Consider the following 57671-nt stretch of genomic DNA (forward strand, 5'->3'; position numbering starts at 1 on the left):
GCTGAGAAAACCCGCCATTGCACCAGAAATGCTCTTATTGGCTTCACTCTGAAGAGAGGAAACAATTTTCCCGGCATCATCCGTTTTAGGACCTGCGCCACTTTTACCACTGGTATTGGCTTCTGTTCGGCTTTGCGCATCAATACCATTCGCATATCTTGAAGCTGTCGTTGATTTCGCCATATCCTGAGCTACTTTTGCCATAATCGCGTTCAGACTGTTATCGAATATATCGCCGTATTCCATTGTTGCTTGCCCGGCTACAGGAAGATTATGAGCTGCTCCATTAATCGCATCCTGCACACGGATCAGTTTCATACTCCATGCGCCAGCCATAAACCATCCGTCTTTCTGGACATTCTCTTTGAAATCATCCCACTGGTCGCCAGTGGAGAAAACTGTTCGTACTGCAGTATCAATAATGGATACATATGAGGCTGTTGCGCTGTTTATTCCGGTCTGAATATCAATATTATTATCGGCCACATACTGTTCAGCCAGCGTTTTCATACTGTTATTGAGGCCGATGAATGCGGCATTGTGTGCCTCAATAACATCTGAAATATTCGTCTTTATGTCCTGTGGCATATAGGCCATATACATTCCGCCCCCTGCAATGGTAGCCTGAGCTTTCGCCTGTTCGTCATAAGAAGCTTTGGCCTTGGGGTCTGTAAGCGTGATGCTTCCACAGGCAGCCTTTGATACCAGTAAATTTTTATTCATATCATTACCGGCATTGCTGGCCCCATAACTGTATGTGTATAAATAGGCACCTTTCTCCGGCGTCATTTCAAACGCAGGCGTGACGTGCGGGAAGGGATCGGCTGCTGCTGATTTCTTCCATAATTCACCCGCCTTCAACATACAGACGTTATTGATAAAGGCAGTTTTCGCTATACGGTCAAGTTCCTGATAAGACGCCGATGTTGTGATAACAGCCCCATCTGAGGGGTTGGAGGCATACGTATTCCAGACGGTATCCGCGAGACCGACTCCCTGATTAATCATCCACAGCACCATAACCTGAGCGGCACAGAAACCACCTGCTGCCGGGAGTATCATTGCCGTGCCTAATGCAGTTCTTACGGGCAACCACATAGAAGACCATTTCTTACCCAGCATTTCTCCGTCATGTGCCGTTGACATGGTTCCGGCAATCAGCGTGTAGGCAGCTAAAATGCCACCAACCAGTAAAACAGCACTGTTGAGGATCGTCATTGTGCTGGCTAAGGGGCTTTCCGCTAAATTCTCCGGGAATAAGATATCCAGAAACCACAGCTTTGATTTGTCTGTCTCCGGGACGGTAAATAAATCTGCGGCATAAGCTGACTGAGTTAATAACAGGCAAGCTAATATTGCTAATAATATCGACACTTCTTTTTTCTTTATATTTATCATCATTACATTCCTTTGCCTCTTACTTCATTGAATTACTGATGCTGCTCCAGATATCGGTTCCATTGACGGTTGCTCCCGATCCTGATGAAGAGCCAGTTCCTGCAGAAACACTTCCATTTGCGATATTCCCAATCACGGGAATATCAATAGAAATACTCTCGGATATACTTCCGGTCAGTTGAGTAACTTTTTCTCTCGCAATCGAACAGGCTTTACTTATTGCCGCTTCCTTCGTTTTTTTAATTATTGAATCCACAGAGGGAAGATTAATACCGAGGTTTCCGGTGGGCCACGCGTCCGTACAGCCAATAGTCTCAAGCGACTGATTGATGTTATCCATGAAATTCTTCGCTACCGGCTCTAACTGAGCCGCATCCTGCTTCATTGCATTATATTGTGCTTGTTTTAATGATGAGCTGACATCCGGGCTACAGACTGCTGCGTTAGCTGTGGTTGCTGAAATTAATATTGTTGCAGGAAGGATTATTTTTAAAATGCGGACACAGACATTTGTTCGCCATTTCTTTTTATTAAGTTTATACATTTGATACTCCTTTGATTTATTACATTTTATTCACCATATTTTCTTCTTGTGATTAAATAAAAATACAATGCCTTATTAATATATATTAAATAAAATGGAATTAATCAAGAGAATGATAATTTAATTTGACAATGACTTTATTTTTTATTACTGTTTAAAAGTAAATAAATGATTACTCCGAAAATTTATTACAATACTCTGAAGAGGCCAGTTTATCTGGCTTCTTTTAATTTAATAAGGATTTCACCTTCCACATACCAACGTTTAAAATATGAATATATGTGTATAAAAAGTTCAGAAAAGCCGCGTTAATGGATCACTAAATATTATCCCAATCTAACGGTTCTTCTGGTGGCACAAGACTTGTGTTCTCTACAGAAGGGATTTTATTTATACTTTCACTCTTCACTAACTCTTGAGACTTTTTAGCCTGCAATTTTGCGATTAAAAAATCTATGTCATCTTGGTTATTAACTTCTTGTATAACTGCTTCAATTGACCTGTTTTTATCTTTAAGTGTGCTATTGCCGCCGCCATTGACGACTATGCTTTCGGGTTGTTCTTCCATTGCTTCTTTCTTTTTTATAATCTCTGAAACAAAGCGAGCACGATCACCATTGAAGACAATAGCAGGGTTTATGAAATACCAGTTTTTCTCATTGGTTTTAGCAATAATACGTTTTTCGATGAGTTCTTTGATCCCTCTGTAAAAGATAGATTCAGACAAGACAAAGTGATCTATCTTTTCCGCGAGAGACATTGCCTTTTTACAGCTCAGGTAGAAATGATCTTTACCTATCGCATCCTGATATATTCTTAAAAATATGAAAAACACTTTGTATGCTGTTTTCGTGAGATCAAAGTATGCTTTTATCTGAGAGGTATAGAGTTTAATGAACTCTTCTTTATCGACCTCTTGCGTATGCACGATATTGGCGAAGTAGCTTTTACCTGTATCTTTCTTTTCGATAAGTTCTGTGCCTCTTGAAACGGTCAGATTTTTCTTTCGTGTTTCAATCTTTAGCTCTGTCTCAAAGCAAAAGGGATTTAAGCCTAAATCCAAGTCAACATCTATTTCATTCATCATGTTATTACCTCTTGTTATTTTATTTATAATAAATTAAATATCATGCACAAAAAAGATATCAAGTTTTTTGCATATTTTTTTGCGAAAATATTTTCAAAATCGCAACTATTCCAGTGACGATACTTTAAAGCACTGTCGTTTTTAAGCTAAAAATGACATAGAAACTGACTGCAAAGTCAGGAAAGCTCACCGTGCAGTCAGGAATACTGACTATAGAGTCAGGAACACTGACTGTACGGTCAGTCGTATATTTTCGTTCAAAGCCTTATGCCGTAAGGGCTACAGGCCGGTTTTATCTTAATTTAATTTTGCAAGAAGTAAGAGATAATACTTAATAGGATTAAAAGAAACCGGGCGATTTTTATAATCGCCATACAGGGTTTCAATATTTTAAATGATTAGTTTTTTTGAGTCCAATATTTATTTTTATTGCGAAGCATTTCTTTCTATTTCACTAACATCTTTTTTTTGAAAATCACCACCATCTATGAGCTGAAGCTCATGTGCTGATGCACGGCTACGCCCTAACTCTGAAATATGTATTTTTATCTTGATGAGGTGTCTTATTAATATTGATAGCAAAAAAGAGGAAAGATCTTTCCCAGATCATTTCATCATAAAAAACAAAATTGATCCTATGTTTGAACATAGCATTATCGCAATAACATATAGCATTTGCCCTTAAACGAATAGGAAAACTGTATTTTCAGTAGCAGCACTTAGTGATTGTTCAAGACAATCACATTGCTGGACAGGGTTCATCCCTGTTAGAGATATGAATTCATTCATAAAAAATTGCGGCGTAGCCGCTAATCGCGTGAAAGAAAAATAATTATAGATTTACTAGTAAGTTGGCAGTGCTTAGTGATTGTATAAAACAATCACTTCGCTAAAATATAAAATGGAGAAAAATAATAGCAACTTATAAAACAGGTTCATTGTAGAAAATAAACCAATGCAATAAAAAGTAAAACTGTACCCCTAAAATATCTCTGCATAGTTGTTCTCAGCTTCACTAATTGATGAGTACGCCCATGACGGATTCATCAGGGCGCTTGGTAGTAAATATTTATGGTTTTGGTCATCCTCATCAACAACTACAGCATTTAACTTATCAGCTACCTCCATCATCTTACAGTAAAGCGTCTCATCAGGATGCTTAGTTGAAATCCCTTTATGATTCAAATAAAGCCAAGAGTCATCGCATTTACTCTAACCATCCCATATAGCATAAAATCACCATTATTGTTATCTATTAATAATTATAATTCAAGAATGAAATAATTTATCTTTCAATATGAACAGTTCTTAATCTTGACATGGCTAGCACTTAAACGAAGTTAACTAGCCATAATAATTTCATATAAATTCTAAATGTCTCTTTTACAATGAATCACCTCAGGAACTTGGATTCCCGCCACAGGCATTAAAATTCCCCATGGATAGGTTACATCACTATTTCTTTCATATTGATAGACAACCAATTCCGGGAGATTTCTCTTATCATAAAGCCGTCCGAATCTAAAACATAGACTATTAGGTGCAGCCAAAAAAAGGTGAATTCTTTTAACACCCAACCCTGACAGGTCAGCAACGGCATGCAAGAATTGCTTACCTAACTCGACCTGCTTAATCTCCGACCATAAATTATCAGTATTTATTGCAGGTAAAAACATAGTTACTAACTTCATAGATGGGAATTGTTTTTGTATTAGTGACGAATCAATTAAATATGAACTAGAAATAACCAAAAGCACTTCATTATCGGTTGCCTGCACATCTTTGACACCTTGAATGGTATATCTTTCTTCATCATCTTCTTTATCAAGAGTTTTCCACTCACTAGAATGCCTATCCCAGTCCATAATAGTAATTTTGCACTCATCATCTAAGATGATACCATTTAATACATTCAAAGGTACAGGGGTTAAACCTCCAAAATAAACCTCAATATATTCCCTTGAATACTGTGACGTGTGGCTTTCCAGTTGTTCTTGAAGAGTCAATATCTTACGTATAGCCACATCAGGTTTTACAATGAATCCGTCTTCAACCTTTTGCCTTAAATCTAAAATGATTTCTATCGGACGAACCTTGTTTTTTTGGGGAATATATTTTGATAATGGCTCACCAGCACCATCTCGCAACCCTCTTGATTCTATACTAATGAGTTTTTTCTTATCAGTAAGTCTATTTTCACGAAAATAAACATTAATATATATCAAAGCGCTTGTTAAAATCAAACCAATCGCGACCACGAATGTAGTATAGGTAATCAAGGCGGGAGTAAATCCTGATGAATCATAATCAAAGATAAAATCTCCATCTTCTAATGGAACTTTAACTTTTAAAGCCCACCCACTAATCAGAGAAAAAGAAAGGCAAAGTAATCCAGACTTAAGAAGGATAGCAGGAACAGTTTTGACTCTGAAAAGCCAGTCAATTAAAGAGGTGATAAAATGATTTATATGTTTATTCATTGCCATTCCAAAATTATAGTTTATCCAATGAAATTGTCCCTACAGGGATTAATTGACAGGGTTTAATCCCATACCATATTTTTAATTCTTGAGTGCCGATAATTATATAAATCAAACCAGAGTTTAAAGTTGCATTTTTAATTACATTATTATAATCAGCCATATCAATGTCTGACGGAGTTGGCGTAAGTTCAGGATGAGTATGCCATAATCCCAAATGTGTCCCTTTTCCATTAGTTAAACTTATCCAGCTTTCAGCATCTTCTTGATGTCGAGAACTTCTATAAAAACTAGTCCGCGAAGAACAATCTCCTGAACCCGGAAATGTTGCATTTTCAACAAGTAATCCATTTGTATCTGAATCAATATATCCTAACAAAACTCCGCCGGATTCATGTGCGTATCTACCTTTTTGGACAAAATTCAACAAATGCGTGATAACCTTTTTTGATAAACATCCTGTGGCAATACCTTCAATATTCCAAATTAGCTGTCCACTTTCAATTATCCGCAACATGGGCACCCTTTCTTAGCTATTTGTTCAGAATGGAGAAAAGAGGGAGTGTTTTCATTATAGATACTAAAATATGCAGGGGTAAGAATTATTCCTTCACTCATAGCAATATCATTATTACCCGCCCAACGTAAATAACCATATTTTTTGGAAACAGCATACTCATATGCTAGCATTGCAGTTTTACTTGCATTGAGCGCAGAAAAAGGCGTAAATGCTCCACAACCAGTAAGTTGCTTGCTTATTTTTTGTCCCGGCTCAATGAATCCTCCCTGTAGGTTAGGCATAAGAGTATTAGTTTCATTATCGATGTAAAGACAATATAAGCACCCTTTTATATTAGTGTGCATTATTATAATTTGCCCACCAACTCCATATGCCTCAACACTAACTGAAACTAATACTGAATTCCATTTTTCTTTGAAAGCACGAAGTATAATCCCCTTCTCTAAACTTGAATTTCCAGTCGCTAAAAAAATAATGTCATAGTCATTATTGTCTTGAGAAAAATACTTCTGAGCACGAACTCTGAAAGGATGTATGTTTACACTCGGAATTCGACTCTTGAAATGGATACTTAGTTCGTCAACTTTATATTTACCAACGGAATTCAATCCAAGTAAATGTCGCCCTATATTATCCGCAGAAAACTTGTCATCATCAACAAGATATATATCACTAGCACCAGAAAGCAATGCCATTTCTGCAATTCTTGAACCAACAGCTCCAACACCGACAACCGCAATACGCTGTCGACTAGCGGGTATTCCTGTCCTTTGGGTTACATATTCCCAACTTGCAAATTGAATTCGATACAATCTACCCAACCACCGTTTATTATTATATTTACCCTGCCCCCAATGAATTAAAAACTCGCAATACCCGTAACTATTTTTAACCCGAAAAATTACACCTCTGCAACGTTTCCCCTCAAGTAAAAGGAGTTGTTCTTGTGATAATTGGTCATAAATTTTCGTCCACCACGATTCATTAATCTGACCAGTAATTGGTGGTATTTTCTTATAACTTATTGTCATAACCACCAATTTCTCACATGAATTCCGAGAAGGAACGTAACTCAGCGACGACCTAAAAACTCTTCTTACGACCCCTCTTTCCTTTCCTATTTTAGGATATTCAACTTCAGCATACGCTATATCTACATCATTATTTCCATAATTATCAATCTGTAATACCTCTGGAACCCCCATGCTTTTTAAATAACCATCTAATTCATCAAAGAACTCTCTCTTCCTTTTTGCTTTACCCATATTCCAATATTTTTTAAGTAGATTTGTCCCCTCGTCCAAGACCCATGTTATAACTCCAGCTATATCTTTTGGCTCGAATTCAATACCTTGTCCATCCTCAAAACATATGATTCCAGCAGAATTAATATGAGGCCATCCCCATACCTTATGAGGCCTGATCCATCTCAAAGATGGAAGTGTAGAAAGATCATTCGTAGTTGAAATAAGCTCAAAATCCCATAAATAGTTTTTAAAATCTAAAGAAAAAAACCATGATGTTACAAAGCCACTTTGTTTTGCAACCTTAATATGTTTACAACCATAGGATTCGAGGCTGAATGATACAGCCTCTTCAAAAGAACATTTACATACCATTAAGCTGAACGCCCTGCTGGAACAACACTGGATGAAGATGACTTCGTAGTTTCACTTTTATCCGGCACAGGAAAATCGTCACCAAATTGTGCTTTTAGCAATTTACATGCTTCATGAGTATCAGGTTGATCTCGAGCTTCAATCAATACAGCAGACAATTTCTCAAGTTTTGTCTTGAGATCCTTCATTTGATTATCGGACATACGTTCAAAAAGGTCTGTAGAAGGTTCTACTGGTAAATATATATGTAGACGATCATCTCCTCCCCAATTATTTAGCATAGAATTAACCAATGATAGAAGAGCCAGTAAATCTTGAGCTTTGCCACTCACAAAGTCAAAATTTGCAGAAAAAAGCTCATAAGCTGCTACGGTCAATCCTATACTTGGTGTATTCTTGTGTCCTAACTTTTCATCTTTCCAACGCTTTAAATAACGTACTATCCTCCTGAACTGTTTTTTATGGGAGGAATCTGTATATTTATTTAAAATAACATCCGTTAACTCACGAGCAGAAGATATTTGCCATTCAATTTCTTCTGCAGATGATGTTTCTTTTCCTCTTGCAAGGAAGGTTTGCCCATCACTATCCCCATACTCGCAACTATATAATGCTAAATCAATATGATAAATCGGCTCACCATCTCGAAGATATTCAACGGTTACACAGGGTCTTTTGATTTTCACCGTTCTATTTTTGGTATTCAGGGCATCTCGCACAATTTTTTTTAATTTTAATGGGTCTTGATAATCTTCATCATTAGGATCGCATTCAAAAATAATACCAATATCAATATCTGGATTACCATTTAGAGGGTTAATCCCTGTATGTAGCGCATAACTGCCTTGATGAAAGAACTTCATATTAGGGACATCTGAAGATAATTTATCTTTTAATTCCTGAATTAAAGTATCCCGACGGTCACGTAGTGACTCATTATCATCGTATCCCATGAGTATTTTTGAATGAAAATTTTCAAATTGTGTTTGTGCCGTAGCCATAATTAAAATGTCCTTTTTTGTAAGTAAGTATAAATAATATATTGCTTGATAATTTTTCACCACAAAATAAAAGCAATAACATTCAATCACTTAGCTAAAAACGCTTCTTTTTCATGGTAGAGTACTTAACGTTCAAAAAATAATTTCACAATGTAACTATTTACTTGCTATTGCAATTATCCTCCTAAAGTGGAAAAGGATGGAGATCCCCTCAGTGTCAGGATAGTCGTCACCCCTTCCGAAAATGAAACCAGAGGGCGGCGGAGTGACAAATGAAACGTAATAGCGACTATATTCTTGAAGTCGCTAATATGGTTCACTTTTTTTTGAAACTGAGGTCTTCTGGGTAAATATGATTATTCTCCATTTTTTCAAGCAACATTTGCAATCTTTTCATCTTGAGTTTATGCGCCTTCTTCTCACCCATCTCCCGATAGTATTCTTCCCGGCGCTCAGCAACAACTTTACGGAACTTCTTCAAAAGTTGTTCCAGTGTTTTGATGTCGGTAGTAGCCGCTTCAGCTTGGATTTTTTTATACATATACATAACGTGGAATTCATCAATCATATTGGTTATCTCCGATTCTTTACAGGATTATTTCCCTCTGCACGAGGGAATATTCATCATATTTTAATATCAGATCACTGTGAACTTTAACTTCCAATAAATAGGATCTTGATTTTTATCCTGTTTTAGGTTTCGCATAACAAGTTCAATGATGTGTTCTTGATGCCAATATAATATTGTGGTTTTTAAATCTCTTCTATTGATATCAGATATATCATTTTTGATAGAGTATTTCTTCATCTCACGAGTTATCAAAATATCATATATGACGCCTGAAAGAAAACTTCCATTCAAGATATCGATTGCTGTTTCAGGATGTTTTTCATAAATAGCATATATCTCATCACAGTACCCTTGTAAGATGTTAGCAATAAGTTCGTTTTTTTCTTTTTCTCTTTCATTAAATATAATCTCTTTCATCTTCAATCCTTCTATCATGTTAATAGTTAGTAAAAATAATCAGTTGTTATAACCGATATTGATGATAACGGAACCATATTCCAGCCCTAAGTCATTAACTAGTTCGTTATTAATAAATCGATTTAACTCGTCAAGCAAGTTGCTATCATCCATGATTTCTTCTACTGAATATCCAGTAATAGCAACATACACTTCAAAACGTTCTTGAATAGTATTCATTACTTCAGGGGTTTCTTCGCACAACATACTTACTGTGACAGATATTTTATTTGTCATTTATATTTTCCTCTTATATTTTTAGTTAGCCCCTTGCGGGGCAAGATTGAACATCACTTTCTAAAGCTTTCTGAATATCCTGTTAACATGGCAGCGACTTGTTCAAAGTTAACCTCATGAATATCGCCACTGTTTCCTTCTTGGGCTGTGAATCTCTCAAAGTTATTCTGAATATGGTCAATAACATAAATAATAAATAGATTCTTGAAATCTGGGTCATCCAGATAATCATTTGCGTCCCCATCACCATTGACTTCCATGAACATCTCCCAACTTGCTGTAAACGACCTACAAGCAAGGTCATAGAACAGTTCAGTTGATTTATTACTAGCAATACTTTCTTTAGACATATTTATACCCTCATAGTTAAATGCTTATTTAATTCATTGTTTTTTATTAGCCCCTTTCAGGGCCGAATATGCTATTATTAACTCATACTAAAAAGTAATGCTTTAGTATGCACATATCTCATTTCAAACATAACTTTATCCATATCAACATAGATAAGTCTTTCTCTTTTACCAGCTTCTTCCATATGTTCATCAAAGCGTTTTGCCAGATATTCTTTAACATGCAAAATATATGACTCCGTTCTGTTGCTATCTAACATTATGGCTGCCAATACCTCATGCTCTTCTTGTTCTTTATATATACGTATTCCTGTGATATAAAGATTCTTCGCCATAGCAGTAAAAGCTTTAGTCGATGAGTCCTTAATGTTATTTAGTTCTTCAGTATTCATATGGTTACTCCTTATTTTTTTTGAATGTATAGCCCCCTACATTTTCATGCATTATTTGAGAGCAGATTATATTTTTTTGTTTTATGCTGATGCTAAGTTCGATTGTGTTTACATATGACCTCCTACGTTTATATTTTTTGGTTAATAGACTAACTGGCTCTACCGAAACCATTGTGATTTTGCTTTTTATGCTACTTTATTACGTGATAAAGAAATCTTTTCATCAATCCACTTATCAATATCACTCTCTAAGAATGCTATTGCTCTTTCACCAAGTTTTACTTGGGCCGGAAATTCATTACGACTAATCAGGCGATAAATCCAAGCCTTACAAAGGCCAGTTCTATTTAATACTTCAGGTAAACGGATAAATCTTTTTCTTTCGTTCATATATTTCCTCGTCGTTGTTTTGATGAGGTTATTATTCGAATATCGCTTATGACAATCAACACCTGTTTTTTCGGAATTATTGCGTAAATGAGTGTTTTTTGTACAAATCAGAAAGGAATAGATTGAATGCTGTTACAAGACGGGGCTTAGAGGGCTTTAGCAAAAAGTGCTATTTTTAGAAGAGAAAAAAGGATTTTAGAAATGTATCTATTTATCAATTAATTATGATAATTCAGTTTAAATTCTGTACTGCGGAGGATACCCACTTAACAGCGCATCCCCCTTTGCTCACTTTATCTCAATCCATCAATACCGCTTTGTGGTAGTGACAGAACTGATTTTAAACTGAGTTCAATTCGACTGATGATTGCTTCTCGTGGGCCATTGCGCCAACCCGCACTTGCGTAGAAATCCTCAAGAACGCTTTTCATCTGTTCTTCGCTGTCAAAAGCACGTATGAGGTAATAGCTGTCAGCATCATGGAGAGAGTTTCCGTACGCAACCACATCAATACCGTTCCGGGTATGAAGTGGAACACTGACTTCATGCATGATCTGATGAAAGTCAGATCCAGAATCTTTTTTTAGGGTGTATTGTAGTATTTCGACGATCCTATCCTTCATACCTTCTCCATCAATGACTATGAGATACTGTTTCAATGACGCTAACGTATTCGGCTGGTTAAAGGAAGAAAAGCTGACACGGATGATGTGAGTTCAACTTCGAGTTGGTAGCTGAACTTGCTGATGTGTTATCTTTTGGCACAGTTTGACGTCAAGTATTCAGCAGCTTCGTTTAATGGTTTCATCATTGAACCCCAAATAGAACCCTCAATTGAAAATCAACATTAAATAACAATACAAATCAATTAAATAAGAAACCAGTTACAGGGACGCCAGCACCAAAATTCTCCATCGGTGATTACCAGAGTCATCCGATGAAGTCCTAAGAGCCCGCACGGCGCAAGCCCTGCGGGCTTTTTTGTGCCCTCAATTTGTCCCGCGAAGTCCGAAGAGAACTAATTAAATCCGAACCTTTTAGGCCCATTGATAGGCCCAACGAAAAGCTCTATTGTTTTCGTTGGGCCTAAACGCATGGATACTTACACATACTTAATATATCCATGCTTAATAACGACAACCACTTATTATTTAACCTAACACTGAGTGCGGCTTTTTGACCCACCACAAAATTACCGTATTGATCGCTCACAGCTGCACAAAATGGATAAATACCGTCATCAGCACTTACAGTTTTTTCCTAAAGCCAGCGCTTCGTTCGTGTGCCATGCTTAATCACGCTAATAACTTATAACGCTAAGCGAGGATATTATGAAAAAGACAATTATCGCATTATCTGCAATTCTGCTGGCTTCTCCCGTTATTGCCGCGACGACACACGCAACTGATAATGATGTAGCCGCCGCGCACGAAAATGCCAATACCGCAAAAGAAAAACTGCATCAGGCGCAGAATCAGGGCGAAGAGCAACAGTTAAAAGCAAAACATGCTGCTGAAGGTAAACAAGATGACCTGAGCAGTAAAGTGAGTGAAGGCTCACAAAAAGCCTGGAATACAACCAAAGAAGGTAGTGAAAAAGGTTGGAATGCAACAAAAGAAGGTACCGAGAAAGGCTGGAATAAGACCAAAGAAGGTGCTGCCTCCGTTGAGAAAAAAGTCAGCGAGTAATCTTCCAGCCATTCAATAATAAAAAGCCGCTTTCGCGGTTTTTTATTATTAGCAATCCTTATAATAAACGTAGAAACGCATTAAAGGGTATTGGTTTACTGAACAGATACCCCTGCCCAAAGCTAACGTTAATCCGTCGCAGCCTCTCCATTTGTTCTTCACTTTCTATTCCTTCCGCCACCAGTGGGATCCTGGCCAGTTCAGACAGGTGAACAATATTGCTGATGATAGTATCACTCACGCCGCCTTTACCCAGTGAGTCGATAAACATCTTATCAACTTTCAAGAACCGCGGCGAAATGCGTTGCAGCGCAGCATAGTTAGAATATCCGGTCCCAAAGTCATCCAGGGCTAGCGCAGCGCCTGCCTCTTTCAAGCGCCTCAGAACACTTTCACGGATCAGATTCTGCTGCCGTTCGGTGATTTCCAGCATTACGCCAATATGAAACAAGTTCATCCGCTGAATAAAGGCGATAGTGGCATCGGTAAATTCATGATCCTCCAGTGAAAGTGGAGGTACGTTAATACCGATATGAAATGGTATATCACACTGAGCCCTAAGGCACCGCATATCAACCTCTACCTGCGTCAACAATTTCAGCGTCAGCGCATTGATCAAGCCGCTATGTTCAGCCGTGTGGATAAATTCGTTAGGGGGAATAATTCCCTGCTCAGGGTGATTCCAGCGAACAAGGACTTCAGCCCCGACGATTTTTCCGCAAGCGAGTTCAACGACGGGCTGATAAAACGGAATAAATTCATCATTATTAATCGCACGCTGCAGTATTTTTATCGGTGATATCCGCTGCGCCCGGCGTAAGTGGAAATATAACAGCAAAGACAGAACCACAAATAAAATAAGAAGATAATGATTATCCCGCACATAATCCGCAATGCCATCCTGTGAATCCGTCACAATCCAGAAAGGATAGTTTTGCGAGGCCATCTGCACGAAAGGATGTTTTTCTGGATACAATAAAAAATGCACATCAATTTTTTCTTTACGGGCAAAATCCATAAGAATTTTTTCGATCGCCGCTTTATATACTGCAACAGCCACCACCTGCCCCTGAAACGGAAAATAGATTATATACATCTCCGTGTTCAGCCGATAAATCTGTTCAATCATCAGTGAGTGTGTAGTCGTTCCATTGGAAATAATCCCCGGCAATTCTCGGCCTTCAAGAGAAGAGCAGTTCCACTCACCGTTCCTGATGATACTGACTGAACGAATCTTCTCGCCAGACGCCGTAAGAAGACGCAATTTTCGTAGCAGATCGTCAGTGCAATTCTCTTGTATATGTGCGCTGGCTAACACAGCCAGTGTATTTACGTCGTCAAATATCGTATCGATTTCTTCGACCAGGCTATTTATCGCGTGTTCTCTGACAAGTTGTCCCTCTCTATCCCATTGCTGCCATGACGTCAGCACACCGGCCAGAAGAAAAAGCAACACCAGCATGATGGGTGTGATTTTCTTGGTTACAGACATGATTAACTCGTGTTGTTGAACAGAGCGCCCCGAAGGACGCTTTTTTGAGATTATTTCAGGAGGAAATGGCCAGACTGACATGCGCCAGTCTGGCTGAACTTGCCCGGTAGAATCAGCTTAGAAGTTCCATTTCACACCTACCATCGCAGCGCTGTCGTTATACCCTTTGTCGCCAGCCTGAACCCCGATATTGCCCCACAGATTAAGACGAGGACTCACCTGTCCCTCCACACCCACTTTTACCTCGGCTATATTTTTCGCTCCATCCTGGCGCACATTCACGCCATCCATGGTCGTACTGAAATCGCGTGAATTGTGCAGCCAGTTCAGCTCGGCAAACGGCTGGAATTCACGCTCTTTAGCGTTATCCATCTGGTGATGGCTCTTAATCCAGGTTTTCAGGCCCAGTCTGGTCTGCACATTACCATTACCGTTGCTGGTGATACGGGTACCGTTACTTTCACGATGGTCGTTCGCCTTCACTCCCATCCAGACTGCCTGCGCCTGAGGTTGTATGTACCATTCGTTCAGCGTTCCGTGACTGCCGGCAAACTCGCCCATTTTTTGGGCATATCCCATTTCCAGCGAAGCGGTAACCCCTTTCGATTTGTACGATTCGCCTTGCAGGTCATCGCCTTTAACATTGTTATCAAACCAGCTGTACTGAGCCCAGCTGTCCAGCCAGGCGCCGTTATGCGACGCATCATTGGCATACCACGTGGCATAAACGCCGGTGCTGTAGCCATTCACTGAGCCTTTTGAACGATAGCCCGTGCGTGAAGACTGGGTATTGCTGTGATCGTTACCGTAGCCCGCCATCACGCCAAGGTGCCAGCGATCAAGCCCACTCTGGCTCCATTGCGCAATGTCGCCCCCCAGTTGCAATACGTAACGGTTGCTCTGGGTTTTCAACTGGCCGCTACCGTCACGCCAGTTGTTGTGCCCACCGACGTGGCGCATCCACATGCTGGTGACTTTCTGCTCGCCGGTGAGGGCATCGATATACTGCGTTTCGCCCAGACGATCGTGCAAACGGGTGACGAACATGTTGTTGGCTGCCGCCAGGTTAGCCGTGTAGCTGCCGCCTTCCGGACGCAGATCTTTATCGGGATCCGGATCCGGGTTTGGCTGCGGATCGGGGTTGGTTTTACCGCTGGTCAGATACCAGTTGCCGCTGTTTTCATCCTGACCACGTCCAAGGCTGTAGTCATATGCCCCCGCCACAATACGGCCAGCCTGAATAAACTCACCATCCGATACGCCATCAACATGGATAACTTCGATACCATCAATCGTTGCGGCACCTTTCCCACCGGCGTTAGTGACGCTGACAGAAGTAGTGCCACTGGTATCACCTTTCACCACCAGCTTATCCGTAACGGAATTGTCATCCCCCAGCGCGGTGTTTAAGGAAAGATGACCATCATTACCCGTGTAATTGCCATTGACCACCAGTTGATTACCGGCCTGCTGACCATTCACACCGGTTGCGAGGATACCGCTGTTAACCAGGTCTCCCTCTACAGTGAACAGGAGGTTGTCACCGGTCCCGGTACCCACCTGCAGCACACCGGCGTTATTCACATTACCTGCGACGCCCCCTACACCCGAGAGCATCCCCGCCGTAGCTATGTTGACCTCGGTACTGGCAAGCGTGACGGGAGATGTGCCGTCACCCAGAACCAGGCCGCCCTGCTCAATATCCGTTTTCCCCGTCCAGGCGGCGTTATCACCGACGGTAATGGATCCGGCTCCCAGCTTGGTCACGTCGCCGCCACCATAAACGTCGTTATTAAGCTGCCAGTCGGTATTACTGTCCAGCACCAGTGAACCGCTATTGTGCACCTCTGCGCTGCCCAGATTTTCTGCGGTGAACGCGGTGAGCCGGGAATCCGCATCAATAGCAAATTGTCCCGTAAAGGCACTATTGTTGCCCACCAGCGCGACATCGCTTTCGGTAAGTTCAATCCGTCCGGCATCGCTGATGCTGTTGTAAAGCACACCTGCCGCCTTATTCATCGTCAGCGTTCCCGCCGCCACAATATCACCCGTGCCGAGACCCAGCGTCGTGTTCATCAGCACGCGCGCGCCTTCTGCAATGGTCGTTTTTGCCGTCAGCGTGCTGTTTTCACCGGTGATGGTCAGCGTATCGCCATTTATGTTTAGCGTGCCGCTTCCGGTCAATATTCCATCGGCTGTTCCGCCCTGCTCCAGGGTCAGGCTACCGCCATTGATGTTCAGCAGTGAGTCAGCCCCCGCCGTCAGCTTACCGACAGTCTGGCTATGACCATTCATGTCAAAACCGGTATCGGCGGCCAGACGTAGTTCACCGGTCTGTCCCAGAACATTATCGTTTTTCATCAGCAGGTTGCCGCTGCGCACATCGGTGATACCGGTGTAATCGTTATCCATATTCGATAGCGATACCGTCTGGCCTTTGGCGCTGTCAAACGCCAGATCGCCACTGCCAGTCACGCGAGCGCTCAGATCTGCGGCATTACCGGTTTTTCCGTTCGCATCCAGGACCAGTGCATTGTCTCCGGACGCGAGCAGTTCGACTTGTGTCAGACCATAGCTAATGTACAGTCCATCATCGTTATCCCCTCCGGTGAGGCGATAATCATAGGTTCCATTCGCAACAATCTCGCCATTTTGGCTGATACCGGCTTCAACCCCATCGCTGATGATATTGCCATTGCTATCGGTCAGCGTCAGATTGCCTGCACCGCCGGTGACGGAAGAATCAGATGTTGCCAGTTGAATCAGGGACTGCGCATCGTCCTGCTCAAGAAGTGATAGCGTGGTATCAGCCAGCGGACGATCGTTCGTAATCGTGCCGGTATCAACCTGCACGGTTCCGCGTCCGGAGAGATCCATCGCGCCAGCATGAATTGTTCCTTCGGAACTGCTCTGCCCCGGCGTCACCCCGTCAAAGCTGACGGTGCCGCCGTTAAACGCCAGGCCTCCGATATTTTGCTCACCGGACCCCACGTGGGTGACGTTCCCCTCGCCTACATTTAATGTTGCCTGGCTCAGCGCCTGAGTGTTTAATCCAGCCAGCTCAAAAGTGCTGTTCGTCAGCGCCAGCGTACCGTTGAATCCATCTGCCGCATTGTTGCTGGTAAAATCAAACGCATTACCGCTGGCATCAACGGCGACAGTTCCGGTTCCCGCCAGATGGCTATTAAAAGCCAGCGCAGCGTCAGAATTCAGCGACAAGGTGCTGGTCGTATCAATGTTGTAACCCGTACCGGTCGCATCGTTTTGGTTATCACCCAACGCAAAATCAACATTATTAACGGTAAATACTGAACCAGCAGTGAGATCGATATGCTCCATGCCGGTAATAGCATCGGCGTGATTGAGGATGTACTGTGCGTTATTCAACTGAAGTGTATCCTCCCCATCACCACCATTGAGGCTGGTAAACAGCGAGGTTTCTGTCTCTTTGACATCTTTCAGTACGTACAGATCGTTACCGCTGCCCGTCTTGATGTCGGTTGCGGTACTGCCAGACTCCAGCGTAACGGTGTTATCACCGCTCATCAGGTTAACCTGACCAACAATGCTGGCACCCGCCGCGTTAGTAAACGCGATGCCTGCCCCCGAGAGCATTTCTACCGCTTTTTGCGACGCATCCAGCGCTTTAATAACGCCTTTATTGATAAACGTTTCCAGGGAACCGTTATTAACATTCACCACCGCGTGGCTGGTCGATTTCGATGTCAACTCACCAGCCTGTTCAACATTTTTGGTCGTACCACCGACAATCAACGCTTCACCACCGTTAGCGTCGAGTACGTTAACGCTGACGCCCGTTTTCAGGTCGGTTGACGCATTGGTGACGATCCCTTTACCCGCAGCCTGCTCAACATTGATAACCAGATCGCGCGAGTCAGACATATCCAGCGTTTGATTCGTTTCGCTGCCGTCGATATTTTCAAACAGGATCCCCGTACCGCTCCCCGTAACATTAATCGTTCCGGAGTTGGTCTGCGCCAGGGATGCTCCGGTATGAATACCGATTCCATTCCCCACACTGATAGTTGTATCTTTTAGCTGGATACCCGCAATGTTGGCGACGTTTTCAATCGCGCTTCCTTTACCCGTACTGTCCATCGTGATGATGGCTCCATCGACCAGCAGACCTTTCGCACCAGCGCCCAACAAGATACCGTGCGCGTCGCCCGATGCTTTGGTTTCTCCCGAACCCGTCAAACTTAATGACGCATCATTGCCCACGAGATAGGCTGCGGTGCCATCCGTCGCGGTAACCGTCGCATTGTTGTTCACAACGGAATCAGCGCCTTCGATGCTGACCGCCACGCCATTTACCTTGATGTCGCCGTCGTTATTCAACGAACCACCGGAAACCAGCACGCCTGTGCTGCCAGCCTGGTCAAAGTCGATGCTGCCTTTATGGTTGAGCGTACCGCCGTTTCGGGCGATGTAGCCGAAAGCACCATCCGCCGTATTACTGGTATTCAGCGTGGCGTAACTGGTCAGGGTTGAGTCACCTTTCTGATTTTCATCGACATTGCCGGACAAGTCATAATAATTACCGTCCACAATCCCGGCGGTGGTGTCTTTACCGGAAAGTTTCACGATCACCGCGTCTTTGGTGATAACCCCATCCGCTCCGCCTTCAACCCGAATCCCGGTCGCGCCGTCACCCGTGATACTCAGCGATTGCGAGCCGGAATCAAAATGGCTCCCCGTCCCGGTCACCTGCAGAATAGTGCTGTCGGTGCCTGATGCCGTCATTGTCGTACCAGACGACCCGCTGCCATCAAAAGTCGCACCACCTTCTATGCGATATAATGTTGACCCTTCAGTCGAGACATCTTGCGTATTGGTAGAGGAGGCGTTTACTTTTGAACCTTCACCATAAATAAAATAGCCAATCTGGTTTTTGCCACTGGTAAATGAGACTTTGCCCGTATCGGTAATATCGATAACACCGCCGTCACGAACGTGCAGACCAATGGCGTTATCAGCAGCAAGATTCACACTCCCACTCATCGTGAGTTGAGACCCGGTCCCTTCGACCCAGGCACCAATATTTTTTAATGTATTATCCGTGGTACTGCCATTGGTGATATTTATCGTGCCCGAGTGAAGCGCCTGACTCCCTCCCTGCAGTTCAATACCGCTGGCGCTGTACCCATTGAGGTTAATCGTGCCGCTGTTTACCAGCCCTTTTGCACCGTTAATCCCCATCAGGCCAATATTTTGCGCTGAGCCGATGCCATTGATGTCAATGACGCCGTCCTGGGTAACGTTGATTGCACCAGGAGACGCACTGCCGTTTGCCTGAATGGCAACAGCATTCTCGACTTTTTCTCCGATCGTGATGTTCCCGGTGTTATTGATGGTTCCACTCTTCACAAACATACCAATGGCTGGAAGAGTGACCTGGACTTCTCTGGTCGCCTCATCTTTTACCGCTTGTGCAGAGCGTCCGATGTAGAGCGTCCCATTATTAGTAGCCACTGCATTACGTTGAACAAACACGCCGTAGGTATAGACACCATCGGAAGATTTCGCAGGCTCACCTCCGGTGGCAATATTCATTACTCCGTTATTAATAAAGGTCGCCGTGTCATTCATCAGCACGCCATAGGCGTTATAGATATCCTGATGCGAGGCAAGGTTGATGACGCCGTCGTTCTGTACCTTTGTCGTCCCGGTCGCGAGAATCCCGGTATGGGCGCCAACCCACGCATTTTTCACATCAAGACTGGTACCCGCATCAATAACTCCATTGTTATTTACGATGCTATCACGCGCTGAAACGACATAATCACCACCGGCTGCACCGGCGGCAACCCCCAGTGTGCCGTTGTTATTGAGGGTGGCTCCGTCGGTCAGCGTCACCACGGAGGTATCGCTAAAAACCGCCTGAATATTGGCATCAGCAGAAATATTGACGACAGAGCGCGCACCGGAAGCTTTAATAAAACTGTTCACATCACGATTCGCAGCCTGCAACACCGCATCGCCATCCGGGATATTGGTGTCGAAGTGAATGTTTTTCTGTTCCGTGGTATAGGCTTTATGAAGCTCAGCTTCGTAGTCCGTGGGCGAAAGTTGCCCAGCCTCTACGGCTTTCACCAGAGCATCATTGTAGTTTTTTAAATCATCAAGATTATTAACCGTATACTCGCCAAGCGCGCTGGAGAAGGTGCCGTTATAGGTTGCGGTATCAAAGTTATAATCTTTACCGGTATTTTTCGCGACATTACCAACGCTACCGCTTTGTACGATGGTTTTGGCGTTGTAATTCAGTACCGCGTCTTTAGTGTCACTGGCGCTGCTCTCAACGTTATAAACTCCAGAGACCTTGGTGACAGCATTGAAGATATTTGCCGAGTTTGATGCCCAGCCGCTTTCCGTTGAACCAACATTCACATCAAGCGTGCCGCCTGATGTCACTGTCGCCAGCTTCATATTCACATACTGCCCATCACCGACGCTGACCCCCAGATAAGTCGTCAGATCGCCAACGCTGGTAGAGGCAAAATTATCGCTGTCATACACCTGGACTGTACGCGAAGCCCCGGTGATGGGGTCAACGTATTGAATGCTGTGGGTACGACCACCTAAAGTCGTCTGCGTCAGATTTATATTTTCACTACCTGACGAAATATAACCATTATCCATTGCCTGCTGAATAGTCATCGTTTTAAAGCCCGATGCACCAGAGGCGATGCTGCCATATCCTTTAGTACCGGTGATAATATTCATGGTTTCACCGTCACCGACAACAAGTTGCCCTGCGCCATTAGCGTTAGTCGACGGTAAGTAATCAGGCAAGACGTAGTCAGCGGCAAAAGCATATATTGAATGCGTAGCCAGTACGGCACCTATTATACTTAGCGCAATTCTTGAAATATTAAATTTATGCGTTCCAGATTCAATGCGAGCAGAACTATTGGTTTCCACAGAAGCACCACAACGTTTTGCCAGTTCAGAAACAACAACCGCGCAAGAGTGCGAAACACTCCATACCACTTTAAAAATCTTGTTCATCATTACCATTCCGAATAATTCCACGAATACCCTTCCTGGGAAAAATTCGTGGTCACATAGCATTATGGGATGCTCATAGTTACCCCGCGGTCAGATACCTCTTCTCTGGAGTTTTTTTCCGCTGAAACATTGAGCGATCTGTACATGACGAATGGTATTACCGCATCAACAACCAATCTATTTATACTGATAAATTTGCAATTTATAGATGTTTTATCTAAAAAGATAATTAATTATAGATTTAAATATCGACATCATTACAGGAACACATAAGCAACTGTTAATGAATTGCATAAACAATGTAATATGATGAACTAATTTTCGACACAATAAACAAACATTTCAAATTAAATAAAACGCATATTATTTTATTTCATATCTCGTAAAAAAATTTTATAATAACAGCTCTTAAACAACTAACAGCTTATAAGATAAATCTTATTGCATGGGTTATATTGAAAAAACATAACCCATTTGAGTTACTTAAATTATAACTGCGAGAAACAGGGGTTACATTCTGTCGAATACACACCTCGCGATAAGCAATTTCCGCGGCCATCTGTACCGCCAGGGGTTGATTGTAATAAGTGAAAAATATCAAAGCGTTTCTAATTGTTGTTTAAGACGCTTGATACCATACTATTTTTAGATTATTTTACTTAAGTAACTTTTCGTTTACTCATTATAAAAATGCCACTTACTAAAGTTACTGACAATTTGTAAATCAACCAGAGACTCAGAACTACGCAGTTCTCAAACCGGCGAATGATTATAATGGTCTATCTGAAAATAGTAGCACTCTTATAATTTAATCCGAGTGAAGTAGGCATTTATACTTAAAATGAACAATTTCATAGCTTTTTATGCCAGAGGGGATATTTTACAATGCTCAAATGCCCCCTCCTCCTGCATCGGCCCTGACACCTCTCACGATACTGTAGTGAAGAAGAAATACCACTATGGTTTATAATTACGTAATACCCTGTTAATGATGAAAAAATGAAATATCTAATTAACAATGAAGTTACATTTAGGACTGATGATGGCGTTTTGGCGAGTCTGAGCCCGTCGGACAACTCACTCACCCTGTCTATTACCGCAAACAGGATCTTCACCTATCTCCTCGAGCAGGAAGGGAAAGTAGTCTCGAGAGAAGAGATGTTTACGAATGTCTGGGACAAAAATGGTCTGCAAGCCTCAAACAACTCATTAAGCCAGTATATTTCTTTGATTCGTAAAGGATTACAGGAGCTCGGTTGTGAACACGAGATTATTCAAACAGTACCACGGGTCGGCTTTTTCATCGCTGAAGGATTGGTAACCACCATAGAGGAATCGCCTTTGGTTTCCGCGGCGTCCCTCACTCCCGCAAAAGCCACGCCTTCCCTGTCAAAACGCGTAAAAATGATGCTGCTTGCAGCTGGGGGTGTCTCGTTATTCATGCTTCTTTACCCAGTCAACACATTGTTTAACAGCACTCAAAACAACCTTCCCGTCGTACAGTTGTATAAACTTGGCAATATCGACCTCTGTCCGGTCTATACCGTTTTTGAAAGCTCACGAGAAGTGGCAACTGCGAAACTTGAAAAAGCCAAAAAAATGGCTGATTTACACCTGAAGTGTCTGGCTGGCGCATTGTTTATTTTCCAGCCTGACGATCTGTACGTCTACGGCGAAAAAGGTCGCATATTTTTATCCCGCTGTACTTTCAATAATGCAGAAAAAACAAAGTTTGCTGGATGCAAGGACCTTTATATCCATGAATACTAAATATAAAACCAAGATATTACTTGCAGGAGCGGCCGTTCTGCTCGCTGTCAGCGCCTTGTTAAGCGCGAATGGAATCACCCTCATTCCAGTCAATCAGGGAATAAGCGTGCATTGCGTCTCCACACTTTCACTACCCGAACTGCCCGGGGGTGGGAAATACGATGGTAGCCTGATGATCCAGTTGCAAACAGATAACACTGGCGTCATTGATTTCTCAGGGATTATTACCACAACCCCACTGGCAGACAACCGCCCAGGACGTCGCCTTATCCTGCAACGCTCCGTCAGTTTTAATTATCGGATAAAAGATAAAGGCGTCGTTTTTCTGCAAGACGTGAAAATGAGTAAACACAGTCTGGATAACGTGTCGGATGAGATGTTTATCCATAATATCTATGACCCGTTCACACCCAGTAAGCGTGCGCAAATATATAAAATTGATAATGCCTACCTGTTAGGCAATACCTTTTCGCCAACGAACGTCTGCGTTAGTAAATCGTAGTAATAAGCCGTAATCCAGGATTGCCTACCCGCCAGGCTAAACCAGAGCAGGGCCACGGTAACGCATTGGACCTGACTCCACGAGTGGCGACAGTAAATCGCTTCCCTGTCGCCACACACTTTCGCCCTCATCCAGCGACCAGAGAAAATACAGTCCGTTATTACCATAAGCTACAATAATATTAATTTTAGATAATCAACGGCACGTTTGCTGACAATAATGAGCAAAGGTTTACTATAGGCCTGTCTTTTTTTTAGCAGGAAAGTAAAATGAAAAAAACAAAAGGGTTGATAATTGTTGCCCTTGCTTTCACCCTGGCGTCATGTGCTTCAATTCCTGAGAATATCAAAGGTAATAATCAACCAGATATACAAAAAAACTTTATCTCCGTGCATAACCAACCGGGATTATATACCGGTCAGCAGGCCCGCTTTGGGGGTAAAGTCATCAATGTGATTAACACCAAAACGGATACATTACTGGAAATCGCCGTTCTGCCACTGAACAACTATGCTAAACCGCAAATAGACGCGAGCTATCAGGGACGTATTCTTGCCCAGCAGAAAGGTTTTCTCGATCCGGTAAACTACAGAAACCATTTCGTTACTATTTTGGGGACAATTCAAGGAGATGAACCAGGATTCATCAACAAAATCCCGTACAACTTTATTAAAGTTGATTTACAAGGTATTCAGGTTTGGCATTTAACGGAGTCAGTCAACACCACCTATAATATGTGGGATTACGGCTATGGCGCGTTCTGGCCTGAACCCATGTGGGGCGCCCCCTATTACGCTAATACAGTAACTCAGGTAACTCCGGAGCTAGTGAAATAATCTCTGTAGTAAGATGGCGCGAATATATACCGGAGTCGGGTACTGACAAACGCCCAGCACATCACCCCGCGTTGACCTTATTGCGCCATCCTGCTTTATGAGATCCTTCGCTTAGCACGCATTCTTCCTGTTACATATAATTTTACCCGCTAACACTTGAGCGAAAAAATGGGCTTTAGCCATCTCATGCCTGAGCATCTTTTGTTATTTACCGATAACTCTCCCACCCTGCCTGTAATAAAAGAACATTGGTGTTTACGATTTATTCAGGGATTACTATGAACAGAAAATGCTTACTGTTGATACCATTATTTTTTAGTAGCGTCATCATCACCGCCTGCGATAATAAACCTGCAGTAAAAACCACCGCGATGGAGCCCGAGGTCGGCGTTGTTACCTTAGCGCCCTCTTCAGTGAATATTAAAAGTGAACTTCCAGGGCGCGCGGTTTCATTCGAGATCGCCGAAATCCGCCCTCAGGTTGGTGGGATCATCATAAAACGCAACTTTATTGAAGGTGATAAAGTCAGCAAAGGAGAGTCACTGTATCAAATTGATCCAGCCCCGCTGCAGGCGCGACTGGATTCAGCCAAAGGCGCGCTGGCAAAGGCACTGGCGACGGCCAATAATGTGCGTCTGACATTAAATCGGCAGTCAGCGTTAATAAAATCCAATTACGTCAGCCGCCAGGACTACGACACGACACGCTCACAGCTTAATGAAGCAGAAGCCAATGTCGCCGTCGCCAAAGCGGATCTTGAGCAGGCCACCATCAACCTTCGTTACGCTAATGTCACCTCACCGATTGATGGCATCAGCGGTAAATCCTCCGTAACCGTGGGTGCCCTGGTCACCGCAAATCAGGAAAACGCGCTGGTCACCGTTCAGCGGCTGGATCCGATTTATGTTGATTTAACACAGTCAGTACAAGATTTCTTACGCCTGAAAGAAGAGAAAGCCAACGGCAAAATTGCCCAGCAACAAGGCAAAATTCCTGTTGAGCTGATGCTGGAAAACGGCAACCCCTATCGCCATACCGGTACGCTTGAGTTTTCCGATCCCGCCGTCGATGAGACCACCGGATCGGTGACTTTGCGCGCCGTGTTCCCCAATCCTGAAGGTGAAATTTTACCCGGTATGTATGTCACGGCGTTGCTGGACGAAGGCAGCCAGCAGAACGTTTTGATGGTCCCCCAACAAGGGATTACGCATAACGAACAAGGAAAAGCCACCGCGCTGATCCTTGACCAGCAAAACGTGGTGCAACTGCGCGAAATAAACGCCGTGAAGGCCGTTGGCAATCAATGGCTGGTGACAGCAGGATTACGCCCCGGCGATCGGGTCATTGTGTCCGGATTACAAAGAATTCGTCCGGGAATCAAAGCCCGGGTCCTCCCTTCAAAACTGAACACTCCTAACGCGGGAACTGAACAGTAATATTTCAGGTATTAAGGACACTTTCTTCATGGCCAACTTTTTTATTGAGCGCCCGGTTTTCGCCTGGGTGCTCGCCATTATCATGATGTTTACGGGCGGTATCGCGATAATGAACCTGCCGATCGCCCAGTATCCACAAATTGCTCCCCCAACCATTACCATCAGCGCTGCCTACCCAGGGGCAGACGCAAAGACCGTTGAAGACTCCGTAACTCAGGTGATTGAACAGAATATGAATGGTCTTGATGGCCTGATGTATATGTCATCCACCAGCGATGCGGCAGGTAATGCGTCGATTATCCTGACTTTCAAAACGGGCACGTCACCCGATATTGCGCAGGTTCAGGTACAGAATAAACTGCAGCTGGCGATGCCTTCTTTACCGCAGGAAGTACAGCAGCAAGGGATCAGTGTTGATAAATCCAGCAGCAATATTTTGATGGTCGCCGGCTTTATCTCTGATAATAACAGCCTGAGCCAATATGATATTGCCGACTATGTGGCCTCGAACATCAAAGACCCAATAAGCCGCACTGCCGGGGTGGGGAGCGTACAGTTATTCGGTTCGCAATACGCCATGCGTATCTGGCTGGATCCGCAAAAGCTCGACAAGTATAACCTCACACCTCAGGACGTCATTACCCAACTCAAAGTTCAGAACAATCAGATATCGGGTGGGCAGTTGGGAGGCATGCCTCAGTCAGCCGATCAGCAGCTAAATGCGTCGATAATCGTCCAGACGCGCCTGCAAACTACTGATGAATTTGGCAAGATCTTCCTTAAAGTTCAGCAAGATGGCTCCCAGGTTCTGCTGCGCGATGTCGCGCGAATTGAGCTGGGTGCGGAAAATTATGCAACGGTTGCACGTTACAACGGAAAACCCGCCGCCGGGATTGCAATTAAACTTGCCGCTGGCGCGAATGCCCTGGAAACATCCCAGGCAGTCAAACAGGAGCTGAACAGATTATCGGCCTGGTTTCCGGCCAGCATGAAAACCGTTTATCCCTATGACACCACTCCGTTTATCGAAATTTCGATTCAGGGGGTTTTTCATACTTTGATCGAGGCAATCATTCTGGTATTCCTCGTCATGTATCTGTTTTTGCAAAGTTTCCGCGCAACGCTTATTCCCACAATCGCCGTTCCGGTAGTGATCCTTGGCACCTTTGCGATACTCGACGTCGCGGGTTTTTCGATTAATACGCTCACGATGTTTGGCATGGTGCTGGCGATAGGGTTGTTAGTCGATGATGCCATCGTGGTGGTTGAGAACGTAGAACGCATTATTGCCGAAGAACACTTGTCACCAAAAGCGGCGACCCACAAAGCGATGGGCCAGTTGCAGAGAGCGCTGGTCGGTATTGCCGTTGTGTTATCCGCCGTATTTATGCCGATGGCATTTATGAGCGGAGCAACCGGTGAAATTTTCCGTCAGTTTTCTATCACTTTAATCTCCTCCATGCTGCTGTCGGTGTTTGTGGCGATGAGCCTGACGCCAGCACTCTGCGCCATGCTGTTGAAATCCCACGAGGGAGAAAAAGCAAACACACATATTCTGTTTACCCGTTTCAATCACTTTATGGAGAAATGTACTCAGCACTACACGGACAGCACCCGTAAACTGCTACGTTGCACAGGCCGTTATATGGTCGTGTACTTAGTGATTGGCGCGGGCATGATTGTGCTGTTTCTACGTACCCCGACCTCCTTTTTGCCTGAAGAAGACCAGGGGGTGTTCATGACCACCGCGCAATTGCCTTCGGGCTCGACGATGGTGAACACCAGCAAAGTGCTCGGGGAAATAACGGATTACTACCTGACGAAAGAACAGAAAAATGTCGCTTCGGTTTTCACCGTAGGCGGATTTGGTTTCAGCGGCCAGGGGCAAAACAACGGTCTGGCGTTTATCAGCCTGAAACCGTGGTCAGAACGCGTTGGTGAAGAAAACTCAGTTACCGCCATTATTCGACGGGCGATGATGGCCTTAAGCACCATCAATAATGCCGTCGTTTATCCGTTTAATTTACCCGCTGTTGCAGAACTGGGAACGGCTTCAGGGTTTGACATGGAGCTGCTGGATAACGGTAACCTTGGGCATGAAAAAATGATGCAGGCCCGAAACGAGCTTCTGGCGCTGGCCAACCAGTCGTCCGGTGAGGTCGACGGGGTGCGCCCGAATGGTCTGGAAGATACACCGATGTTCCGCATTCATGTCAACGCCACGAAGGCAGAAGCCATGGGCGTTGCATTATCGGATATCAATCAGACCATCTCTACGGCGTTCGGTAGTCGCTATGTCAATGATTTCCTGAATCAGGGACGCGTTAAAAAAGTGTATGTCCAGGCCGATACGCCGTTCCGTATGTTGCCGGATAATATTAATCACTGGTACGTACGTAATGCCTCCGGCGCTATGACGCCGCTTTCGGCCTACTCATCCACCGAGTGGACCTACGGTTCTCCCCGCCTTGAACGCTACAACGGTCAGCCTGCAATGGAAATTCTGGGCCAGCCGGTCGAAGGGAAAAGCAGCGGCGATGCGATGAAATTTATGGCATCGCTGATAAATAAACTGCCTGCGGGCGTCGGCTATGCCTGGACCGGTCTGTCTTATCAGGAGGCGCTGTCCACAAACCAGGCACCAATGCTGTACGGCATTTCGCTGATCGTCGTGTTTCTGGCACTGGCGGCACTGTATGAAAGCTGGTCGATACCGTTCTCGGTAATGCTGGTTGTGCCAATCGGGGTGGTCGGCGCTTTGCTGGCGACCGACTTGCGCGGCCTGAGCAATGATGTTTACTTCCAGGTAGGCCTGCTCACCACCATGGGGCTCTCGGCTAAAAACGCCATTCTGATCGTCGAGTTCGCCGTCGAGATCATGCAAAAGGAAGGAAAAACGCCGCTTGAAGCCGCAGTAGAGGCCGCGCAAATGCGCTTACGCCCTATTTTGATGACGTCACTGGCCTTTATCTTAGGGGTTATCCCTCTGGCAATAAGCAACGGCGCGGGCTCTGGCGCGCAAAATGCCGTCGGTACGGGTGTTATTGGTGGGATGCTGGCCGCAACAGTGCTGGCGATCTACTTTGTTCCGCTGTTCTTTGTTCTCGTAGAAAACATGCTGGCGCGATTCAAAACACGGCGCTGATTCCCTGCCCTCGTACGTGATTATCCCTGGGATAAGTTTATTAAATCCCAGGGATTCTCAATGCTCTCTCAGAGAAAGGGTTCCGTTCACTTTAAGTTCTTCATTTCATTACAGTGACGATACTGTGACTACGTTAAGAGTGGCATTCTCCACCACACTTGAGTCCCTCTGCTCTGCGGGTAATCAATGCCCGGTGGCGCTTCGCGTATCAGGTCTACGGTTGTTAGCGGACCCTGCTATCCAGCGAATTTCTCGTGGATAGCAGGGTAAACATTACGGGGATTTTTTCTTGTAGGGTAACAACTAAGGTAGGTACAGAGGTTGTCAATTCTGACTCATGCCAGGCTATCAAAACGGGTAATCAATAGTGCAGACCGGAACCCTTCAGATTTACGGCCAGTTCGCCCAATTTAGTATCAGGGTGTCGATGACACATTTTAATCATCTTCGGTACAGCGACAGTTTCCACCTCATGCAGGGGAACATAATCATCGCCTTTAAAGTCCGAATTTTTATTAACAATCACAAAGGCAATTGCTGTCATGTATTGCCGACTCATATCAACGAATTCTTTACAGGTCATATCTTGTGGCGCCGCTTCCGTTGCCTGTGTAGCAAAAGCACGGCTCATCGGCGCCATAACAGAGGTCATAAGAATAGCTGCAGAGACAATCAATTTAATATTCACAATGCGCTCCAGAAGTAGCATTAATTTTTATCGGCGAGTTTTTCAGTTTGTACCAACGACGCATTTCTGCGCAGACTGATAAAAGCCAAAGAACTAAAAATCATCTCAACGCCTATAAAGATGGAGGTAAACACATAAGAACGGTCGGGATCCATATTCAGCCATACGGCTGCAATAAGCAGGTCAAAAATACCGATAAAAATATTCCATCCATAGCCCGGACTGCGGAACATTTTGACGCCGGAAGCAACACGAAAAATCCCGCCAAGAATAAACAGGCAGCAAAAAACCATTGCCAATGAATTCATACCTATCACAGGATTTTCGAGGAAACAGTATCCCAGCAGCAACCATGCGATAGCAAAAAAGGCATAGGTAAATTTGGCTTTCAACTGCTTTTTACCCGAGGAAAACAGGCTGTAAATAGAATAGAAGCCGCACACCAGGAACATAAAACCTGTTGCATAGCTTAAGTAAATACCTGCAGCGATTGGATAGATTAAGCAGCAGATGCCGCAAACCAACAACAGCACGGCCATGATTGTGGCGTGTCTTTTATAATGAAATAGTGTTTTTTCATTAAATGCTTTCAGGCTTTGCTGATTAAAAACAAACATACATCCTCCGTTACATAGAAACGCAATGTAACCTACTAATAAAAGAGTAATATTCACTTAATACATATCACTTACAATGGGATGATAAGACTTTCACTCCGAATTCGTATATAAGAATAAAGGAATGTCATTATCCGTATAATCCTACACGTGTCAGACGTCTGACACCTGTAAGATTAAACGCTCATTATTCTATCCTGGCTCTGATTCTACTCTTCGAAGTTATTTAATATGCTTATTTCGTTTGGTGAGATATACCAAATTTATTCAGGAGAAAGTAATGAAAAAGATTATTCTTGCAGGTCTGCTTGCAACCATGATGGGCTCAGCCCCGGTACTGGCAGCTACCACTACCACGCCGGCACAAACTGCTACCGCCAATGTACAAAAAGAAGCTGCCGATATTATGCAGGTCGCAGTACAAGGTGCAAACGCGATGCGTGATATTCAGCTTGCCCGTCTGGCCCTGTTTCATGGACAGCCTGACAGTGCTAAAAAGTTAACCGATGACGCCGCTTCCCTGCTTGCAGGTGACAGCCACGACTGGGCGAAATTTGTAAAAGCTGCGCCTAAAGCCAAGATGATTGACGATCAGTACGTGATTATTAACGCTACGATTGCGCTGTCAGAAGACTATATTGCCACCCCAGCTAAAGAATCCGCTATCAATACAGCGAATGGCAAAATGGCTAAAGGCGACTGGAAAGGTGCTGTGGATACCTTGCAACTGGCGGGTATCAGCGTGCTTCAGACCCAATACCTGATGCCCCTGAATCAGACGCGTAAAGCCGTTGCCAGCGCTCAAAAACTGCTGTCTTCAGGTAAATACTATGAAGCAAACCTTGTGTTAAAGGGTGCTGAAGAAGGCATTGTGATCGATAGCGAGATGCTGGGCGCAGGCCAGTAATACTCAGCACTACGGAGTGTTGAACCAGGACTTTCTCTCCTGATCGGGTTGCTACGGCAACCCGATCAGGGGGGTTAATGGCTAATCAGACTGTTAATCTCAATCTCAATTTCCCGCATGACGGCAACAATCTTCTGTAATGCTTCCTGGCGTACTGCCAGAGGAAGATCGTCATGTCGCATCGATTCAAAAGGTTCGCATAGCGTCTGAAGAGCAGTAATGCCCAGAATTTGCGCCGAACCATGCAACCGGTGAAGGGCTCGCAAAAACAGCTGGGGTTCGTCTTGCTCAACGGCTTTCTCAGCCGCCTGTAAATCGCTAAACGTTGCCTCGCGGAATGTTTCGAGTATCTCGTTCATTAATGCGCGATCGCCGCCGGTATTTTCCGTCAAGACATTGAATTTCAAATGCCGGATTGCACATGGAGACGAATAACCGGTTTCGATTTTGCTTAATTCATGCGTCAGTGTCTGAATCGACACGGGCTTAAACAGACACAAATTCATGCCGTTTTGCAGACACCTGTCACGTGACTGTGGGAGCGCGCTGGCCGTCAGTCCCCATATTTGTAAATGAGGCTGCTGACGACGTAACGAAGCCGCAAGATCAAACCCGTCCTTCTTCGGCATATTCACATCGGTTATCAACAGGTCGTATGATTTTTTAGCCAGTTTGGCTTCGGCTTCCTCACCATCACACGCTTCATCCACGCTGTAACCAATGGCGTTCAACTGTCGCTTAAGCAGCAGGCGATTGGTCGGGTTGTCATCTGCTATCAAAATAGACAGACACGGCAGCGGCAACAGCGCACCTGGCGTGTTGCTATCCGGTACAATTGACTGGCGGGCAGTCTCAACCGGCAGCGTTATGGTAAACGTGGTTCCTTGCGCCGGGACGCTCATCAACTCCAGCGTACCCCCCATCAGCGTCACCAGCTCTTTGCAGATAAATAATCCCAGACCAGACCCCGTTTGTTGACGCCCACAGCGCCCCTGAGCGTAGCGACGAAACAGCCCGGCCTGCTCCTCTTCGCTAATCCCGCAACCGGTGTCGCTAATGGCGATGGTCAGGGTACCGTGATTCTCCCCGTCAGGTGTTAAACGGGCCATCACATGAATGCTACCCTGCTCGGTAAACTTGAGCGCATTGCCCACCAGGTTGGTGAGAATTTGCCGCAAAGCTTGTTGATCGACAAACACCCGCTCGTTTGCCGGCAACTGGCTTACGCAAGCAAGCGTAACGCCTTTCTGTCTGGCTAAGGCATCAAAAGAGTGACACTGTAATTCAATGAGCTGCGAGAGATCCGTCCATTGAGGAACAACCTGATATTTACCAGACTCAATCTTATCAACGTCCAGAATCTTACCGATCAGCCCAAGCAATGACTGGGCTGTCGCTGCGGTAAGAGCAATCGCCTCTTTTCGCTGTGCCGGGCTGAGGTCTGAGCTCGACAGTAATTCCAGAAAGCCCACAATCGAGCTGACAGGGGTACGTAATTCATGGCTCATGCTCGCAAGAAAGCGACTTTTGGCCTTGGTTGCTTCAATCGCTTTATTTTTTTCGGTTTCCAGTTCTTGAGATAATGCCTCTTTGAGATGAAGCTGCTCTTCCAGCTGCCGCTGCGATTGTTTTCTTTTATTGACCTCACGGGAGAGTGAGATCCCCCAGATCAGGCTAATTGCTATCAGCAACAGCGCAAACACCACCAGTTGATAGAACTGTTTGCTATACCGACTCCAGAGATCGACCTGCGTATTAGAAATTTTCGACCACTTCTCCGTCATCTGCAAAATCTCACGCGGCGGTATCGCCTGCAGCGCTTTATCCATTACGGACTTCAACATGGGCTCGTGGGGAGAAATCGCAAAGCTCACCGACGCACCAGGCATATCTGGTAGCCTAAAAAAGTGCATGTTTTTCTGGTAGTCATGATCGACCATGAACCTTGCCGACAATTCGGTAGCAATTGCCGCGTCAACCTTGCCATCCCTGAGCATAGTCATCGCGACGCTGCCAGTATCAGCATCCACCCAGGTGGCCTGCGGGTAGCGTTGTTTCAGGTCACTTTCCAAAACATGCCCGGCGGGCAACGCAATACGGATCGGTGTATTCAGTAACGAATCGGCCGTTTCATCACGGGAAGTGATAATCACAAATGCCACATTCATCAGCGGATCGCTAAAGGTCGAATTGTGCTGATTTTGATTTGTCAGGGTGATAGTGGGATACATATCCCATCGTTCGCCGCTTATTTGTTTGGTCTGTTCACTTTTGGTGTTGGCCAAAACCGGCTCAAAATCAACCCCCGTTTGCAGATGAATAATATTCAGCAAATCGCCAAGAATTCCACGTAACTCACCGCTGCGATCGACAAGCGTGTAAGGCGGATAATCTGGATTGATAAGAATGCGAATAGTATGTTTCTTCTTCAGCCACGCTTTTTCCTGATCGGTAAAAGGAATAGGCGCATTCAGAAAAGCAAGGTTACCGCGGTTCAGCCAGTTCTGCATGACCTGCATATGAATTTCATTACTGATTGACGTAATGAAACCATCAAGAATATTTCTTAATACCGGCTGGTCGTCCTTCACCACAAAATAATTATATTGCTCTTGTTTATCAAAGTAGTGCGTAATAACCAGTGATTGCGAAAAATATCGGGAGACACAATGACTGCTGGTGATATTGTTCCCAATATAATATTGGTTATCACCGTTCACTACCGATGCCATGGCCTGATACTCGTCGTCGAAAAATGAGACTTTAGCTTCAGGAAAAGCATCCTGGATAACATCAAGAAAAGGACAATCTCGCACACACGCGACGCTAACCGGATGCTCCGAGGTCAGCGGCAGCATGGTGTTTTTTAGCGAGGTCACAAGCGTCGGCCACGTCGTCAGTAATGCCGAAGTGCGCAATAAATGGCCGCCGACATCTTGTCGCCGGGACAGCTGAGTTATCAATGTATCTACATCGTTACTGGCAAGTGCGGTCAGCGCTTCTTGCTCATTATCATACTGCTTTATAACAATTTTTATATTGAGATTCTTTTGCATTAGCGCAAGATAATCCGCGTTGACGCCCCGATAATATTCACCGCTATTTTGATAAACAATGGGGGAGACTTCCGGTAACCAGGTGCCAACAACCAAGGTTTTTTTATGCGCTAACCAGTTTGTTTCTTCCCTGTTCAGGCCGATATGTTGTACTGAGGTATTATAGTTACTTTTTAGCTCAACTTGCCGGGCTGAGCTTACACCCGTAGAAAACCCGATGGTAAATATGACCATCAAAAAAATAAACAAGCGTTCCAGCATTACTCTATCCTATTTTATTTCTTTGCGCATAATCATAAATTTCCATTAATGACGAGCAATCTAACTTCTCCATCAAACGGCTTTTATAGGTGCTTACCGTTTTATTACTGATGTTCATTTTGCTGGCAATAGTGCTGTAATCCATACCGTTAAGAATATAACGCAACACTCTCATTTCCTGGGTCGACAACGTATCAAGCTTATCCTGTTCGCTGACAGATGAGCCAGTAAAATGCTCAAGGGAAAAGGGAAAATAGCTATACCCATTTTTTGCAGCTTCGATTGCGGCAAGAATATTATTCATACCCTCTTTTTTACTCACAAATCCATTGGCACCATATTCGGCGCTACGTTTGCCGTAAAAAAATTCATTTTTGGCTGAAATGATAATGATTACACCAGCATAGTGCCGCTTTCGCAGTTGCTCCAGCACTTCGATGCCGCTGATGCCCGGAATATCCACATCAATAATCAGTAGCTCCGGCTTAGTTTTTTCAACGGTTTGGACCACATGCTCTCCGCTGTCGAGCTCGGTGGTTACGGTAATACCATTAGTATCGAGTAAGTTGCGGATGGCTATGCGAGCTAATGGGTGATCATCAACGATTATCGCGTTCATTGCGTATAAGAATCCCGATAAATAAAGAGAGGCGATGGCTATCGAGCAGGTGAGCCTTAAGCATTATAATTTATAAAAATAAGGCGTTATCAGGTAAATCCTAACACATTCACACGTATATTTATTAGTTTTTTATAAAAACGAAGAATAAGGCATAAATGCAACACTGTATTTTACAAATTTTAAACCTTGAGCCTATCTAAATATCAAACCATTAACACAACCAAAAGGAATATTCCTACACGCGTAGGATAAATCTCTCATTTATTATGATTCATTCTTAATGGCCGGGGTCATATAACCAGGGGGAGTTTTCATCACAACGGCAAAGGTGTATATGCAGAATAGCTATCTAAGAATCATTTTTATACCAGGTCAAATCTGGAGAAAAAGATAATAAACCTGCTGATTTGATAGTAAAACGCCCTGTGGCTCAGGAAACAACAGAGCCACAGGAGTCAGTCATGAATCAGGCTTTACTGGGCAACGCCCCAATAGCATGGGAGCTTTTCACGGTCAGCGTAACGACGGCAGAACACAACAGCGCGGCAATCATAAAGATAAAGGCGCTGTTATAACTTCCACCACTGCTTTGAATCAGCCAGCCGATGATAGGTGCAGAAACGACTCCCGCCATCTGACCGCCAAAGTTAACGATCCCGGATGCCCGCCCCATGATGTTGCTGGGAATGGTGTCCATCAGAATGCCCCAGAATGTCGCCATGGCGAAGAACATGAACAGGGCTGAAATACACTGATAAACCACCGCCATATCTGCACTGCTCACGCTGAAGGTCAGATACAGGAAACCCGCGGCAATAACGGAGGTCACGACATACAACGTTTTACGCTGGGGTTTAAATTTATCTGAGCAATAGCCGCCTAACAACGTTCCGCCTGCGCCAAACAGGAAGGGAATGGCCGCCATGACGCCGGTTTTTGCCAGAGAAAACTCACGAACGGTGATCAGGTAGCTTGGCAGCCAGGTTGAAAAGCCCCAGAAGGTGATATCAAACAAAAACCAGATACTTGCCATTTGCCAGAGCACCGGCATTTTGAGGACGTCTTTAAACGCGATACCGCTGGTGTTTTGCAGGCTTCCCTGCTCGTCAGCAGCCAGTTCCGCCAGATCCTGCTGCGTAATTGCGGGGTGATCTTTCGGATTGTCACGGGTAAATAAGTAGATCCCCGCCGCGATAAACAGACCCGGAATACCTAGCACGATAAAGACCATGTGCCAGCCAAAGGCCCCGATTATGCTTGCGGCTACCACTACCGCCAGCGCCGGGCCTAAGGTGTTTACCGTTGACTGAATCGCCGTGGCGCGGCCACGTTCTTTCGACGGGAAATAGGTTGATATCATCTTCCAGGAAGCCGACGGGAAACAACCTTCACCAACACCAAAGAAGAAGCGAACGGCCAGCATTAGCGGCAGCGTCAACACGGCGCCGGTTAAGCTGGTGAAAACAGACCACCAGGCAATACCGATGGCCATGATTTTGCGCGAACCAAACTTATCCGCCAGTAAACCGCCGGGAATTTGAAACGCGGCATAACCAATAAAAAAGGCGCTAATAATTAACCCTTGTTGGGTTGTATCCAGATTTAAATCTTTGCCGATATAAGGGAGCGAAACGCTCATCACCATTCTGTCGAGAAAAGAGAGCAGCCACGCTAGCCAGATCAATGTCAGGACGGTATACCTTGCTTTCCAGGTCTTTGGTTTACCTGAAGGTAAAGACGTTTGTAGGTTCATTGTGATGTCCTTAGGGTGTAGTGATCTACCGCGGCCATAAATGGTCGCGATAAATCAATGCGTGTTTAGCGTTATTTATTAATATTGTTTTCTAATAACCGTACCGCTACAGGCATAACTTTCAGTGCCATTGATTAAGGCAATGCGCCCATTAACCATGACAATTTCAATCCCTTCCGGATATTGATTGGGTTCAACAAAAGTGCCCTTATCGGCAATGGTGTTCGGATCGAACATCACAATATCCGCCGCATAACCCACCTTCAGCAGCCCACGATCCTGCAGGCCTAATACCTCAGCGGGTTTGCCAGTCATCTTACGGATTGCCGCTTCCCAGCTCAGACATCCCTCTTCACGCACATATTTACCGAGCACACGAGGGAATGCGCCAAACACGCGCGGGTGCGGTTTGCCAGCCCCCATTAAACCGTCGGTACAGACGTTTTGCTCAGGACGGCAAAGGAACTTAATCACATGCTCTTCAGTACCGTAAAAGTCGACCATCCCAACGGCGTTTTCTTCTTCAAACAGCAGATCGAAGGTGGCGTTGTACGGATCTTTTCCGCGTAGCTCGCCCAACTGAACGAGGTTCAGACCGACGGCATCCTGGTTTTTTGTCGTTTTCACGCTGGTGACAAAAATCTGGTCCAGCCCGGCAAAATCGATAAAGTTATCCCAGCCAGGAATGCCCTGCTGAATATCGTCGATCATTTTGGCGCGCAGTTCAGGCGAGGCCAGCCGCTCAAGTAATTTGTCAGTGCCACCGGAGTGGACCCACGGCGGCAGGATCACGCCGAGCATCGTGCTGCCCGCCACATACGGATACTGGTCGAAAGAGATACGAATCCCCTCTTCCTGCGCCTGTTCCAACATGCCCAGCATCTGGTCAATCAGCCCCCAGTTTTTCTTACCGCAAACCTTCATATGTGAAATATGCAGCCAGACACCGGTGGCGGTGGCGATATCAATCAGTTCCTGCGTTGAGTTGATAATATCGTCCGCTTCACTGCGCTGATGCACCACAAAGATCCCGTCATATTTCGCCGTCACTTTGCACAGTTCAATCATTTCGGCGGTATCGCCAAAGGCGCAAGGCATGTAGATGAGCCCAGTGGAAAGACCAAACGCCCCCGCTTGTAACTCCCGCTCAAGGATTTCGCACATCTTCGCCACATCCTCACGAGTAGAGGGGCGCCCATCCAGGCCCATGGCTTCCATGCGTACGTTGCCATGCGGAACTAAATACGCGAGGTTTGTCGCCGGATGACGCGATGCCAGCAGATTGAGGTAGCCGTCTGTGTTTTTATATTTCCAGTCTATTTTGTCGGTATCGCCATCCAGTCCGGCGATATTTTTACGCCAGGCCGGAATATATTCTTCAGGCAACGGCGCCAGGGCTACACCATCCTGCCCTAACAGCTCGGTGGTAATACCCTGACGAATTTTTGCCGACAGCGCGGGGTTAATAATGGCCGACAGGTCAGAGTGCGTATGGGTATCAATAAAACCAGGACAAATAATTTTTCCCGTTGCGTCAATAACCTGCTCATTAACGCCAACGTCAATTTGTCCGATTGCGACAATGCGTCCTTCGTCAACCATCACATCGGCAATTCTGCCTTCACTGCCCGTTCCATCGATTACATTTCCGTTTTTGAAAATGGTTTTCATCGTTATTCTCCATAGCGGTGTCGCTTCACGACACCACTTGTAAGGTAAGAGGTTGTTATCTTTATTTTTATTGGCGATAGAGTGTCTGAATGATGCTGTAATAGCCGCTGGCCGAGCCGGTTAACTGATCAATCTCGATATATTCATCGATGGTGTGGGCCAGGTTTTCGCGTGAAGGTCCGAAGCCGATAGTTTTAATTCCCGCTTCGCCCGCATAGTGGCTGCCGTTGGTGCAAAATGAGTACTGTGTGATGGTTGGATTAAACCCGGCCTCGCGAACGCCAGCCAGAGCGGCCTGCACGAATTCGTCAGACTCGTCATACACCCAGCCCGGGAAGAAGCGCTCGCCCTCAATCGTGGCACCGGTATAGCAAGACTCCTGACCTACCGCGTAGGAGACACGGGCCTTAAACTGCGGATCCTGTGTGGTAAGTTCCGCAAGCGCATTTTCCAGTGGGGCAATAACACTTTCTTTGGTTTCACCCACCAGCAAACGACGATCGTAGGTTGCGCGACAATAATCCGGCACTACCGAAGCTCCTGGGTATGGCGAAGATTTAATGTCGGTAAGCTCCAGAATGCCAGGCCCCAGTACCGGGTGCGTTGGCGGAGTAATTGTGCGAATTTTGTCGATCAATTGCGCCATTTTGTACACCGCGTTAATGCCTGCCTGCGGGTTGGCGGAGTGCGCGGGTTTACCAAATGTTTCGACCACAATTTCAGCGCGGCCACGCTGACCAATTTTCAGGTTTAACTCGGAAGCTTCACCGATGATCACGTAGTCCGGCTTATAGCGCTCGCTGACCAGCCGGGCAGCAATACCTTCAAAGCACTCCTCATGCACGATGCAGGCAACGTAGATTTTGCCGGCAAAATTACGCTGATTGTCCTGGCCGAAAAAACCCACGGCGGAAATCATCGCCGCCACGGCACCTTTCATATCGGTTGTACCGCGACCATAAATTTTGCCATCGTCGATATCGCCGCCGTACGGGTTGCGGCTCCACTTCTCTTCGTTGACCGGCACGGTATCGATATGTCCATCGAGAACCAGCGTTTTCCCCGGCTGATTGCCGACAATGCCGCCCACAATGTTGCCGTACTTATCAACGTGGATGTCATCGAACTGGTAATGCTGCATCATTTTTTTTATGGCATTAACCACTTCCCCTTCCTGACCGGAATAACTTTTTTGTTGGATCAGCGCCTGACAGTTTTTAATGACTTCATCAATACGTTTTGCAGATAACATGGGTTTCTCCGTTATTTCTCTCAATCAGGAAATGTGTTATTTGATGCCCGGGTACTGACCGCCCCAGACAATATCCAGATATTGTTGCGGGTCGGTGTCGCCTTCGGTACTGACCAACAGCACGCGGGAATGCGCATCCAGCCCCAGTTGTTCACGCGTTTGCGCCAGTTCAGGTGAGGTCATCAGCAGCGCCAGCAGACCGGAAGTGACCGCGCCGGACTCACCAGATACGATCTGCGGATCGCCCGCCAACGGATTACCCAGCATGCGCATGCCCAGCGCTGCAACTTCATCAGGGCAGGAGGCAAATGCGTTGGCATAATCACGTAGCAGTTTCCAGCCGATGCTGTTCGCCTCACCGCAGGCGAGACCAGCCATAACGGTTTGCAAATCGCCGCCCACCGCAATTGCATCCCCCTCTTTAGAACGGGCAGAGCGGTAAAGACAATCGGCAATTAACGCTTCAGCGACGATCACTTTCGGGCGGTGTTCACCCCAGGCTGCCGCCACCATTCCCTGCACCATTCCGGCAAACGAGCCAACGCCTGCCTGAACAAAAATATGCGTCGGCGCAACCTGATGCAGCTGGTCTATCGCCTCCAGCATCAGCGTGCCGTAGCCCTGCATAATCCACTGCGGGATTTTTTCATACCCTTCCCAGGCGGTATCCTGCACCACAATCCAGCCATGCTTTTGTGCCTGTTCCGCGGTCATGCGAACCGCATCGTCATAGTTCATATCGACGATTTCAGCGGTAGCGCCTTCATTACGGATGGAGGTCAAACGCTGCTGCGAAGAGCCCTTCGGCATATAAACCACGGCGTTTTGCTTCAGCTGGCGCGCCATCCACGCCACACCGCGACCGTGGTTGCCATCGGTGGTGGTGGCAAACGTGACGGTTTGGAGATCGCGGCGTACCTCTTCGCTGGTCATCACGTCAAACGGCAGTTCACTGATATCCTTGCCGATTAATTCCGCGATATGGCACGCCATCGCATAGGAGCCGCCCAACGCTTTGAAGGCTTTCAGGCCAAAACGCTGAGACTCATCCTTGAGATAGATATTTTTAACACCCAGCTTTTTTGCAAGAGCCGGCAGCGTATATAACGGCGTCGGCGCATAACCCGGAATAGACCGATGAAAATTCAACGCTTTTACCAGTTCCTGGCGACTAAACGGTGCCAGCGGCGCGTTTGGATGTTCGGTAAACGGCGTCTGGTTGATAAAAAATGATAAGTTTTCCTGCATCATAAAACCTCATTGTTCTGGTATTTCACTCCCTGTAATAGACGTATACAGAGATATTTACGCTATCGGTATTGCCAATAGAGCAAAATGCTTACCAGTTTTTTATTAATCGAGTAAAACCTTATAAATATTTTAATAAAGTCTTTATTTTCAAATAATTAAAAAGAAAACGAGATGGGCACTGAAAAATACCACAGCGTTAGTTTATCGCCTCGTTTGATAAATTCTCACAATTGATAAATAGTGTGATCGCGGAAGATAAAATAAAAAAAACATCCAAAAACAGAGCAGTAGATTGATTTTTCGCAAATCATTTTTGCATTGCTTCGCATATTTATCATCTCCCTTGAGAAATGCCACTCGCTGCCGGAGAAGTACCATGATTTCAGTACTCAGCAATATCCAGGATGATATCTGCAATTATGCCGACGCTATTTCTGGCATAACCGGAACGGATGTTGAAATCATCGATGAATCCTTAATGCGCATCGCTGGCACCGGTAAATACCGACATATGCTCAATGAAAACGTGGCAAAAAATGGCTACATCTACCACCACGTTTTGCAGGTCCGAGAAACGGTTCTTATCAAAAACCCCGGCGAACATCCGCTGTGTCAGTTATGTGAAAAACACCACTACTGTTCTGAAATGCTGGATTTGAACGCACCAATTTTTCTCAACAATCGTGTGATTGGCGTGATCGGAATTATTTGCTCAACCCAGGCGCAGCGTGACGCGTTATTGAGCCAGATTGATAAATTTGTCACTTTTATTGAGCAAATCGCGGTGATGATCTCCAGTAAGGTCTTTGAATGTCTGGAGCGTTTACGCGCGCAGGAAACCCTCGGCGCATTTCGGCGTCTGATCGATGCCATGGACCGCGGCGTTGTAGCAATTGATGGCAATGGTCTTATCTGGCATGCCAATCATTCAGCCGATCGCATTCTCAACCGCGAAGTTCAGGGATTACCGCTGACCATTGAAACAACCGGGGACAGTTTGTATGGCGATGAAGAAGCATGGCTGACGCTTGAAGGCCAGAAACACCATGTACTGTGCAAACAAATTTCGCTCTCCTCGCTGGATAACGATCGCTTAACGATGGTCATCTTTCGTGATGCGCACGACTACCTGAGTAACCTTACTCCATCCCCTTACGAGTCTGACACGCAGGTGCGGCTGATTGGTCACTCTTCCTCAATGGAGCAACTCAGAAGCACCATTAGCAAAATTGCCAACAGCTACGCCAGCGTGCTCATCACCGGGGAAAGCGGCTCGGGTAAAGAGGTCGTGGCATTTGCCATTCACCAAAACAGCCCCCGTAAAGCCGCCCCTTTCGTGACAATCAACTGCGCGGCAATCCCTGAGCAACTACTGGAAAGCGAACTGTTTGGCTATGTACGCGGTGCATTTAGCGGTGCAGATCCCAAAGGACGAATGGGGAAATTTGAACTGGCCAACGGCGGCAGCCTGTTTCTGGATGAGATCGGCGATATGCCGCTGCACCTGCAGGCCAAGCTGCTCAGGGTGTTGCAGGAAAAAGCGATCACCCGCGTGGGTTCTAATAACATCATTAATATTGATGTGCGCATTATTGCCGCGACCAACAAAAATATTAGCGCGATGGTGGAGAATAATCAGTTTCGCGAAGACCTTTTCTATCGCCTGAATGTCGTCCCTCTGGTGCTTCCTTCCCTGCGTGAACGCAGGGCTGATATCGCCGTCCTCGCACAATACTTTGCCGATGAGTTTTCGGTCAGTTACCAACGTGCACCGCAAAAACTGCCCGATGACGTTATTAATCGCCTTTATGCCTGGCACTGGCCGGGGAACATTCGTGAATTACGCAACGTCATCGAATACATTTTTGTGATGCGCGGAGAAGCCGCCGGGATCAACGCCAGCCATCTGCCTCCTTATTTACTCTCCTCGGGGGACAGCAGGAAAACCACGATGACCGCACAACCCCGACAGCTGGCGAACCAAGGAAAACAAGCGGAAAGGGACGCTATCGAAAATGCCATTCAGCGATTTGGTTCAAGCGTGGAGGGCAAAAAACAGGCTGCATCAGAACTGGGAGTCAGTATTGCCACGCTCTATCGAAAAATAAAACTGTATGGTTTGTGAGCCCCATTTTTTTAACAATTAAGCCCGCGTAGCGCGGGCTTGTGGTGGGTATAACAGAGCAAATTAAGTACAGGGATACTTAATCAAACACACCATTGATAACCGCGGTGACAATTGCCGTGCTCAGTGCAATCAACACCAGATTGTCGCCAACAACCTGCCATTCATAACCTGGGTAATACGGCAGTTGATTCAGCATCGAGGATGGGACACTTTTCTTAGCGATCCCCGGAGGAAGTGGTTTTCCTCGCGCCAGATTTTTGGCGATGCCCGGAGGCAGTGACTTATATCCCGTCAAACCATATCTGACGGCATACTGCCTGGCCACGTTATAGCTAATATCACTATCAACATGGTCCGGCTTGCCATAATTTTTACGCTGTTCCGATTGCGAGTTGTTTTTTGGGCCTGGATTTCCTTTCTGGCTATGACTGCTATTACCCTTATTCCCACTATTACCATGGTTGCCGCTATTACCATTTCCGTTGCCATTACCGGGGTTAGCCGAAACGGGGATAGCGCACATCGACATCGCGGCAACGGCAACTAAAGCCGTTGCTAAAGTACGGAGCCTGGACATGATGATTCCTTAAGATATGGATACATACAAAATGTATGGTATTGCGTGAATATTGGCTATCGCTATGAATCCGATTTATTGGCAGAAAAACGCTGTCGCTTTGCAAAGTGAGCAGCTTTGATTGACCGTTTTTTAAATTAAAAACCGCCATTCCCGTTAACTCAGATCGGCAAGCGACAGGCACAGGATCTGAGCTTTTGGGAATAACTTCGCGAAAATGGAGAGAAAACGGCGTTTTTTTTCGGTTAAGCTATGTTCATGCTTTGGCGCTACCCATGGTCAGATTCACTATTCAGGAACCCACCCATAATGGCAAAAAGTACCCCGCAGCTGCCGCTCGACCCACATATGTGTCGCAGCTATGAAAAAAAGTCGCGAAGTCCGCTGGCGCTCTACTCAGAGTATCAGCGGATGGACGTCGAGCTGCGGGCTCCGCTGGCCATGACCTACAGCCACTGGCACGGTCAGGTTGAAGTGAATGTGCCGTTTGATGGCGATGTGGAGTACCTTTTCAATGACGAAGTAGTGAAAAGCAAACAGGGCTTTATCACGCTGTTCTGGGCCTGCACACCCCATCAGCTGACGGATGCCGGGCACTGTAAACAGATGGCCATCTTCAACTTACCGATGCATCTGTTTTTGTCCTGGCCGCTGGACAGGGAACTGATTAACCACGTGACGCATGGGATGGTGATTGCGTCGCTTGCCTCGCAGCAACTGAGCGCTTTTGAAGTGCAGCGTTGGCAGAGTGAACTCAACAGCGACAATGAGCAAATTCGTCAATTAGCCATTGATGAGATAGCCCTGATGCTCAAGCGATTTAGCCTCGCTGGCTGGCGGCCAGTGCTGGGTAACAAAACATCGCGCACCCAGAAAAACAGTATTTCACGGCATTCACAGTTTTACGTCAGCCAGATGCTGGAGTTTATTGCCGCAAACTGCGACAAACAGCTTACGGTCGATGCTATTGCCGAACACGTTAAGCTCAACCCAAATTATGCGATGGGCATTTTTCATCGTGTGATGCAACTAACCATGAAACAGTATATTACCGCAATGCGCATCAACCATGTGCGGGCTTTGCTCAGCGATACGGATAAAACAATTCTGGATATCGCTACAATTGCAGGTTTCCGATCCAGCAGCCGTTTTTATAGCTCATTTCATAAATACGTCGGCATGCCGCCGCAGCAGTATCGCAAACTGAGCCAACAGCGCCGAAATCATTCACCTTATGCCGAGGGGTAATTTATTCGTCAAACTCACTCTTACCTTACTACCAAAATATAAGCGTCAGAATAGCAGGTCAAAATAGATAATCTGCAGCAGTTAATAAAATAGGGTTCAGCCATGAACTCTGGCAACTATGTTACTCAGTTATGGGTGACCTGTAGCAGGTATTTATTTGACGTGTTCAACCATTAACGATTGGGATGGAATTATGGAATTAAATAGCTGCACCGCCAACAACAGAAAGCCATTGTCTTTCTTTTGGTCAGTTTTACCCATGATAGTCATGCTGGGTGGCATTAGCATCGGATATTTTATCTTCAATATTCGAGCTGAACCCATGATCCTCGTGGGAACCGCAACCGCCTCGTTTATCGCCATCGCTCACGGCTACACGTGGGATGACATTCTACAATCTATTTGCAATAAAATATCTGAAGCGCTTCCTGTCATATTAATCGTCGCCAGTATCGGTTTCTTAATTGGCGCATGGATGGTGTCAGGCACTATTCCAATGATGATTTATTATGGTCTGAAGTGGATTAACCCGCAGTATTTCTATATTTCAGCATTTATGCTGGGAGCGCTGATCTCAGTCTGTACCGGCACCTCCTGGGGATCTATCGGAACCGTCGGGATCGCCATGATTGGCGTAGCGATTGGTCTGAATGTTTCGCTGCCCATTGCTGCTGGCGCTATTGTATCCGGCTGCTGGTTTGGTGATAAGCTTTCTCCGGTTTCTGACTCAACCAACATGGCGGCGCTGGCTGCCGGTGTAAACCTGTACTCGCATATCGGCCATCTGCTGTGGACCACCGGCCCGGGATTTATTATTTGCTGCGTCGTATACAGCTATATGGGCATGGGCATTGATGCCTCATCCAGCGCGCCCGCCAATATCACCAACTTGATGAACGCTATCGGCCAGATTTATCACTTTAACATTCTGCTACTGTTGCCACCGATCATCGTTTTGTATGGCTCACTGTCAAAAAGACCGCCAATCCCGATGCTCTTTTTATCCACAATAGTCTCGATGATTCTGGCATTAGCCTTTCAGCAATTTACCGCATCATCGGTTGGCGAATCCGTGGTTAGCGGTTTTAAGCTCGCGATGCTCACCGGAGATAACCTGCCAACACTGTCATCAGATGTTTCCCGCTTACTGGAACGAGGCGGCGCCATTTCAATGTTTAGCAGCTTCGTCACCGTCTTCAGCGCCTTCAGCTTTGCCGGCGCAATGAGTGCGACAGGCTCTTTGCACACCGTGATAAACGCGCTCACGAAAGGCGTTAAATCCACATTCCGCCTGGTGGCCACCACGATTGTGACGACGTTTACCATCTGTGCCTGTACGGCAAATGGAACCTTGCCACTGCTGCTGTGCGGCGATGCCTTTAAAGAAGAATATAAAAAACGAGGACTTGCGACAAAGAACCTCTCGCGTACTACCGAAGATGCCGGAACCGTTGTCGAACCGATTATCCCCTGGTCTGCCTCGGGCGTTTATTGCGCCACGATGCTGGGCGTGGCGACGCTTGATTATTTGCCATGGGCAATCCTCTGCTACAGCGGCATCATCTTTGCCCTGCTGTGGGCGGCCACCGGTATTGGTATTGCTAAATATGAACCAAATGAAGCTACAGAGCATATGGTTGAGCAAAAATCATAGGCTAATAAATAGCTAAATATTGGCTACCACCAGGGTAAATTCAATATATCGATTAGATATACAGAAATATTCTTCACTGTTGCGTTGCTTAAACTATTTTTCAGAGACTGTCCAGGAGTCAGCAATGTCTTTGTTTGATGATATTGTCATAAGGGATGTTAATTGCCGTAAATACGGTCAATTACAACAGATGTACGGCACCACCGATGTATTACCGCTGTGGATTGCAGATATGGATTTTGTGACGCCAGAGCCAATTATGAGCACACTGCGTTCAGTGGTATCGCAGCCAGTACAAGGCTACAACCTGGATTATCCGCAATGGAAAGAGTCCGTTATTCATTGGTATGCGCAACAGTATGATGTCGACATAAAGCCACACTGGTTGCATTTTATTCCCGGCGTCATAAAAACTATCGTGCTCTCTCTGATGGTGTTTACCCGACCAGGTGATAATATTTTAACCTGTACGCCAATATATGACCCCTACCCTAATCTGGTAAATACCAGTGGCAGGAATTTGATTCAAACGCGCCTCATTGAGAAAGAGGGTCATTACGAATTTGACTGGCATGATTTCAGCGAAAAACTCAAGCAGTGCAAAATGTTTCTTTTCCCTTCGCCGCATAATCCGGGCGGTATGGTGTGGTCGCGGGAAACGCTGGAAAAAGTAAGTCACTATTGTCAGCAAGCTGGCGTCATTATTCTCTCAGATGAAGTGCATAGTGATTTAACCCTGCCAGGCAAGCGCCATCTGCCGTTTTTTACTTTAGACGAAGCGACAGGGAGTCAGTCAATCGTGCTGACCTCAATCAGTAAAACCTTCAACACGGCGGCGATCCAGGGCGGAATTGCCATTATTAAAAATGATGAATTACGCCATCAGTTCTATGGTTTCCTGGATAACTGCTACCTTGCCGAGACACATTCATTACAGCAGGCGGCCATTTACAGCGCCTTTACCCATTGTGGCGACTGGCACCAAAAATTATTAGCCTACCTGGCCGACAATGTGGCGTTTGTTAAAAGTGAAATTGAAAAGCACTGTCCCTTAATCTCCATTGTGTATGGCGGCGCATCGTATCTTCTGTTTCTGAACGCGGAAAAAATGAATCTTAGCGATGAACAGCTAAGCGCATTTTTTGTGCAGGAAGCAAAACTGGGTCTGTCACCAGGCGCGCAATATGGCCCCGGCGGAGAGGGTCACATGAGACTCAACGTTGGGTGCCCGCGCTCGGTACTGGTAGAAGCGATGAACCGACTGAAAGCCGCGTACCAAAAACGACAGAACGCGTAGCGCGCATCACACTCTTTGCCCCGCCACGGTGGGGCAAAACTATACAAAGATGTTGCAGAACTGCTATAAAGTTTTTCCGTTCTGTCGGCTGGTGTTAAACTGGAAAGTGTGATCTTCATCATAACCTGCTTAAACAGAGAAAAGAGACACTGCTATGCAACATATCATTGAGGGCTTCCTCAACTTCCAAAAAGAGATTTTCCCTCAACGTAAGGAACTCTTTCGCAGCCTGGCATCCAGCCAGAATCCCAAAGCGCTTTTCATCTCCTGTTCCGATAGCCGCCTGGTGCCAGAACTCGTTACTCAGCAAGAGCCCGGACAGCTTTTCGTTATCCGCAACGCCGGTAATATCGTTCCGTCTTTTGGACCGGAACCCGGTGGCGTATCTGCTACGATTGAATACGCGGTTGTCGCACTTGGTGTGACGGATATCGTCATCTGCGGACACTCCAACTGCGGCGCGATGAAAGCCATTGCTGATAGCCAGCCTCTGGATCCGATGCCCGCTGTGGCTCACTGGTTGCACTATGCCGATGCCGCGAAAGCCGTGGTTGAGAAGAAAACCTGGGATAACCCAATCGATAAAGTTAACGCCATGGTGGAAGAAAACGTTATCGCACAGCTCAATAATATTAAAACGCATCCTTGCGTCGCGGTTGGGCTGCGAAATAATGCGCTTCGTCTGCACGGCTGGGTATATGACATCGAAAGCGGTGAAATCCGTACCCTGGATAAAAACAGCAAAACCTACGTTTCCCTTGCTGATAACCCGCAGGTGCATTTCGAGTAAATCGTCCACTGGAGCAAGGATGCTCTGGAGAGCTTTTACCTACTTTTGTGCTATAGACAAAAAACATGCTTGCGACTAGTTTTAAAATAGCCACTGGTGTTCTCACATCAGTTTTCGCACATTCATACAACGTTGCGACAGGTCTCATGAACTGAGCCGCAAATAGCTGTTCATACATGATGCAGGCGATAAAAAGGAGCGGGTACGAATGCAAGCAAAAATAAAAAGAATAATAAATATGTTATTCTATCATGAGTCGTGGGATATCATGATTATTAAGGATCATGGTACACACTTATTTCCGAATAATACACTGGATATATTAAGTAAATCCGCTGCACAGCAGTTAAAAAAGAAATATACGTTTCAGGCCGATCCTTTTCTTATTGAAAAAGATGATAAACTGTATGTTTTTTATGAAGCTTTTAGCTTTCGCAACTCGAAAGGCACGCTCCGATGCCGTATTCTTGATCGTGAACTGGTTGAAATTGATGACGTGAAACTTGAAGGTTTTGACGACCTGATGTGTCATTTGTCATTTCCTTTCCTGATTAATATTAACGATCAGCTCTTCATGATTCCTGAATCATCAGAAAGAAAAGAAGTGATACTGTTTCAGTCAGTAGAGTTTCCTACACGCTGGAAGAAAATTAAAGTTCTAATCTCTGATACCGAAGTGACAGATAACATTTTTCTTTCAATGAATGAGACCTGCTATCTTATGTCGACCACCATGGATAATAAAATAATTATTCATTCGGCAGAGCATCTCCACGGACAGTGGCAAAGAATTACTCCTGCATTGAAGGTGAGCAATCATCATCATCGGGGAGCGGGTGCGCCTTATCTTGCCGATAATAAAGTGTATTTCTTAACCCAGGAATGCACACCTGAAACATATGGAAAATCTATCTACATCAAAGAATTAGTCACACTGAATGACGCTACTTTTGATGAGAATCTGATCGAACAAATCAATTCGTCGATCAACCACAGTGACGGCGTTCACACGCTAAATTTCTCAAGTAACTATATTGCCTATGATACAAAAATAAATAAGTTCAGTCTGTTGGCAATCTTTAAAAAAATATCCTATAAGTGTATGATAAAATATAGAAACGTATACCTTTCCCGGCAAAATAACTGATCCCCTGGATCCTTGGGTGGTATTGGTGGAAAATCGCTCGGGTTTTTAGCATTTTTATGGAGTCTGTATGGCTATTCTTGTCACTGGTGGTGCAGGTTATATTGGTTCACATACTGTTTTAACGCTACTGGAAAGAGGCGATGATGTCGTTGTCATCGATAATCTGGCAAACGCCAGCCGTATCTCGCTGGACAGGGTCGCGGAACTCACAGGAAGGGAACCCATTGTCTATATCGCTGATGTTCTCGACAGGCAGGCATTAAAAAACATTTTCGCCAACCATAACATCACCGATGTCATTCATTTTGCGGGCCTCAAATCGGTTTCCGAGTCGATAAAAGAACCCCTTGCTTACTACGAAAACAACGTCACTGGAACGCTGGTTTTACTGGATGAGATGCTGGCCGCAGGCGTTAATCGATTCATTTTTAGCTCATCTGCTACGGTATACGGTAATCCGGAAAGCGTGCCGCTGAGCGAGCAATCGCGTACGGGGGGTACCACCAATCCGTACGGTACCTCTAAATTAATGGTCGAACAGATTCTGGCCGATTTCTCCCGTGCGCAGCCCGATTTCCGCATTACCTGCCTGCGCTATTTTAACCCAGTCGGCGCCCATCCATCGGGTCGGATTGGTGAGGATCCCAACGGTATCCCCAATAACCTGGTGCCGTACATCTCCCAGGTTGCGATTGGTAAGCTGAAAACCGTGTCGGTGTACGGTAATGACTATCCAACCCCCGACGGCACCGGCGTTCGTGATTATATCCACGTCATGGATTTGGCGACCGGCCATTTAGCCGCGCTGGATAGCCAGAACAAAGGCGCTGCCTATAAGGTGATTAATCTCGGTACCGGGGTCGGTTATTCCGTGATTAATCTGATAGAGGCGTTTGAAAAAGCGGCGCAGAAAAAAATAAGCTATCAGTTTGTCGACAGAAGGCCCGGCGACATTGCCGAATGTTGGTCTGACCCGTCACTGGCATACAAAGAGTTAGGCTGGAAGGCCATCTACAACCTTGATGAAATGATGCGTGACACCTGGAACTGGCAAAAAAACAACCCGAATGGTTATAACATCTGATGTACACGGCAACGAGCCTGAGCCTCAGGCTCGTTGCCGTGACGGGTTAGCGTGCCGTTATCGTTGATACGCGATACCAACCGCTGCTTTGCTTTCCTTCGTTGGCAAAGTTAATTCTTGCCGCCCCGGATTTATCCAGCATCGAAACCTCAATGGCGTATTGCCCTTTCGCCAGTCGGCCCGGCATGGGCAATGCGTAGCTAACCTGATAAACGCCCGGGAGCCAACGTCGTATATCATCCGCCGTATTCCCCTGCGCCACCACCTGATTGGCGCTATCCACCACACGAAATGCCAGCGTGTAGGGTAGATATATTGGTGCGATACCTTCGTTATACCAGGTACTGTTCAACCTCAACGTTTGTCCGCCGTCCCACACGGACTCATGGCTCAGAGACGCTAAGCGAAACCGATAGCCCAGTTTGGTCAGCGCGTCGTCAACAATCGGTCGATAATCGCTGGGTATCGCTCTCGATTTCAGGTTGATCGTGCTGGCGTGCTGCTTGACCGCCCAGTCAAAGATGCCCTGCACTTCGGCACGCGTATAGTGGAAGGTGTTCTTCCAGTCCTGCATATATGAACAGATTTCCAGACTGACCGGCGCACGTTTCCAGGCATCGTTAAACCCTGAATAGCTCTGCTGTGCTGCCAGTAATCGCTGCGGGTAATCATCGGCCATATGGCTCCAGGAGTCCGAAAATACGCGCAGGTCACCCCAGCAATCCGCCCGCCATCCAGCCCCTCGCGCCACCGCATTCGCCAGGCTTTGCCCACCGCTCATCAACATCATTTTCGGCGTCGAAGGGAAGGCAGAAAAGTGCATTGCGACGTAGCGGTCTAACTGCGCGGTGGTGTACTGCTCCAACAGTGGTTTCAGATCAGGGAAATTGCTGTTATGCCATTCCCCCCAGGCCCCCACCATGCCGATATCCACAAAAGCGAGATTCTCATTACCGTCGTAGCGTTTTCCAAATGCATTCAGCAGACGCTGGCTGTACTCAATAAACAGCGGGTCGCTTAAATCCGGAATAAATGTTTTATTATCGGGCGTCCAGCTGCCTTTCACGCCTTTTTTAATCAGCCAATCGGGAATTTTTGTGCCATCCCCCGGATCGGCAAGCACCATAAAGCGCAGCCCGACATTCATCGCGGGACGATGCGCTACCGCGTATTTGAAGGCATCATCCACCAGCGCAAAATTATACTGACCTTCAACAGGCTCCAGCTCTCGCCAGTAAAATCGCTCGTATTCAAATCCGGTATTGGGATAGTCCGCCAGACCCAGCGTTTCACCGTACCCCTGATGAAAACTTGCCACTCCAATCCCCGGATTGGTTAGCGGGCCCGTTAATGCTTTGGGGGTTACGGTCGTTAATGCGGACATAACCGCCAACGGAAAGGACATCAACAACAGCGCAGAAACCCATTTACACTTCATCGCAGTGACGCCCTCCACAGGTTTGTTTACGCTAGCGGTTTTTCAGGCTTAACCACCAGTCCCATATACCCACATGAAAATTTTGGAACACATCAATACCTAATGCTGATTTGATCATATACAACGTCAGCAATACGCAGCAGGTAACGAACAACACGGCTATCAGCAGCAAGAAAGTGAGCAATATTCTCGACAGGGTCGATTCCTGACGATGCTGCCGACGCAAATCTCTGCCAAACAAAAAAACCAGATAATAGCGTTTACTGAAAAAGGGAAAGCTTCGGCGAATATCGATCTGATGCCGAGAAGTCAGAGTCGAAGCCAGGATCGCTTTTTCCACCCCTTCTTTTTGTTCAGGGGTCAACTCTTGCGCAATCGGCTCGTCAAGATGAGCATAAAATCGTTCGATGACGGGAGGACGATTTTGAGGACTGGTCAAAATTAACCTATATCTTTATCAATTGAGTGATAGACGTTTATCGTCTTTTTGGCGATTTCATGCCAGTTGTAGTTTTGCAAATATACACGATAGTCCACGCTATTGGTTGCCGCCCATTCGGTTAATTTTTCGGCCAGGCTGGTCACATCCCCCACCTTAAAATAGGCCTCGGACGGCAGTTGAACTTCGAGGTTAGCCGGAATATCACTGACGACGGCAGGAAGAGAAAATGACATCGCTTCCAGCAGCGCAATGGGCAATCCTTCATGGTATGAAGGCATCACAAACAGCTGTGCCTGGGAAAACACCGCCTGAAGCTCATCACCACGCAAGAACCCCGTCATCACAACGCCAGGGGTGTCCGCGGCAAGCTTTTTGAGGCGAATGCTGTATTCGGTCGGATGATCCGCATCGCCAATTAACACTAACGGCATAGTTAAACCGCTGCGCTGATAGGCGGCGATGGCATCATGCATCCCTTTTTCTTCCACAAATCGCCCAACCACCACGAGGTAGTTTTTCGGCTGCAGCCCAAAGCGGGAGAGCGTATTGTCGATGGTCAGCGCAGATAACGACCGCGGCTCGTTGACGCCATTGTGAATTAAATGCGCATCATAGCGAGCGTGTTTTTTCTGGATCAGTTGATTAATAACCTCAGAAATCACAATCACTTCGTTGGCATATCTCACTGCCCAACGCTCACCCAGCAGCAATATTTTTTTGGCAACGAATCCCCATTTTTGACGATCGTAATCAGGTCCATGGTGGGTGAACACCACCTTCTTCCCTAACATGCGTAATAAGGGGATCACAAGCCCAGGCCCGATAGCATGGACATGCACAATATCTGAATGGTCGATACTTGTCCTAAATGCCGCTAAAACGGAATGGACAATCGCTTCCAGCGAGCGCTTTTTGGGTGCCCACAGCGCGTAGGTTTCAACTTTCTTATATAACGATCGTTTGTAATTTACATACGGCGAGCGAGCAATCACGCAAATATCAACGTCCAACTGCTGCTTAATGGCAGGATATAGATTCTGACAGTGTGTCTCCACCCCGCCCAATACATCGGGAATACCACGCGTACCAAAAACCGTTATTTTTTTACTCATACTATGGCCTGCTCAGCAGTTCTTTATAGAGCGCCAGTAGAGTATCCATATGTTTACTCAGCGCATATTTTTCACTCAATCGCGCACGACCCTGTAAGCCCATGACCTGCGCCTTCTCTGGCGAGTCGGCCAGTGCATCCATCGCATTTGCTAACTCCTGCGCATTGCCAGGTTCGAATAAAATCCCTTCGATACCATCACGAATTTGTTCCGGGATGCCGCCGATGCGCGATCCGATCACCGGCTTGCCTAAGGACATCGCCTCTAATATCGCCATAGAACAGTTTTCATAGCATTCTGAAGGAAGGATCACAGCCCGTGCATGCCTAATAAGGTTATCGAGAGCTTCCCCTTGTTGCACATAACCTAAAAACTCAACGTCCGGGTATTGGGCGACTAATTCGTCGTGCAGGGGACCGTGCCCCACAATTTTCAGCGGCGCTTTGTTCTGCATTTTCTCATGCGCCGCCAATAACGTTGCCACGCCCTTTTCACGGCTCAGGCGACCGAAGTACAGCATATAGCCCGCATCGCTTACCTCACCCAGAGGACGGCTGTCATCAACGCCATTGACGATGACATCAATGCGCGAATTCGGCAGCGTACGCAACAATACGCCACGTAAAAAGACGCTCGGCGAAACGATCACATCCAGCGCCTGGTAATTTTGCGCAATATATTGCCAGGTCGCCTCTAAAGAGAGCAGGAGGCTTTTTGAAGCAGAGCCTTCCTGGCAACGATACCTGAAGGCATTGAAAACCGTCCCGGTAATACAGGAATCACACACTTTACCGTCGCGCAGCATGGAATAGGCAGGACAGACGATTTTATAGTCATGCGCGGTCAGCACCGTTTTGCAGCCAAAATTGCGGGCCACTTTAATCAACGCCGGCGTTAACTGATGGTAAATGTTATGGAAGTGGACGATATCCGGACGCTCTTTTTGTAGTAGCGCCAGCATCTTTTTGCAGGCCTGCGAATTATGAATAAAGTTAACCGCCGTTTTGAGCCCGCCCAGCAGATTGCGCTCTTGGTGGTAGTCCACATTGCTGACGAAATAATCCGCATAGTCCGAAGGGAAATTGTTCTCATGCTGCATCGAGAAATCAATAACCTGTACTCCGGCCTGTTTCAGCATCTCGCGCTCTTGAAAATAAACGGTTTCCGCGCCGCCTTTAATGAAAAAAAACTTATTCACTAATAAAACTTTCATTGCGCCAGCCTTAGTTATTCATGAATGATTTTACTGTCAGGCGGAGTCAACGGATCGCGTACTGGTTTAGTCAACCCTTTAACAAGTCCCGCAGAAAGCACGGCCAGGTTCATTACGCTCTGCAATCCGTTCAATAATGATCGATTCTGCACGGTTTTCAAGATAATAAAGGCAAGCAAGGGTAGAAATGCAATATCGAAAAGTTCGAGATTGAAGGTCACCGCCGCAATAAACAAGGCAATCAGATACACAGAAAAAATCGCCTCGTTCTTAACCATTTTTAACGCTTTGCCGAAATAAGGTTTTCCCCACGCACAACGTAAAAGCTCGCCCGGTGCCTGATAGTATCCACTTTTCCAGCGGTGCTTCAGCATCTGAAAGGTCGGCATGGTATGCGAAGTATGGATAAAATACGGAATATTCAGACGGCGTAGTTTATAACCCGCATCGAGCAAACGCAGGCCAAGTTCAGCTTCTTCATAAGCGTGCAAATTACGGTTGGTGAGATAACCAATTTTCTCAATCGCAGAGCGGCGATATAACCCACCACCGCCTAAATGGTCGCTATCTCCAAGCGGATAGATTTTACTAATACGCTGCTTACGCGATTTAAATTCATAGTTAACGGCATCGTCCATTTCAACGGTTCCCGCGACACCTGCATATTCCGGCTCAGCCTGCAAAAAAGCGACAGCCTGATCCACAAAGCCCTCTTCCAGCTCCATGTCGCCGTCCATCAGCAACAGATATTCCCCTTCACTATACAGATAACCTAACTGATGCCCGACGCCGCAGCAGCGATCGCCTGGGTCAGTTAAAGAGACCACGGTCACCCCTTTATCGATCGCAAGCTGTTGGGTGTTATCCGTTGACAGGCTATCTGCCACTATAATTTTATGTGGATAATCAATAAGCTGTCTGCGGATACTGTCTATCGTTTTCTCAATACATTCAGATTCATTGAGTGTTTTAATACTCACTGAAATAAACGGTTTTTGGTCCATACAATTACCCTACACAGCGAAGGACGGTTCGACGAATCACTAAACTTGATCCTAGTGATAAATAGAACAGGAATTGTAACATCGGTGTAATCATCAGTATCTGGCTGTAAGGTAAGCTAATTAAGCAACTGATAGCAAAAGCGTTAAACGCCGGTGCAAAGCTCAGCAACTGAAGATCCTGCTGGTCCAGTTGTTCAAGCGTCAGTAATGGCTTTGGCTGACAAACTTTCAGGATATAAATGAATAAGCTAATAAAAAGTAACGTGCCGATCACCCCGACTTCCCACAGCAGCATACTCAGGGAAGTCGAGTCGAGAATTAAGTTATAAATGATATTCAAAAAGCCCGGCGACACCGTACTCCCGCTGTTAGTGGCGTTGAGCCCATAACCAAATAACGTTCCTGAAAGCCCCCACAGATCGTTATTTTTCAACCAGAACAGGAACGTCGTAAAACGCCCTAACTCCCCGGTAGACATGATGTAGTTCGGGTCAAAAATATAGCTTAAGGAGTCGATGAAAATGCTTAACGAGCTTTTCGACGGATCGCCGCCAAACGCGGAAGAATAATAGTACGCGAGGATCACTATCGACAGGCTAATAAGCAGCAGCATGCCCACAACAATAACCAACAGCGTTTTCAGATTAACCTTACTGACGTCTTTGACATAGCTCGGTGAGATCCACACCCACGCGAGGAACAGAGGTGACAGCAGAATGACGAACTTCACTTCACCAATAATACATAGCCCGATCCCAAGAACAATGTGCAACGCCATGGACTTGAACGTGGTCAACCCGTGCTTATACTCAGAGACTTTTAACAACATAATCAACAGGCAAAACAGGCCCATCGCAGCAGTGTTACCGCCCCCCATGGGGTCACCGCCAAACGTACCAACCACGGAGTCCCATTTCTCATCTTCGCCACGCACCGCAACGCGCTGGGGTACGACCAGTAAAACCTGATAAATCATTACCGGGATTTGCGCGTAAAACACCCAGTACAGATAGCGCGTTGCACGGTAAACCTGCGACTCCCGGCAAAATCCCAGCAGCAAACAGATCATCACCAGTGACAATGCGATTTCATTTTTAAATGCCACAATCGCGACGGTGATCCCGCCCTGAATCAGCGTCGATGTTCCGGCCAGTATCAGGAACGAAAAATACAACGCCAGGACAATCGTCTCCTGCGCATCCAGCTGCAGCGAGCCATCACGCGTCTGCATCACCAATAATCCCACCATCAACAGGGTCAGGAAAAAGGGGATCCATAGCACCGACTGCATGCCGGTAAAGTATTGCACCAGGCCACACAGGATCAGCGTGACAAAGCTAAAAACCTGTAAATAGTATCCGGTATTCAGCGTCATAGTATCACCGGCTTGTCTTTCAGAAGATTGGCTCGCTTATTCATTTTCAGATAAATGAAGGCGTAGCGAATAAATGTCAGTGAAGAAAACAGGATAACCGACGTGGCATAATCTTTATGAAAATAGGGAATGACGACA

The 57671-nt window shown here is 45.8% G+C and carries 46 protein-coding genes (2 of these 46 cut by a window edge); 14 read left to right on the top strand and 32 right to left on the bottom strand.

The features are described 5' to 3' along the window. The 14 genes from OGV52_RS11005 to OGV52_RS11070 all read right to left on the bottom strand — a co-directional run. On the bottom strand, positions 1-1401 hold the 5' portion of the coding sequence (locus OGV52_RS11005; RefSeq protein ID WP_162660821.1) for a DotA/TraY family protein. 1260 nt of this gene lie to the left of the window's left edge; 1401 of the gene's 2661 nt are visible here — the first part of the coding sequence; the start codon lies at positions 1399-1401; its stop codon lies beyond the left edge, outside the window. Between the two features lie 16 nt (positions 1402-1417). Next, entirely contained in the window at positions 1418-1942 is a 525-nt protein-coding gene (locus tag OGV52_RS11010; protein ID WP_116327690.1) for a hypothetical protein, read from the bottom strand. A 319-nt stretch (positions 1943-2261) separates the two neighbouring features. Continuing rightward, the gene (locus OGV52_RS11015) at positions 2262-3026 is read right to left on the bottom strand and encodes a hypothetical protein (RefSeq protein ID WP_116327706.1); all 765 of its coding nucleotides are present in this window, start codon (positions 3024-3026) and stop codon (positions 2262-2264) included. Between the two features lie 1373 nt (positions 3027-4399). Further along, a complete protein-coding gene (locus OGV52_RS11020; RefSeq protein ID WP_162660817.1) occupies positions 4400-5509 on the bottom strand; it encodes an SAVED domain-containing protein in 1110 nt (369 codons plus the stop codon). Between the two features lie 13 nt (positions 5510-5522). Further along, positions 5523-6026, bottom strand: coding sequence for a Mov34/MPN/PAD-1 family protein (locus OGV52_RS11025; RefSeq protein WP_023302104.1), 504 nt, complete (start codon positions 6024-6026; stop codon positions 5523-5525). Next, a complete protein-coding gene (locus OGV52_RS11030; protein ID WP_287108500.1) occupies positions 6014-7648 on the bottom strand; it encodes a ThiF family adenylyltransferase in 1635 nt (544 codons plus the stop codon). The genes OGV52_RS11025 and OGV52_RS11030 overlap by 13 nt, the downstream gene beginning before the upstream one ends. Then, positions 7648-8649 carry a nucleotidyltransferase domain-containing protein gene (locus OGV52_RS11035; RefSeq protein ID WP_116327687.1) on the bottom strand — a complete coding sequence of 334 codons (1002 nt, stop codon included), beginning with the start codon at positions 8647-8649 and terminating at the stop codon, positions 7648-7650. The genes OGV52_RS11030 and OGV52_RS11035 overlap by 1 nt, the downstream gene beginning before the upstream one ends. Before the next feature lie 316 nt (positions 8650-8965). Continuing rightward, positions 8966-9217 carry an H-NS family histone-like protein gene (locus tag OGV52_RS11040; protein WP_116327686.1) on the bottom strand — a complete coding sequence of 84 codons (252 nt, stop codon included), beginning with the start codon at positions 9215-9217 and terminating at the stop codon, positions 8966-8968. Between the two features lie 69 nt (positions 9218-9286). Next, positions 9287-9637 (bottom strand): hypothetical protein, encoded by a 351-nt coding sequence (locus OGV52_RS11045; RefSeq protein WP_109463237.1) that lies wholly within the window; start codon positions 9635-9637, stop codon positions 9287-9289. Between the two features lie 39 nt (positions 9638-9676). Next, complete coding sequence (locus OGV52_RS11050; protein ID WP_038423401.1) at positions 9677-9913, bottom strand: hypothetical protein; 237 nt, start codon at positions 9911-9913, stop codon at positions 9677-9679. 53 nt (positions 9914-9966) lie between these two features. Beyond that, positions 9967-10263, bottom strand: a complete 297-nt coding sequence (locus OGV52_RS11055; protein ID WP_114647541.1) for a hypothetical protein — start codon at positions 10261-10263, stop codon at positions 9967-9969. Between the two features lie 77 nt (positions 10264-10340). Then, positions 10341-10655, bottom strand: a complete 315-nt coding sequence (locus OGV52_RS11060; RefSeq protein ID WP_047740101.1) for a hypothetical protein — start codon at positions 10653-10655, stop codon at positions 10341-10343. 186 nt (positions 10656-10841) lie between these two features. Then, the gene (locus OGV52_RS11065) at positions 10842-11045 is read right to left on the bottom strand and encodes a helix-turn-helix transcriptional regulator (protein WP_021535617.1); all 204 of its coding nucleotides are present in this window, start codon (positions 11043-11045) and stop codon (positions 10842-10844) included. A gap of 293 nt (positions 11046-11338) precedes the next feature. Further along, on the bottom strand, positions 11339-11668 hold the full coding sequence (locus OGV52_RS11070; protein ID WP_109463233.1) for an NIPSNAP family protein: 330 nt from the start codon (positions 11666-11668) through the stop codon (positions 11339-11341). 708 nt (positions 11669-12376) lie between these two features. Here OGV52_RS11070 and OGV52_RS11075 point away from each other — a divergent pair. After that, positions 12377-12733 carry a KPN_00521 family repetitive protein gene (locus OGV52_RS11075; protein ID WP_287108510.1) on the top strand — a complete coding sequence of 119 codons (357 nt, stop codon included), beginning with the start codon at positions 12377-12379 and terminating at the stop codon, positions 12731-12733. A gap of 58 nt (positions 12734-12791) precedes the next feature. Here OGV52_RS11075 and OGV52_RS11080 read toward each other — a convergent pair whose 3' ends face one another. Next, positions 12792-14225 (bottom strand): EAL domain-containing protein, encoded by a 1434-nt coding sequence (locus OGV52_RS11080; protein ID WP_160312096.1) that lies wholly within the window; start codon positions 14223-14225, stop codon positions 12792-12794. Between the two features lie 117 nt (positions 14226-14342). Further along, entirely contained in the window at positions 14343-21257 is a 6915-nt protein-coding gene (locus OGV52_RS11085) for an autotransporter outer membrane beta-barrel domain-containing protein (protein ID WP_287108539.1), read from the bottom strand. A 999-nt stretch (positions 21258-22256) separates the two neighbouring features. Here OGV52_RS11085 and OGV52_RS11090 point away from each other — a divergent pair. The 5 genes from OGV52_RS11090 to OGV52_RS11110 all read left to right on the top strand — a co-directional run bounded on the left by OGV52_RS11090 (position 22257) and on the right by OGV52_RS11110 (position 28946). Further along, a complete protein-coding gene (locus tag OGV52_RS11090; RefSeq protein ID WP_047499516.1) occupies positions 22257-23027 on the top strand; it encodes a winged helix-turn-helix domain-containing protein in 771 nt (256 codons plus the stop codon). Next, on the top strand, positions 23017-23529 hold the full coding sequence (locus OGV52_RS11095) for a FidL-like protein (RefSeq protein WP_287108512.1): 513 nt from the start codon (positions 23017-23019) through the stop codon (positions 23527-23529). Before OGV52_RS11090 ends, OGV52_RS11095 begins: the two co-directional genes overlap by 11 nt. A 269-nt stretch (positions 23530-23798) precedes the next feature. Beyond that, a complete protein-coding gene (locus OGV52_RS11100; protein ID WP_287108513.1) occupies positions 23799-24365 on the top strand; it encodes a Slp family lipoprotein in 567 nt (188 codons plus the stop codon). A 278-nt stretch (positions 24366-24643) separates the two neighbouring features. Beyond that, a complete protein-coding gene (locus OGV52_RS11105; protein ID WP_287108514.1) occupies positions 24644-25801 on the top strand; it encodes an efflux RND transporter periplasmic adaptor subunit in 1158 nt (385 codons plus the stop codon). A 28-nt stretch (positions 25802-25829) separates the two neighbouring features. Next, on the top strand, positions 25830-28946 hold the full coding sequence (locus OGV52_RS11110) for an efflux RND transporter permease subunit (protein ID WP_049282768.1): 3117 nt from the start codon (positions 25830-25832) through the stop codon (positions 28944-28946). 361 nt (positions 28947-29307) lie between these two features. On the opposite strand, the gene OGV52_RS11115 is transcribed toward OGV52_RS11110, so the two are convergent. Both OGV52_RS11115 and OGV52_RS11120 read right to left on the bottom strand, forming a co-directional pair. Continuing rightward, on the bottom strand, positions 29308-29655 hold the full coding sequence (locus OGV52_RS11115; RefSeq protein WP_047358941.1) for an HdeA/HdeB family chaperone: 348 nt from the start codon (positions 29653-29655) through the stop codon (positions 29308-29310). Next, entirely contained in the window at positions 29655-30251 is a 597-nt protein-coding gene (locus OGV52_RS11120) for a DUF308 domain-containing protein (RefSeq protein ID WP_259688186.1), read from the bottom strand. Before OGV52_RS11120 ends, OGV52_RS11115 begins: the two co-directional genes overlap by 1 nt. A 280-nt stretch (positions 30252-30531) precedes the next feature. On the opposite strand from OGV52_RS11120, the gene OGV52_RS11125 reads away from it, so the two are divergent. After that, positions 30532-31158 carry a YfdX family protein gene (locus OGV52_RS11125; RefSeq protein ID WP_016154099.1) on the top strand — a complete coding sequence of 209 codons (627 nt, stop codon included), beginning with the start codon at positions 30532-30534 and terminating at the stop codon, positions 31156-31158. Between the two features lie 74 nt (positions 31159-31232). Here OGV52_RS11125 and OGV52_RS11130 read toward each other — a convergent pair whose 3' ends face one another. From OGV52_RS11130 to dpaL, 6 genes are all read right to left on the bottom strand, one after another. Then, positions 31233-34475, bottom strand: coding sequence for an ATP-binding protein (locus OGV52_RS11130; protein WP_287108518.1), 3243 nt, complete (start codon positions 34473-34475; stop codon positions 31233-31235). A 4-nt stretch (positions 34476-34479) separates the two neighbouring features. Then, positions 34480-35094, bottom strand: a complete 615-nt coding sequence (evgA, locus tag OGV52_RS11135) for an acid-sensing system DNA-binding response regulator EvgA (protein ID WP_016157256.1) — start codon at positions 35092-35094, stop codon at positions 34480-34482. 469 nt (positions 35095-35563) lie between these two features. Then, positions 35564-36850 carry an MFS transporter gene (locus OGV52_RS11140; protein WP_047358943.1) on the bottom strand — a complete coding sequence of 429 codons (1287 nt, stop codon included), beginning with the start codon at positions 36848-36850 and terminating at the stop codon, positions 35564-35566. Positions 36851-36928: 78 nt separating this feature from the next. Next, on the bottom strand, positions 36929-38521 hold the full coding sequence (locus tag OGV52_RS11145; RefSeq protein WP_016157258.1) for an N-acyl-D-amino-acid deacylase family protein: 1593 nt from the start codon (positions 38519-38521) through the stop codon (positions 36929-36931). Between the two features lie 67 nt (positions 38522-38588). Next, complete coding sequence (locus OGV52_RS11150) at positions 38589-39773, bottom strand: YgeY family selenium metabolism-linked hydrolase (protein ID WP_287108519.1); 1185 nt, start codon at positions 39771-39773, stop codon at positions 38589-38591. A 36-nt stretch (positions 39774-39809) separates the two neighbouring features. Next, positions 39810-41024, bottom strand: coding sequence for a diaminopropionate ammonia-lyase (dpaL, locus tag OGV52_RS11155; protein ID WP_444546550.1), 1215 nt, complete (start codon positions 41022-41024; stop codon positions 39810-39812). A 376-nt stretch (positions 41025-41400) separates the two neighbouring features. On the opposite strand from dpaL, the gene OGV52_RS11160 reads away from it, so the two are divergent. Next, positions 41401-43149: a sigma-54 interaction domain-containing protein gene (locus OGV52_RS11160; RefSeq protein WP_047499506.1), complete on the top strand. Its 1749-nt coding sequence runs from the start codon at positions 41401-41403 to the stop codon at positions 43147-43149. 79 nt (positions 43150-43228) lie between these two features. Here the strand turns inward: OGV52_RS11160 and OGV52_RS11165 are convergent, their stop codons facing one another. Beyond that, positions 43229-43729: an anti-virulence regulator CigR family protein gene (locus OGV52_RS11165; protein WP_016154103.1), complete on the bottom strand. Its 501-nt coding sequence runs from the start codon at positions 43727-43729 to the stop codon at positions 43229-43231. Positions 43730-44038: 309 nt separating this feature from the next. On the opposite strand from OGV52_RS11165, the gene melR reads away from it, so the two are divergent. The 6 genes from melR (at position 44039) to galE (ending at position 50949) form a co-directional block, all read left to right on the top strand. Continuing rightward, a complete protein-coding gene (melR, locus tag OGV52_RS11170) occupies positions 44039-44977 on the top strand; it encodes a transcriptional regulator MelR (RefSeq protein ID WP_287108522.1) in 939 nt (312 codons plus the stop codon). A gap of 193 nt (positions 44978-45170) precedes the next feature. Continuing rightward, positions 45171-46631, top strand: coding sequence for a Na+/H+ antiporter NhaC (gene nhaC / locus OGV52_RS11175; RefSeq protein WP_046275107.1), 1461 nt, complete (start codon positions 45171-45173; stop codon positions 46629-46631). Positions 46632-46755: 124 nt separating this feature from the next. Further along, on the top strand, positions 46756-47928 hold the full coding sequence (locus OGV52_RS11180) for a MalY/PatB family protein (protein WP_287108524.1): 1173 nt from the start codon (positions 46756-46758) through the stop codon (positions 47926-47928). A gap of 154 nt (positions 47929-48082) precedes the next feature. Beyond that, positions 48083-48718, top strand: a complete 636-nt coding sequence (locus OGV52_RS11185) for a carbonic anhydrase (protein ID WP_016154107.1) — start codon at positions 48083-48085, stop codon at positions 48716-48718. A 208-nt stretch (positions 48719-48926) separates the two neighbouring features. After that, positions 48927-49865, top strand: coding sequence for a glucosamine inositolphosphorylceramide transferase family protein (locus OGV52_RS11190; RefSeq protein ID WP_153690112.1), 939 nt, complete (start codon positions 48927-48929; stop codon positions 49863-49865). 67 nt (positions 49866-49932) lie between these two features. Further along, the gene (galE, locus tag OGV52_RS11195; protein ID WP_016154109.1) at positions 49933-50949 is read left to right on the top strand and encodes a UDP-glucose 4-epimerase GalE; all 1017 of its coding nucleotides are present in this window, start codon (positions 49933-49935) and stop codon (positions 50947-50949) included. 46 nt (positions 50950-50995) lie between these two features. On the opposite strand, the gene OGV52_RS11200 is transcribed toward galE, so the two are convergent. The 7 genes in view from OGV52_RS11200 to OGV52_RS11230 are tightly spaced (at most 31 nt apart) and all read right to left on the bottom strand, a layout consistent with a single transcriptional unit that may run on beyond the window. Continuing rightward, the gene (locus OGV52_RS11200) at positions 50996-52387 is read right to left on the bottom strand and encodes a DUF4832 domain-containing protein (RefSeq protein ID WP_287108526.1); all 1392 of its coding nucleotides are present in this window, start codon (positions 52385-52387) and stop codon (positions 50996-50998) included. 31 nt (positions 52388-52418) lie between these two features. Beyond that, positions 52419-52826, bottom strand: a complete 408-nt coding sequence (locus OGV52_RS11205; RefSeq protein ID WP_047358835.1) for a hypothetical protein — start codon at positions 52824-52826, stop codon at positions 52419-52421. Between the two features lie 2 nt (positions 52827-52828). Beyond that, positions 52829-53941 (bottom strand): glycosyltransferase family 4 protein, encoded by a 1113-nt coding sequence (locus OGV52_RS11210; protein ID WP_016157268.1) that lies wholly within the window; start codon positions 53939-53941, stop codon positions 52829-52831. Position 53942: 1 nt separating this feature from the next. Next, positions 53943-55154, bottom strand: a complete 1212-nt coding sequence (locus tag OGV52_RS11215) for a glycosyltransferase family 4 protein (RefSeq protein ID WP_200047360.1) — start codon at positions 55152-55154, stop codon at positions 53943-53945. A gap of 14 nt (positions 55155-55168) precedes the next feature. After that, positions 55169-56158, bottom strand: coding sequence for a glycosyltransferase family 2 protein (locus OGV52_RS11220; RefSeq protein ID WP_049282762.1), 990 nt, complete (start codon positions 56156-56158; stop codon positions 55169-55171). Between the two features lie 4 nt (positions 56159-56162). Then, the gene (locus OGV52_RS11225) at positions 56163-57533 is read right to left on the bottom strand and encodes a capsular biosynthesis protein (protein ID WP_287108527.1); all 1371 of its coding nucleotides are present in this window, start codon (positions 57531-57533) and stop codon (positions 56163-56165) included. Beyond that, positions 57530-57671, bottom strand: partial view of a lipopolysaccharide biosynthesis protein gene (locus OGV52_RS11230; protein ID WP_200079748.1) — the final stretch only. It continues 1070 nt past the right edge of the window; the window shows 142 of its 1212 coding nt (coding positions 1071-1212); the start codon falls outside the window, past its right edge; its stop codon occupies positions 57530-57532. Before OGV52_RS11230 ends, OGV52_RS11225 begins: the two co-directional genes overlap by 4 nt.

Source organism: Citrobacter sp. Cb041, from assembly GCF_030336655.1.
GTDB lineage: Bacteria > Pseudomonadota > Gammaproteobacteria > Enterobacterales > Enterobacteriaceae > Citrobacter > Citrobacter braakii.

Bases quoted from the DNA above. Each gene is read 5' to 3' on its own strand.
- OGV52_RS11010 (WP_116327690.1), bottom strand. From the start codon at position 1,942: ATGTATAAACTTAATAAAAAGAAATGGCGAACAAATGTCTGTGTCCGC.
- OGV52_RS11015 (WP_116327706.1), bottom strand. From the start codon at position 3,026: ATGAATGAAATAGATGTTGACTTGGATTTAGGCTTAAATCCCTTTTGC.
- OGV52_RS11020 (WP_162660817.1), bottom strand. From the start codon at position 5,509: ATGAATAAACATATAAATCATTTTATCACCTCTTTAATTGACTGGCTT.
- OGV52_RS11025 (WP_023302104.1), bottom strand. From the start codon at position 6,026: ATGTTGCGGATAATTGAAAGTGGACAGCTAATTTGGAATATTGAAGGT.
- OGV52_RS11030 (WP_287108500.1), bottom strand. From the start codon at position 7,648: ATGGTATGTAAATGTTCTTTTGAAGAGGCTGTATCATTCAGCCTCGAA.
- OGV52_RS11035 (WP_116327687.1), bottom strand. From the start codon at position 8,649: ATGGCTACGGCACAAACACAATTTGAAAATTTTCATTCAAAAATACTC.
- OGV52_RS11040 (WP_116327686.1), bottom strand. From the start codon at position 9,217: ATGATTGATGAATTCCACGTTATGTATATGTATAAAAAAATCCAAGCT.
- OGV52_RS11045 (WP_109463237.1), bottom strand. From the start codon at position 9,637: ATGAAAGAGATTATATTTAATGAAAGAGAAAAAGAAAAAAACGAACTT.
- OGV52_RS11050 (WP_038423401.1), bottom strand. From the start codon at position 9,913: ATGACAAATAAAATATCTGTCACAGTAAGTATGTTGTGCGAAGAAACC.
- OGV52_RS11055 (WP_114647541.1), bottom strand. From the start codon at position 10,263: ATGTCTAAAGAAAGTATTGCTAGTAATAAATCAACTGAACTGTTCTAT.
- OGV52_RS11060 (WP_047740101.1), bottom strand. From the start codon at position 10,655: ATGAATACTGAAGAACTAAATAACATTAAGGACTCATCGACTAAAGCT.
- OGV52_RS11065 (WP_021535617.1), bottom strand. From the start codon at position 11,045: ATGAACGAAAGAAAAAGATTTATCCGTTTACCTGAAGTATTAAATAGA.
- OGV52_RS11070 (WP_109463233.1), bottom strand. From the start codon at position 11,668: ATGAAGGATAGGATCGTCGAAATACTACAATACACCCTAAAAAAAGAT.
- OGV52_RS11075 (WP_287108510.1), top strand. From the start codon at position 12,377: ATGAAAAAGACAATTATCGCATTATCTGCAATTCTGCTGGCTTCTCCC.
- OGV52_RS11080 (WP_160312096.1), bottom strand. From the start codon at position 14,225: ATGTCTGTAACCAAGAAAATCACACCCATCATGCTGGTGTTGCTTTTT.
- OGV52_RS11085 (WP_287108539.1), bottom strand. From the start codon at position 21,257: ATGAACAAGATTTTTAAAGTGGTATGGAGTGTTTCGCACTCTTGCGCG.
- OGV52_RS11090 (WP_047499516.1), top strand. From the start codon at position 22,257: ATGAAATATCTAATTAACAATGAAGTTACATTTAGGACTGATGATGGC.
- OGV52_RS11095 (WP_287108512.1), top strand. From the start codon at position 23,017: ATGAATACTAAATATAAAACCAAGATATTACTTGCAGGAGCGGCCGTT.
- OGV52_RS11100 (WP_287108513.1), top strand. From the start codon at position 23,799: ATGAAAAAAACAAAAGGGTTGATAATTGTTGCCCTTGCTTTCACCCTG.
- OGV52_RS11105 (WP_287108514.1), top strand. From the start codon at position 24,644: ATGAACAGAAAATGCTTACTGTTGATACCATTATTTTTTAGTAGCGTC.
- OGV52_RS11110 (WP_049282768.1), top strand. From the start codon at position 25,830: ATGGCCAACTTTTTTATTGAGCGCCCGGTTTTCGCCTGGGTGCTCGCC.
- OGV52_RS11115 (WP_047358941.1), bottom strand. From the start codon at position 29,655: ATGCTACTTCTGGAGCGCATTGTGAATATTAAATTGATTGTCTCTGCA.
- OGV52_RS11120 (WP_259688186.1), bottom strand. From the start codon at position 30,251: ATGTTTGTTTTTAATCAGCAAAGCCTGAAAGCATTTAATGAAAAAACA.
- OGV52_RS11125 (WP_016154099.1), top strand. From the start codon at position 30,532: ATGAAAAAGATTATTCTTGCAGGTCTGCTTGCAACCATGATGGGCTCA.
- OGV52_RS11130 (WP_287108518.1), bottom strand. From the start codon at position 34,475: ATGCTGGAACGCTTGTTTATTTTTTTGATGGTCATATTTACCATCGGG.
- evgA (WP_016157256.1), bottom strand. From the start codon at position 35,094: ATGAACGCGATAATCGTTGATGATCACCCATTAGCTCGCATAGCCATC.
- OGV52_RS11140 (WP_047358943.1), bottom strand. From the start codon at position 36,850: ATGAACCTACAAACGTCTTTACCTTCAGGTAAACCAAAGACCTGGAAA.
- OGV52_RS11145 (WP_016157258.1), bottom strand. From the start codon at position 38,521: ATGAAAACCATTTTCAAAAACGGAAATGTAATCGATGGAACGGGCAGT.
- OGV52_RS11150 (WP_287108519.1), bottom strand. From the start codon at position 39,773: ATGTTATCTGCAAAACGTATTGATGAAGTCATTAAAAACTGTCAGGCG.
- dpaL (WP_444546550.1), bottom strand. From the start codon at position 41,024: ATGATGCAGGAAAACTTATCATTTTTTATCAACCAGACGCCGTTTACC.
- OGV52_RS11160 (WP_047499506.1), top strand. From the start codon at position 41,401: ATGATTTCAGTACTCAGCAATATCCAGGATGATATCTGCAATTATGCC.
- OGV52_RS11165 (WP_016154103.1), bottom strand. From the start codon at position 43,729: ATGTCCAGGCTCCGTACTTTAGCAACGGCTTTAGTTGCCGTTGCCGCG.
- melR (WP_287108522.1), top strand. From the start codon at position 44,039: ATGGCAAAAAGTACCCCGCAGCTGCCGCTCGACCCACATATGTGTCGC.
- nhaC (WP_046275107.1), top strand. From the start codon at position 45,171: ATGGAATTAAATAGCTGCACCGCCAACAACAGAAAGCCATTGTCTTTC.
- OGV52_RS11180 (WP_287108524.1), top strand. From the start codon at position 46,756: ATGTCTTTGTTTGATGATATTGTCATAAGGGATGTTAATTGCCGTAAA.
- OGV52_RS11185 (WP_016154107.1), top strand. From the start codon at position 48,083: ATGCAACATATCATTGAGGGCTTCCTCAACTTCCAAAAAGAGATTTTC.
- OGV52_RS11190 (WP_153690112.1), top strand. From the start codon at position 48,927: ATGCAAGCAAAAATAAAAAGAATAATAAATATGTTATTCTATCATGAG.
- galE (WP_016154109.1), top strand. From the start codon at position 49,933: ATGGCTATTCTTGTCACTGGTGGTGCAGGTTATATTGGTTCACATACT.
- OGV52_RS11200 (WP_287108526.1), bottom strand. From the start codon at position 52,387: ATGAAGTGTAAATGGGTTTCTGCGCTGTTGTTGATGTCCTTTCCGTTG.
- OGV52_RS11210 (WP_016157268.1), bottom strand. From the start codon at position 53,941: ATGAGTAAAAAAATAACGGTTTTTGGTACGCGTGGTATTCCCGATGTA.
- OGV52_RS11215 (WP_200047360.1), bottom strand. From the start codon at position 55,154: ATGAAAGTTTTATTAGTGAATAAGTTTTTTTTCATTAAAGGCGGCGCG.
- OGV52_RS11220 (WP_049282762.1), bottom strand. From the start codon at position 56,158: ATGGACCAAAAACCGTTTATTTCAGTGAGTATTAAAACACTCAATGAA.
- OGV52_RS11225 (WP_287108527.1), bottom strand. From the start codon at position 57,533: ATGACGCTGAATACCGGATACTATTTACAGGTTTTTAGCTTTGTCACG.